The 56,329-nt window shown below is 39.3% G+C and carries 67 protein-coding genes and 1 pseudogene (1 of these 68 only partly in view); 56 read left to right on the top strand and 12 right to left on the bottom strand.

The features are described from left to right. Positions 1–29 precede the first annotated feature (29 nt). Positions 30–821, top strand: coding sequence for a sporulation transcription factor Spo0A (gene spo0A, locus MKY71_RS10580; protein ID WP_079527582.1), 792 nt, complete (start codon positions 30–32; stop codon positions 819–821). A gap of 108 nt (positions 822–929) precedes the next feature. Here spo0A and MKY71_RS10575 read toward each other — a convergent pair whose 3' ends face one another. Beyond that, positions 930–1,403: a DNA polymerase III subunit alpha gene (locus MKY71_RS10575; protein WP_339171707.1), complete on the bottom strand. Its 474-nt coding sequence runs from the start codon at positions 1,401–1,403 to the stop codon at positions 930–932. A gap of 353 nt (positions 1,404–1,756) precedes the next feature. On the opposite strand from MKY71_RS10575, the gene MKY71_RS10570 reads away from it, so the two are divergent. The 3 genes from MKY71_RS10570 (at position 1,757) to MKY71_RS10560 (ending at position 4,634) form a co-directional block, all read left to right on the top strand. Beyond that, positions 1,757–2,191: a hypothetical protein gene (locus MKY71_RS10570; RefSeq protein WP_339171705.1), complete on the top strand. Its 435-nt coding sequence runs from the start codon at positions 1,757–1,759 to the stop codon at positions 2,189–2,191. Positions 2,192–2,340: 149 nt separating this feature from the next. After that, entirely contained in the window at positions 2,341–3,912 is a 1,572-nt protein-coding gene (locus MKY71_RS10565) for a DUF342 domain-containing protein (protein ID WP_340732556.1), read from the top strand. Then, positions 3,912–4,634: a glycerophosphodiester phosphodiesterase gene (locus MKY71_RS10560; protein WP_340732555.1), complete on the top strand. Its 723-nt coding sequence runs from the start codon at positions 3,912–3,914 to the stop codon at positions 4,632–4,634. The genes MKY71_RS10565 and MKY71_RS10560 overlap by 1 nt, the downstream gene beginning before the upstream one ends. A gap of 105 nt (positions 4,635–4,739) precedes the next feature. Here the strand turns inward: MKY71_RS10560 and MKY71_RS10555 are convergent, their stop codons facing one another. Continuing rightward, positions 4,740–4,973, bottom strand: a complete 234-nt coding sequence (locus MKY71_RS10555; RefSeq protein WP_340732554.1) for a DUF2627 domain-containing protein — start codon at positions 4,971–4,973, stop codon at positions 4,740–4,742. Between the two features lie 402 nt (positions 4,974–5,375). On the opposite strand from MKY71_RS10555, the gene MKY71_RS10550 reads away from it, so the two are divergent. From MKY71_RS10550 to MKY71_RS10505, 10 genes are all read left to right on the top strand, one after another. Then, positions 5,376–6,470, top strand: a complete 1,095-nt coding sequence (locus MKY71_RS10550) for a Leu/Phe/Val dehydrogenase (RefSeq protein WP_339171694.1) — start codon at positions 5,376–5,378, stop codon at positions 6,468–6,470. 55 nt (positions 6,471–6,525) lie between these two features. Continuing rightward, positions 6,526–7,935, top strand: coding sequence for a dihydrolipoyl dehydrogenase (lpdA, locus tag MKY71_RS10545; protein ID WP_339171691.1), 1,410 nt, complete (start codon positions 6,526–6,528; stop codon positions 7,933–7,935). Between the two features lie 20 nt (positions 7,936–7,955). Next, a complete protein-coding gene (locus tag MKY71_RS10540; RefSeq protein WP_339171689.1) occupies positions 7,956–8,966 on the top strand; it encodes a thiamine pyrophosphate-dependent dehydrogenase E1 component subunit alpha in 1,011 nt (336 codons plus the stop codon). Then, positions 8,966–9,949, top strand: coding sequence for an alpha-ketoacid dehydrogenase subunit beta (locus tag MKY71_RS10535; protein ID WP_339171688.1), 984 nt, complete (start codon positions 8,966–8,968; stop codon positions 9,947–9,949). The genes MKY71_RS10540 and MKY71_RS10535 overlap by 1 nt, the downstream gene beginning before the upstream one ends. Positions 9,950–10,021: 72 nt before the next feature. Next, complete coding sequence (locus MKY71_RS10530) at positions 10,022–11,377, top strand: dihydrolipoamide acetyltransferase family protein (protein WP_340732553.1); 1,356 nt, start codon at positions 10,022–10,024, stop codon at positions 11,375–11,377. 126 nt (positions 11,378–11,503) lie between these two features. Continuing rightward, positions 11,504–13,186 carry a methylmalonyl-CoA mutase family protein gene (locus MKY71_RS10525; protein ID WP_339194803.1) on the top strand — a complete coding sequence of 561 codons (1,683 nt, stop codon included), beginning with the start codon at positions 11,504–11,506 and terminating at the stop codon, positions 13,184–13,186. Further along, on the top strand, positions 13,183–15,333 hold the full coding sequence (gene scpA / locus MKY71_RS10520) for a methylmalonyl-CoA mutase (RefSeq protein ID WP_339171680.1): 2,151 nt from the start codon (positions 13,183–13,185) through the stop codon (positions 15,331–15,333). Before MKY71_RS10525 ends, scpA begins: the two co-directional genes overlap by 4 nt. Positions 15,334–15,335: 2 nt before the next feature. Further along, positions 15,336–16,424, top strand: a complete 1,089-nt coding sequence (gene meaB / locus MKY71_RS10515) for a methylmalonyl Co-A mutase-associated GTPase MeaB (protein WP_339199697.1) — start codon at positions 15,336–15,338, stop codon at positions 16,422–16,424. 74 nt (positions 16,425–16,498) lie between these two features. After that, positions 16,499–16,939, top strand: a complete 441-nt coding sequence (locus MKY71_RS10510; RefSeq protein ID WP_339171678.1) for a BrxA/BrxB family bacilliredoxin — start codon at positions 16,499–16,501, stop codon at positions 16,937–16,939. A gap of 77 nt (positions 16,940–17,016) precedes the next feature. After that, complete coding sequence (locus MKY71_RS10505; protein ID WP_339171676.1) at positions 17,017–17,973, top strand: aromatic acid exporter family protein; 957 nt, start codon at positions 17,017–17,019, stop codon at positions 17,971–17,973. Positions 17,974–18,062: 89 nt separating this feature from the next. Here the strand turns inward: MKY71_RS10505 and prli42 are convergent, their stop codons facing one another. Beyond that, entirely contained in the window at positions 18,063–18,158 is a 96-nt protein-coding gene (gene prli42 / locus MKY71_RS10500) for a stressosome-associated protein Prli42 (protein ID WP_008404197.1), read from the bottom strand. A gap of 197 nt (positions 18,159–18,355) precedes the next feature. Between prli42 and mce the strand changes: the two genes are divergently transcribed. From mce to MKY71_RS10485, 3 genes are all read left to right on the top strand, one after another. After that, positions 18,356–18,769, top strand: coding sequence for a methylmalonyl-CoA epimerase (mce, locus tag MKY71_RS10495; RefSeq protein ID WP_079527547.1), 414 nt, complete (start codon positions 18,356–18,358; stop codon positions 18,767–18,769). 2 nt (positions 18,770–18,771) lie between these two features. Continuing rightward, the gene (locus MKY71_RS10490) at positions 18,772–20,340 is read left to right on the top strand and encodes an acyl-CoA carboxylase subunit beta (RefSeq protein ID WP_339171671.1); all 1,569 of its coding nucleotides are present in this window, start codon (positions 18,772–18,774) and stop codon (positions 20,338–20,340) included. Between the two features lie 235 nt (positions 20,341–20,575). Then, positions 20,576–21,067 carry a tetratricopeptide repeat protein gene (locus MKY71_RS10485; protein ID WP_340732551.1) on the top strand — a complete coding sequence of 164 codons (492 nt, stop codon included), beginning with the start codon at positions 20,576–20,578 and terminating at the stop codon, positions 21,065–21,067. A gap of 230 nt (positions 21,068–21,297) precedes the next feature. Here the strand turns inward: MKY71_RS10485 and MKY71_RS10480 are convergent, their stop codons facing one another. Continuing rightward, positions 21,298–21,684 carry a general stress protein gene (locus tag MKY71_RS10480; protein WP_340732549.1) on the bottom strand — a complete coding sequence of 129 codons (387 nt, stop codon included), beginning with the start codon at positions 21,682–21,684 and terminating at the stop codon, positions 21,298–21,300. A 150-nt stretch (positions 21,685–21,834) separates the two neighbouring features. On the opposite strand from MKY71_RS10480, the gene MKY71_RS10475 reads away from it, so the two are divergent. From MKY71_RS10475 to MKY71_RS10455, 5 genes are read left to right on the top strand one after another with little or no spacing between them, the layout of a single operon-like run. After that, the gene (locus MKY71_RS10475) at positions 21,835–22,527 is read left to right on the top strand and encodes an AIM24 family protein (protein ID WP_251687110.1); all 693 of its coding nucleotides are present in this window, start codon (positions 21,835–21,837) and stop codon (positions 22,525–22,527) included. A 30-nt stretch (positions 22,528–22,557) separates the two neighbouring features. Further along, complete coding sequence (locus MKY71_RS10470; protein WP_340732548.1) at positions 22,558–23,301, top strand: AAA family ATPase; 744 nt, start codon at positions 22,558–22,560, stop codon at positions 23,299–23,301. 53 nt (positions 23,302–23,354) lie between these two features. After that, the gene (locus tag MKY71_RS10465) at positions 23,355–24,335 is read left to right on the top strand and encodes a hypothetical protein (RefSeq protein WP_340732547.1); all 981 of its coding nucleotides are present in this window, start codon (positions 23,355–23,357) and stop codon (positions 24,333–24,335) included. Between the two features lie 47 nt (positions 24,336–24,382). Then, a complete protein-coding gene (locus tag MKY71_RS10460; RefSeq protein WP_340732546.1) occupies positions 24,383–25,492 on the top strand; it encodes a M20/M25/M40 family metallo-hydrolase in 1,110 nt (369 codons plus the stop codon). Positions 25,493–25,503: 11 nt separating this feature from the next. Further along, positions 25,504–25,986, top strand: coding sequence for a chemotaxis protein CheW (locus MKY71_RS10455; RefSeq protein ID WP_339194791.1), 483 nt, complete (start codon positions 25,504–25,506; stop codon positions 25,984–25,986). 41 nt (positions 25,987–26,027) lie between these two features. Here the strand turns inward: MKY71_RS10455 and MKY71_RS10450 are convergent, their stop codons facing one another. Then, entirely contained in the window at positions 26,028–26,681 is a 654-nt protein-coding gene (locus tag MKY71_RS10450; protein WP_340732544.1) for a DedA family protein, read from the bottom strand. A 104-nt stretch (positions 26,682–26,785) separates the two neighbouring features. Here MKY71_RS10450 and MKY71_RS10445 point away from each other — a divergent pair, with 104 nt between their 5' ends. The 25 genes and pseudogenes from MKY71_RS10445 (at position 26,786) to MKY71_RS10325 (ending at position 43,475) form a co-directional block, all read left to right on the top strand. Beyond that, positions 26,786–27,286 carry a DUF1648 domain-containing protein gene (locus tag MKY71_RS10445; protein ID WP_340732543.1) on the top strand — a complete coding sequence of 167 codons (501 nt, stop codon included), beginning with the start codon at positions 26,786–26,788 and terminating at the stop codon, positions 27,284–27,286. A gap of 374 nt (positions 27,287–27,660) precedes the next feature. Beyond that, positions 27,661–28,155 carry an RNA polymerase sigma factor gene (locus MKY71_RS10440; RefSeq protein ID WP_340732542.1) on the top strand — a complete coding sequence of 165 codons (495 nt, stop codon included), beginning with the start codon at positions 27,661–27,663 and terminating at the stop codon, positions 28,153–28,155. After that, positions 28,145–29,017 (top strand): dehydrogenase, encoded by an 873-nt coding sequence (locus MKY71_RS10435; protein WP_340732541.1) that lies wholly within the window; start codon positions 28,145–28,147, stop codon positions 29,015–29,017. Before MKY71_RS10440 ends, MKY71_RS10435 begins: the two co-directional genes overlap by 11 nt. A gap of 138 nt (positions 29,018–29,155) precedes the next feature. Next, positions 29,156–30,001 carry a M23 family metallopeptidase gene (locus tag MKY71_RS10430; RefSeq protein WP_340732540.1) on the top strand — a complete coding sequence of 282 codons (846 nt, stop codon included), beginning with the start codon at positions 29,156–29,158 and terminating at the stop codon, positions 29,999–30,001. A gap of 273 nt (positions 30,002–30,274) precedes the next feature. Further along, positions 30,275–30,643 carry a hypothetical protein gene (locus MKY71_RS10425; protein WP_340732539.1) on the top strand — a complete coding sequence of 123 codons (369 nt, stop codon included), beginning with the start codon at positions 30,275–30,277 and terminating at the stop codon, positions 30,641–30,643. A 40-nt stretch (positions 30,644–30,683) separates the two neighbouring features. Next, entirely contained in the window at positions 30,684–31,214 is a 531-nt protein-coding gene (locus MKY71_RS10420) for a GrpB family protein (RefSeq protein ID WP_340732538.1), read from the top strand. A 9-nt stretch (positions 31,215–31,223) separates the two neighbouring features. Further along, entirely contained in the window at positions 31,224–31,619 is a 396-nt protein-coding gene (locus MKY71_RS10415) for an HIT family protein (protein WP_340732537.1), read from the top strand. Positions 31,620–31,624: 5 nt separating this feature from the next. Next, positions 31,625–32,149 carry a GNAT family N-acetyltransferase gene (locus MKY71_RS10410; protein ID WP_340732536.1) on the top strand — a complete coding sequence of 175 codons (525 nt, stop codon included), beginning with the start codon at positions 31,625–31,627 and terminating at the stop codon, positions 32,147–32,149. A gap of 194 nt (positions 32,150–32,343) precedes the next feature. Next, positions 32,344–33,090 (top strand): methionine ABC transporter ATP-binding protein, encoded by a 747-nt coding sequence (locus tag MKY71_RS10405; RefSeq protein WP_340732535.1) that lies wholly within the window; start codon positions 32,344–32,346, stop codon positions 33,088–33,090. Then, positions 33,083–33,745 carry a methionine ABC transporter permease gene (locus MKY71_RS10400; RefSeq protein ID WP_340732534.1) on the top strand — a complete coding sequence of 221 codons (663 nt, stop codon included), beginning with the start codon at positions 33,083–33,085 and terminating at the stop codon, positions 33,743–33,745. The genes MKY71_RS10405 and MKY71_RS10400 overlap by 8 nt, the downstream gene beginning before the upstream one ends. A gap of 10 nt (positions 33,746–33,755) precedes the next feature. Then, positions 33,756–34,577 carry a MetQ/NlpA family ABC transporter substrate-binding protein gene (locus tag MKY71_RS10395; protein ID WP_339171637.1) on the top strand — a complete coding sequence of 274 codons (822 nt, stop codon included), beginning with the start codon at positions 33,756–33,758 and terminating at the stop codon, positions 34,575–34,577. Between the two features lie 138 nt (positions 34,578–34,715). Next, a complete protein-coding gene (locus MKY71_RS10390; protein ID WP_340732532.1) occupies positions 34,716–35,708 on the top strand; it encodes an NADPH:quinone oxidoreductase family protein in 993 nt (330 codons plus the stop codon). 196 nt (positions 35,709–35,904) lie between these two features. Continuing rightward, a complete protein-coding gene (locus tag MKY71_RS10385) occupies positions 35,905–36,363 on the top strand; it encodes a cupin domain-containing protein (RefSeq protein WP_340733636.1) in 459 nt (152 codons plus the stop codon). Positions 36,364–36,553: 190 nt separating this feature from the next. Continuing rightward, a complete protein-coding gene (locus MKY71_RS10380) occupies positions 36,554–36,814 on the top strand; it encodes a metal-sensitive transcriptional regulator (protein ID WP_339171633.1) in 261 nt (86 codons plus the stop codon). Positions 36,815–36,859: 45 nt separating this feature from the next. Continuing rightward, positions 36,860–37,342: a DsrE/DsrF/DrsH-like family protein gene (locus MKY71_RS10375; RefSeq protein ID WP_340733635.1), complete on the top strand. Its 483-nt coding sequence runs from the start codon at positions 36,860–36,862 to the stop codon at positions 37,340–37,342. 10 nt (positions 37,343–37,352) lie between these two features. Continuing rightward, the gene (locus tag MKY71_RS10370; RefSeq protein ID WP_340732531.1) at positions 37,353–37,694 is read left to right on the top strand and encodes a rhodanese-like domain-containing protein; all 342 of its coding nucleotides are present in this window, start codon (positions 37,353–37,355) and stop codon (positions 37,692–37,694) included. A gap of 13 nt (positions 37,695–37,707) precedes the next feature. Then, a complete protein-coding gene (locus tag MKY71_RS10365; RefSeq protein ID WP_340732530.1) occupies positions 37,708–38,004 on the top strand; it encodes a rhodanese-like domain-containing protein in 297 nt (98 codons plus the stop codon). A gap of 48 nt (positions 38,005–38,052) precedes the next feature. Next, positions 38,053–38,613, top strand: a complete 561-nt coding sequence (locus MKY71_RS10360; protein WP_340732529.1) for a sulfurtransferase TusA family protein — start codon at positions 38,053–38,055, stop codon at positions 38,611–38,613. 45 nt (positions 38,614–38,658) lie between these two features. Beyond that, entirely contained in the window at positions 38,659–39,786 is a 1,128-nt protein-coding gene (locus tag MKY71_RS10355) for an MBL fold metallo-hydrolase (RefSeq protein ID WP_340732527.1), read from the top strand. Positions 39,787–39,911: 125 nt separating this feature from the next. After that, positions 39,912–40,139, top strand: a complete 228-nt coding sequence (locus tag MKY71_RS10350; protein WP_340732525.1) for a sulfurtransferase TusA family protein — start codon at positions 39,912–39,914, stop codon at positions 40,137–40,139. A gap of 94 nt (positions 40,140–40,233) precedes the next feature. Next, complete coding sequence (locus MKY71_RS10345; protein WP_445683736.1) at positions 40,234–41,019, top strand: sulfite exporter TauE/SafE family protein; 786 nt, start codon at positions 40,234–40,236, stop codon at positions 41,017–41,019. A gap of 179 nt (positions 41,020–41,198) precedes the next feature. Beyond that, positions 41,199–41,711: pseudogene (locus tag MKY71_RS10340) on the top strand (GNAT family N-acetyltransferase). A gap of 26 nt (positions 41,712–41,737) precedes the next feature. Beyond that, the gene (locus MKY71_RS10335) at positions 41,738–42,304 is read left to right on the top strand and encodes a dihydrofolate reductase family protein (RefSeq protein ID WP_340732524.1); all 567 of its coding nucleotides are present in this window, start codon (positions 41,738–41,740) and stop codon (positions 42,302–42,304) included. Between the two features lie 50 nt (positions 42,305–42,354). Next, positions 42,355–42,765, top strand: a complete 411-nt coding sequence (locus MKY71_RS10330) for a hypothetical protein (RefSeq protein ID WP_340732523.1) — start codon at positions 42,355–42,357, stop codon at positions 42,763–42,765. A 236-nt stretch (positions 42,766–43,001) separates the two neighbouring features. Next, entirely contained in the window at positions 43,002–43,475 is a 474-nt protein-coding gene (locus MKY71_RS10325; protein ID WP_340732522.1) for a GNAT family N-acetyltransferase, read from the top strand. Positions 43,476–43,480: 5 nt separating this feature from the next. Here MKY71_RS10325 and MKY71_RS10320 read toward each other — a convergent pair whose 3' ends face one another. The 3 genes from MKY71_RS10320 to MKY71_RS10310 all read right to left on the bottom strand — a co-directional run bounded on the left by MKY71_RS10320 (position 43,481) and on the right by MKY71_RS10310 (position 45,357). Continuing rightward, on the bottom strand, positions 43,481–44,140 hold the full coding sequence (locus MKY71_RS10320) for a phosphatase PAP2 family protein (protein ID WP_340732521.1): 660 nt from the start codon (positions 44,138–44,140) through the stop codon (positions 43,481–43,483). A 114-nt stretch (positions 44,141–44,254) separates the two neighbouring features. After that, positions 44,255–44,674, bottom strand: coding sequence for a hypothetical protein (locus MKY71_RS10315; RefSeq protein WP_340732520.1), 420 nt, complete (start codon positions 44,672–44,674; stop codon positions 44,255–44,257). A 128-nt stretch (positions 44,675–44,802) separates the two neighbouring features. Then, positions 44,803–45,357: a hypothetical protein gene (locus MKY71_RS10310; RefSeq protein WP_340732519.1), complete on the bottom strand. Its 555-nt coding sequence runs from the start codon at positions 45,355–45,357 to the stop codon at positions 44,803–44,805. Between the two features lie 209 nt (positions 45,358–45,566). Here MKY71_RS10310 and MKY71_RS10305 point away from each other — a divergent pair, with 209 nt between their 5' ends. The 7 genes from MKY71_RS10305 to MKY71_RS10275 all read left to right on the top strand — a co-directional run bounded on the left by MKY71_RS10305 (position 45,567) and on the right by MKY71_RS10275 (position 51,891). Beyond that, entirely contained in the window at positions 45,567–47,183 is a 1,617-nt protein-coding gene (locus tag MKY71_RS10305) for a thiamine pyrophosphate-binding protein (RefSeq protein WP_339194745.1), read from the top strand. A 228-nt stretch (positions 47,184–47,411) separates the two neighbouring features. After that, positions 47,412–48,305 carry an SDR family oxidoreductase gene (locus tag MKY71_RS10300; protein ID WP_340732517.1) on the top strand — a complete coding sequence of 298 codons (894 nt, stop codon included), beginning with the start codon at positions 47,412–47,414 and terminating at the stop codon, positions 48,303–48,305. 259 nt (positions 48,306–48,564) lie between these two features. Beyond that, entirely contained in the window at positions 48,565–49,020 is a 456-nt protein-coding gene (locus MKY71_RS10295) for a LytTR family DNA-binding domain-containing protein (RefSeq protein WP_340732515.1), read from the top strand. Further along, complete coding sequence (locus MKY71_RS10290) at positions 49,017–49,421, top strand: DUF3021 domain-containing protein (protein ID WP_340732513.1); 405 nt, start codon at positions 49,017–49,019, stop codon at positions 49,419–49,421. Before MKY71_RS10295 ends, MKY71_RS10290 begins: the two co-directional genes overlap by 4 nt. Continuing rightward, on the top strand, positions 49,414–50,343 hold the full coding sequence (locus MKY71_RS10285) for an ATP-binding cassette domain-containing protein (RefSeq protein ID WP_445683735.1): 930 nt from the start codon (positions 49,414–49,416) through the stop codon (positions 50,341–50,343). Before MKY71_RS10290 ends, MKY71_RS10285 begins: the two co-directional genes overlap by 8 nt. A gap of 1 nt (position 50,344) precedes the next feature. Further along, positions 50,345–51,211: an ABC transporter permease gene (locus MKY71_RS10280; protein WP_340732511.1), complete on the top strand. Its 867-nt coding sequence runs from the start codon at positions 50,345–50,347 to the stop codon at positions 51,209–51,211. Between the two features lie 293 nt (positions 51,212–51,504). Beyond that, positions 51,505–51,891 carry a molecular chaperone gene (locus MKY71_RS10275; RefSeq protein ID WP_339194734.1) on the top strand — a complete coding sequence of 129 codons (387 nt, stop codon included), beginning with the start codon at positions 51,505–51,507 and terminating at the stop codon, positions 51,889–51,891. Between the two features lie 155 nt (positions 51,892–52,046). On the opposite strand, the gene MKY71_RS10270 is transcribed toward MKY71_RS10275, so the two are convergent. Next, positions 52,047–52,322 carry a hypothetical protein gene (locus MKY71_RS10270; protein ID WP_340732509.1) on the bottom strand — a complete coding sequence of 92 codons (276 nt, stop codon included), beginning with the start codon at positions 52,320–52,322 and terminating at the stop codon, positions 52,047–52,049. 249 nt (positions 52,323–52,571) lie between these two features. On the opposite strand from MKY71_RS10270, the gene MKY71_RS10265 reads away from it, so the two are divergent. After that, a complete protein-coding gene (locus tag MKY71_RS10265; protein ID WP_340732508.1) occupies positions 52,572–52,928 on the top strand; it encodes a cupin domain-containing protein in 357 nt (118 codons plus the stop codon). Positions 52,929–53,430: 502 nt separating this feature from the next. Here the strand turns inward: MKY71_RS10265 and MKY71_RS10260 are convergent. The 3 genes from MKY71_RS10260 to MKY71_RS10250 all read right to left on the bottom strand — a co-directional run bounded on the left by MKY71_RS10260 (position 53,431) and on the right by MKY71_RS10250 (position 55,633). Beyond that, positions 53,431–53,871 (bottom strand): GNAT family N-acetyltransferase, encoded by a 441-nt coding sequence (locus MKY71_RS10260; RefSeq protein WP_339194726.1) that lies wholly within the window; start codon positions 53,869–53,871, stop codon positions 53,431–53,433. 367 nt (positions 53,872–54,238) lie between these two features. Continuing rightward, positions 54,239–54,775, bottom strand: coding sequence for a carbamoyl-phosphate synthase small subunit (locus MKY71_RS10255; protein WP_340732506.1), 537 nt, complete (start codon positions 54,773–54,775; stop codon positions 54,239–54,241). Positions 54,776–55,243: 468 nt separating this feature from the next. After that, on the bottom strand, positions 55,244–55,633 hold the full coding sequence (locus MKY71_RS10250; RefSeq protein ID WP_340732505.1) for a DUF5071 domain-containing protein: 390 nt from the start codon (positions 55,631–55,633) through the stop codon (positions 55,244–55,246). A gap of 291 nt (positions 55,634–55,924) precedes the next feature. Between MKY71_RS10250 and MKY71_RS10245 the strand changes: the two genes are divergently transcribed. Beyond that, positions 55,925–56,329, top strand: partial view of a histidine phosphatase family protein gene (locus MKY71_RS10245; protein WP_340733633.1) — the 5' portion only. 153 nt of this gene lie beyond the right edge of the window; only the first 405 of its 558 coding nucleotides appear in the window; the start codon lies at positions 55,925–55,927; its stop codon lies beyond the right edge, outside the window.

Genomic DNA, 56,329 nt, shown 5'->3' with positions numbered 1-56,329 from the left:
GAGATAGAATTATAAAAGGGGGATTTTGTTTGTCAAAGGTGAAAATTGCGATTGCTGATGATAATCGCGAATTAGTTAAAATGATGGAAGTGTATTTTACGAATCATCCGCAAATTGAAATTGTTGCAACAGCGTCTAACGGTAAAATCTGTATTAAAATGCTGGAAGAGCATAAAATCGATGTGCTGCTATTGGATATCATTATGCCGCATTTGGATGGTCTTGCTGTATTGGAAGAGATGTATAACGATGAGCGTCATACACAGACTCAAGTCATTATGCTAACTGCTTTTGGCCAAGAAGATGTTATGAAGCAGGCTGTGAATTTCGGTGCATCTTACTTCATGTTAAAGCCTTTTGAATTTGAGCAGCTTGTTCAAAAAATTCTGCATTGTGCAGGAAAGAAAGTTGAACAGGAAAAACGTGTACCGGTTTTATCAACGAGTACACCTGCTAAAATGGACACACGTTTATTGGATACAACGATTACAGGCATCATCAAAGAGATTGGTGTACCTGCACATATAAAAGGATACGCTTATTTACGTGAAGCGATCCAGATGGTTTACAACGATATTGAATTGTTAAGCTCGGTTACAAAAATTTTATATCCGGAAATCGCGAAAAAATTCGGGACAACCCCGTCACGTGTGGAACGTGCCATTCGCCATGCCATTGAAGTAGCCTGGAACCGCGGCAGCTATGAGAACATCTCGGAACTGTTCGGCTATACCGTACACCATATGAAATCAAAACCGACGAACTCAGAATTCATTGCAATGATCGCTGACAAAATCCGTATTGAGATGGTAGCGAGCTAATTATTCGTAGGCATGCAATTTGCCACTGGACTTATTCTATTACAAGATTATTATTTTAATAATTAAGCCTTCTTACCTTTCTATAGTTAAGAAGGCTTTTATATTTCTTTATACGGTACCAAAAGAATTATCCATCCTACTTACGATAGTTGAGATGTCTTCATCAACAAAGATGAAGGTATCTTTAATTATTACGTAACTATCCACAGCTTTCGCGAGGTGCTCATCATTTTCAAGCATTTCTTTTAAATCTTCACTTACAAAGTAACAGTCTTCCGAACGATCATAAGAGCAATCTTCTATCTCGCTTAGATCGACATCTTCAAAATATTTCTCCATTTTCTTCAAAATATTAAGTAACTTTTTATCTGAAAAATACTTGAATTCATTGCCGTCAAACATCTTAATATATAAATATTCGAACTTGTATTCACTCCAGAGTTCTTCCTCATTCATTAGGAACAGAAAAAGTAATCTTTCTTCTGCTTTTTCATTTCTATAATAAATTTTTTCGGTATTCACCTCGTAATTTTTTATCCTTTTAAGAAAAAGCCTTTTGTTATCAAGTACAATAACACTCATTTCATAATCATCCTTTTACATTCATTGGTAATTTATGAGTATTTTAACCTGAAAATAGAAATTTTAGACTTTGTAACACTATAAAAGTTGTAAATCATAGAAAGCGAATAAAAAATTTTAATTTACGTTTAACAAAAAATAACAACGGGTAAAATTAAATAGCAAGGCTAAGAAATTCTTCGTCTTCGTTTTACCTCCTTTCTTTGGATAGTATGTTTGAGAACGTATTATTCTTTTTGTGTCTAGCGGATGCTGGACACTTTTTTTGTTGTCATAGGATTTTAATGTTAATTTCATATTATTAATATAAATACGCAGTAGAATAGGGGGACAACAATAAGGAGCGATGAAAAATGAAACGATGGAAATTTCTAATGATTCTTCTCGGCGTCCTGACATTTTTTCTGCTTGTAGAATTTCCGCAAGATTCTGATGCATCCCATACAACGACGGCCAATTCTCCTGATGAGGTTGTGAAAAAATATAAAGAAGAATTACATGTTCAACGTGAGACGTGTTACAACGATATATTGCTGCTTGGTACATTAAGCAATACACAGCTTCAAAATATGGAAAAGGAGCTGGAAAATTATTTACATGAGCTTGGCACAATAAGAAATGAAATTATCGAAAATAATATTAACCATCAAAATTTAACCAATTCAATCGAACTAGATATTTTAATGATCAATCGAACACTTAGGGCTATTGAAACACAGGATGAAAGGTATTTGAAAGACTTATCAGATATGTATCATAATTTACTCCAATTCCAGCGCTCACTATAATAATATATTGTAAGCATTTAGAACTTATGAGACAGAAGATTTATATTCCACTTAAAGGGAATGCTTAAAAACCTTCTCATACTCCAATATTTAACTAAACAAAAATCAAAAAAATGTATATACTGTAATGTAGGGGGAGGTGGAATGGTATGGTAATTCATGAAAATCATTTTTTCAAAATAATAAAAAATGATGGAAAAGTATACTTGCAAACCCAAAAGCCAGGTTTTATGCTAAAAGACTTTGAAACGGTTGTGCGCCAAAATCCTCGAATCAAACTTACGAATTTCGCTTTATTAAAAAAGGGACTAAATGAAGTGAGTGATTCCCCTGTTGAAATCGGTATATGGCTGCCATCGATTGTAATCGAAATTTCCAGGGATAAAATGTCTGCCTCGCTTTTTGTATACGAGACAGCGGAGTATATAAAAGACAACGTGCAATCTATTCAGAAAAGGGTTCAGAAACTTTTAGCTGAAGCGAACATAATACATGGAATTTTAAATGTGAACTTGGAGAACATTGTTACTGCAAAAGCAACATTGATTGCGCAAGGTACGCCACCTGTCAAAGGGGAAGATGCACAAATCATCTATTTGGAACTACCTGAGCGAAAACCGGTCATTAGAGAAGATGGCAAAGCGGATTACTATGATATGAACTTCATTTATGAAATTGAAGAAGGCGAATGGCTAGGTGAGAAAATCCATGCACAGCCAGGTATTCCAGGAATGAATGTTTGTGGAGAATCGATACCTGCCCCATGGGGAAGTGACTTACCGTTAAAATATGACCATAAATCGGCGTTTGAAGTTGAAGAAGATGGTAAAACGGTACTACGTTCGAAAATAAGCGGCGTCGTTGAAGAACATGAAGGGATGGTCAGTGTTAATCACCATTTACCGATTGTTGGCGATGTGGGCATTGAAACCGGGAATATTGAGTTTAATGGATCTGTCTCGATAAAAGGAACCGTCCAGCCAGGCTTTTCGGTTGTTGCAAACGGGGATATTTCAATCGAACATCCTGAAGGTGTATCCGGAGCGAAACTGATTAAGTCTTTAGATGGCGATATTTTTATTCGCGGAGGCATATTCGGATTAGGAGAAACACGAGTAGAAGCTGGCGGTGATATTTTCGTGAAACATGTGAATGATGCCCATCTTGTCGCAGGTCGAAATCTGAATATTGGATTTTATTCATTAGGTTCTAATTTATCGGCACATTCCGTTTTAGTTGATGAACGAAAAGGGAAAATTATCGGTGGAACGGTAATTGCAAAGAGTACCATCGTAACGGCATGTTCAGGAAACCGATTGGAAAGGCCGACTGAACTGATCATCAATAGTATAAACAAAGCGCAAAGTCTTGAAACCATCCAGTACAAGGCATCGCTGCTAAAATCAATGCAGGAAGATATCGTGGAGCTGGAAACACAAATAGAACGGATCCTTCCTGTTATACATACGTTAACACAACGACAATTGGAGGCGCTGGAGCTCTCAAAACAAAAGCTCGCTTCCAATAAAGAAACCGCGCTTAATGTAGATCGTGAAATCAAACAATTGATGAGCGATTTGCGTAAAGACAATAAAGCAGAGATACACGTGATGAAAGAAGCATATCCTGGTACATATATACAGATCGGCAAAAAGTCCACTGTTTTGACGTCTATCACAAATGGACGATTTTTAATAGAAAATGGAGAGTTGAATGTGTAATGAATAACATACCCATTTTTGCCCACCGAGGGGCATCGAGCTTTCATTTAGAAAATACATTTGCCGCCTTTAAAAAAGCGAAAGAACTTGGGGCAGATGGCATTGAACTGGATCTCCAAGTTTCAAATGATGGTATTTTAGTCGTGTTTCATGACAATGACTTAAAGAGGCTGGCCGGTATTAACAAAATGGTCAATCAATGCTCCTATGATGAACTGATTCATTATAAACTAGGTCCGCGGTTTAAACGGATGTTTCGTCGTGACCGGATGATTGCCTTTGCCGATGTACTGGAATGGGCAAATGAAGAAAATATGGCGTTGAATGTGGAGCTGAAAGAGTCGTTAATAACGAATGAGCATGTTTTGAAGGAATTACTGCAAACGATTCATTTACCTGAAAACAGCCATTTTTCATCATTCCATGATTCGCTGTTAAAAATTGTGAAAGAGATTCGCCCTGACATCGAAACAGGTTACATTATTACGAGAAAATTCTATTGGGCCACATTAGCAGACCAGAATTTCTACGATGCGATCCATGCACATAAACGTTATTATAAAGGCCAATACTTAGAGGCTTGTAAAACAGCCAATATCGGCATGCGTTTTTACGGAATCCAGGGCAATGAGTCCTTTCTTATAAATCCGCATTCAATTGTAAAAGGGTGGATTACGGATTTTCCTCATTTAGTCCAGGAAGCACAGATGAATCGACATTAATCTCAATATGGGGTTAATTTCCTTTTTATTTTTTTTAGCAAATTGAATATACGAAAAAAATCAAATTTCCTTTTAAAAAGAAATTTGATTTTTTTCTTTACGGTCTTATTTTTGCCAACGCTGCGAAACTTTGCCGCGCTTGCGATCGCGGTGCAGTAAAAAGCCTGCGAAAAATAAAAATGAAACGGCAAATAAGAGGGCACCAACGACGAATTGTAACCAAATCCATGGAAATGGTGAAATTAAAATACCGAATAATGTATCTCGCATAAATTTTATCCCGGCTGCCATTAAAATTGCGGGAATGACTAGTACGATAAATGCAGCCATGCGTGCCATTTACAGTCCTCCTCCACTTAAAAAACAATGAATGAATCAATATCACAGATTATTTTAGTATCACTTAATTTTACAATGCAGGCAGAGAAAGTCAATATTCGGGTATAGATTCATAGAATGGAAATAATGGATCACCTCAACTAACCTACGATTACTATTTTAAAATAATTTTTATGTTTGAAATTTCGCCTATTTTTTAGGTGTTTTTTTGGTTAAAAATTGTCCGAATATTCTAATTTAAGTTAAATTAGGGATTTCTAGTTGCATCCTTTTAGATTTATAAGTATTGTAAAAATAACGATAATAAAATTATACAAATTTGAGTATTTATTATCTTTAATTAACAGATTTTAATAATATACGAGAAAGTAAGCGCTTTCTTGAGTGGAGGGGTATAGTGTTATGGAAATTTTCAAGTACATGCAGAAATATGATTTTGAACAGGTAGTCTTTTGCCAAGATGAGGCATCGGGGTTAAAAGCGGTTATTGCTATTCATGATACAACATTGGGTCCTGCTCTTGGGGGTTCGCGCATGTGGACATATGCCTCAGAGGAAGCAGCGATTGAAGATGCACTTCGTCTAGCACGCGGTATGACTTATAAAAATGCGGCGGCAGGCTTAAATTTAGGTGGCGGTAAAACAGTTATTATTGGAGATCCGTTCAAAGATAAAAATGAAGAAATGTTCCGTGCATTAGGACGTTTCATTCAAGGGTTGAATGGTCGATATATTACGGCGGAAGATGTAGGTACAACAGTTGCCGATATGGATTTAATCCATGAAGAGACAAATTATGTGACAGGTATTTCACCGGCATTCGGCAGCTCGGGCAATCCATCGCCAATTACAGCGTATGGTGTATTTTTAGGAATGAAAGCAGCAGCGAAAGAAGCATTTGGAGACGATTCACTTGCAGGACGTAAAGTAGCGGTTCAAGGTCTTGGGAATGTTGCGTACACATTATGTGAATACTTGCATAATGAAGGAGCGAAACTAATCGTAACGGACATTAATCAGCAAGCAATCGATCGTGTCGTAGCAGACTTTGGAGCGGTAGCTGTAGCACCTGACGAGATTTACTCACAAGATGTGGACATTTTCTCACCATGTGCACTTGGCGCAATTGTTAATGATCAAACAATTCCAACGTTCAAAGCGAAGGTTATTGCTGGGTCTGCAAACAATCAGCTGGCAGAATCAAGACATGGTAAAGTATTGCATGATTTAGGCATTGTTTATGCACCGGATTATGTAATTAATGCAGGTGGGGTTATTAACGTAGCAGATGAGTTATACGGCTACAATCGCGAGCGCGCAATGAAGCGTGTTGAAACGATTTACACAAGCTTGGAAAAGATTTTTGCAATTTCAAAAGAAGAAGATATTCCAACTTATTTAGCAGCAAACCGTTTAGCGGAAGAGCGTATTGCTCGTGTAGCGAAATCCCGCAGTCAGTTCCTTCAAAACGAAAAAAATATTTTAAACGGGCGCTAAGTCGCGGTTCCGAAAGAAGTAATTGATTTTGTAACTGGAAAAAGGGGTGTCGGTTATGGCAAAAGATTATGATGTCGTTATTTTAGGCGGGGGCACAGGCGGTTATGTAGCCGCAATCCGTGCCTCACAGCTCGGATTGAAAACGGCAATCGTCGAAAAAAACAAAATGGGGGGTACATGCCTGCATGCAGGATGTATTCCTACTAAAGCATTGCTTCGAAGTGCTGAAGTATATGTACAATCGAAAAAGGCACTTGATTTTGGAGTGGAAGTGAATGACGTCAAAATCGACTTTGAACGTGTCCAACAAAGAAAGGCTACCGTAGTCGATAAACTTTACAAAGGTGTCCAGCATTTGATGAAAAAAGGAAAAATCGATGTTTATGACGGGTTCGGCCGTATTTTAGGGCCATCTATTTTCTCACCGATGCCAGGTACGATTTCAGTGGAAATGAATGACGGCACAGAAAATGAGATGCTTGTTCCGCAAAACGTCATTATTGCGACAGGTTCACGTCCTCGCACATTGGATGGGTTGAAAGTGGACGGGAAAAAGGTGTTCACATCTGATGAATTCCTGACAATCGAGAAGCTTCCAAAGTCGGCCATTATTATCGGTGGTGGCGTAATTGGTGTCGAATGGGCGTCAATGCTTACTGATTTCGATGTCGAAGTTACGATTATCGAGCTAGGTGACCGTTTGCTTCCAACTGAAGATGCAGCCATTTCCGCAGAGATGCTGAAATCTTTGAAAAAGCGCGGGGTAAACGTTCATTTCAATGTTAAACTCGATCCTTCAGCAATTGATACGAAGGAAGATGTAACGCTACAAGTTAATGATGAAACCATTTCAGCAGAAGCACTTTTGCTATCAGTCGGAAGGGTAGCGAACACATCTAATATCGGTTTGGAGAACACGGAAATCGAACTGGATAAAGGATATATTTCAGTAAACGAACATTTCCAGACGAAAGAACGTCATATATATGCTATAGGAGACGTGATCGGTGGCATGCAGTTGGCACATGTTGCTTCACATGAAGGGATACGTGCTGTCGAGCATATCGCGGGACAGAATTCGATTCCACTGCATTATGCCAATATTGCACGAGGCGTCTACAGTAATCCGGAAGTCGCAAGTGTCGGCCTTACGGAAGAGCAAGCGAAAAACAACGGCTATAAAGTTGTGACAACAACATTCCCGTTTAAAGCGATCGGTAAAGCGATTGTCTATGGTGAAACAGGAGGCTTTGTGAAAGTAGTTGCCGATGAAAGTTCGAATGATGTTGTCGGCGTCCATTTAATCGGACCGCATGCAACGGATTTAATTTCTGAAGCTGCTCTTGGTTTATTCTTAAATGCCTCACCATGGGAAGTTGGACAGATGGTGCATTTGCATCCTTCGTTGAGCGAAATTATTGGGGAAGCCGCGCTGGCGATTGAAGGCAAAGCGATTCATTTTTAATAGTGACAAGGGGGTATTTTATGACGGACACTAATATTACACATGAACAATTAGGATTGACGAATGAAGATGTGCTGAAAATGTACGAAACAATGCTGATGGCACGCCGTATTGATGAGCGGATGTGGCTGTTAAACCGTGCAGGCAAAATACCATTTGTTATTTCATGCCAAGGACAAGAGGCGGCTCAAGTAGGTGCTGCCTTTGCCCTTGATCATACAAAGGATTATATTGCGCCGTACTATCGCGATATGGGGGTTGTCCTTCATTTCGGCATGACGGCAAAAGATTTAATGCTTTCGGCGTTTGCGAAGGCGGAAGATCCGAACTCTGGCGGGCGTCAAATGCCGGGGCATTTCGGTCAAAAAGAAAATCGTATACTTACGGGTTCTTCTCCTGTAACGACACAAGTACCGCACGCGGTCGGTGTTGCACTTGCAGGAAAAATGCAGCAAAAGGACTTTATCACATTTGTAACACTTGGTGAAGGTTCGTCAAACCAAGGGGACTTCCATGAAGGAGCAAACTTTGCAGGAGTACACAAACTGCCGGTTATTATCATGGTAGAAAACAACCAATATGCAATTTCTGTTCCGGTTGAGCGTCAACTTGGGTGTGCACAAGTATCAGATCGTGCAATCGGCTACGGGATGCCTGGTGTGACAGTGGACGGCAAAAATCCATTGGAAGTATATAAAGTGGTAAAAGAAGCGGCTGATCGTGCACGTCGCGGTGAAGGGCCATCATTGATCGAAACGGTTTCGTTCCGACTGACAGCCCATTCTTCGGATGATGATGATCGTCAATATCGTACAGCTGAAGATATTGCAGAAGGAAAAGCAAAAGACCCGATTATTTTATTTGAAACATACTTAAAAGACAACGGAATAGCGGATGATGCGCTATTTGAAGAAATAAACAAAAAAATTATGGATACTGTCAATGAAGCGACAGATTATGCAGAAAATGCAGCTTATGCCTCGCCAGAACATGCATTGCGTTTTGTGTATGCGGAAGGAGAAGATGCGTAATGCCGGTAATTTCTTATATTGATGCGATTAACCTAGCGATGAAAGAAGAAATGGAGCGCGATGACCGCGTCTTCGTATTAGGGGAAGATGTCGGCTTAAAAGGCGGCGTGTTCAAAGCGACAACAGGCTTGTATGACCAGTTCGGCGAAGCGCGTGTACTAGATACACCGTTAGCGGAAAGTGCAATTGCCGGTGTTGCCATCGGTGCAGCAATGTACGGCATGCGTCCGATTGCTGAAATGCAGTTTGCGGACTTTATCATGCCTGCTGTAAACCAGATTGTTTCGGAAGCGGCAAAAATTCGTTACCGCTCGAACAATGACTGGAGCTGTCCTTTAGTCGTGCGTGCGCCATTTGGTGGGGGAATTCATGGTGCCCTTTATCACTCACAATCGGTTGAAGCGATGTTTGCAGGGACACCTGGATTGAAGATTGTCATTCCATCAACACCATATGATGCAAAAGGCTTGTTAAAAGCGGCCATTCGCGATCCGGATCCAGTACTGTTTTTCGAACATAAACGTGCATATCGCCTAATTAAAGGCGAAGTACCGACAGATGATTATACATTGCCGATCGGAAAAGCCGATGTGAAACGTGAAGGTGATGATGTAACAGTCATCACATACGGTCTTGCGGTTCATTTTGCATTGCAGGCAGCAGAACGTCTGGCTAAAGACGGCATCGAAACACATATTTTAGATTTGCGTACTGTTTACCCGTTAGATCAAGAAGCGATTATTGAAGCGGCAAGAAAAACAGGTAAAATCCTTCTTATCACTGAAGACAATAAAGAAGGCAGCATTATGAGTGAAGTGGCAGCCATTATTGCAGAGCATTGCCTATTTGAACTGGATGCACCGATCAAACGTCTCGCAGGACCGGATGTACCAGCAATGCCATACGCACCAACAATGGAAAAGTTCTTCATGATTAATCCTGACAAAGTAGAAAAAGCAATTCGCGAACTCGCTGAATTCTAGTTGATAGAATTGGGATTGTATAAGAATCCTAAACAAACAGCAAAGGCCTATTAGTTAAAGGGGGATTGTTTGATGACAATTCAAAATATCGTCATGCCGCAACTTGGAGAAAGTGTAACAGAAGGTAAGATTGAACGCTGGCTCGTCCAAGTGGGAGATAAAGTAAATAAATATGATCCATTAGCAGAAGTAACAACAGACAAAGTTAGTGCCGAAATCCCTTCTTCGTTTGCAGGGGTAATTACAGAGTTAATCGCAAACGAAGGTGAAACATTGCCGGTAGGCGCAGTAGTATGCGCGATTGAAGTGGAAGGCTCTGAATTGCTGCCAGCACCGGCAGAAAAAAGCTCGAATGTCAGCTCGGCCATTTTAAATGCCGGCTCACAGAAGAAAGAAGAAAAACCGGCAGCGAAAAAAGAAGACAAACCAGAGCGCACAGAACGCAAGCCTGGTCGTTTTTCACCTGCTGTTTTATCAATGGCCAATGAACATGATGTCGACTTGTCTCAGATTACCGGCACAGGTGTTGGCAATCGGATTACAAGAAAAGATGTCGAAGCTTATATTGCTGCAGGGAAGCCGACAAATCAGGACATTTCGAATGATGAACAACCAACAGCATTTGCTGAACAAAAACAAGAATCGTCTCCACAAACGTCAGCACAAAGCGCTACGCAAACTTCGGCACCTGCACCACAGCAAAAACAGGACATTCCTGTTGCTGCAGGAGATATCGAAATTCCGGTGACACAAGTGCGTAAAGCGATTGCGAAAAATATGCTGCGCAGCACACATGAAATTCCGCATGCATGGATGATGATGGAAGTCGATGTGACAGAGCTAGTTGAATACCGTGACAGCATAAAAGAAGATTTCAAGAAAAAAGAAGGATTCAATCTGACGTATTTTGCATTCTTCCTAAAAGCGGTCTCTCAGGCGCTTAAAGAATTCCCGATCATCAATTCGGTTTGGGCGGAAGATAAGATCATTCAGAAGAAAGATATTAATTTATCGATTGCTGTAGCTACGGATGATGCATTATTTGTGCCGGTTATCAAAAATGTCGATGAAAAATCGATTAAAGGCATTGCGAAAGAAATTCATGAATATGCGCATCTTGTACGCAACGGTAAACTGAAAATGGAACATATGCAAGGTGGTACATTTACTGTCAATAATACCGGTTCATTTGGTTCTGTTCAGTCGATGGGCATTATCAATCATCCACAGGCAGCAATTTTACAGGTGGAAAGTATTGTAAAAAGACCTGTAATAGTACAGGGGAATATGATTGCACCACGCTCAATGGTGAATTTATGTTTATCATTAGACCATAGAATTTTGGATGGGATGATTTGTGGTAAATTCTTATCTCGTGTGAAAGAAATTCTCGAAAATGTCGATAAACAGAAGATGTCAGTCTACTGAAAATGTCGTGAAAGCCTATGAAATAAGGCTTTCACGTTTTTTTTCTCTTTATTGTCAGAACATTCTCGTGTAAACTATAGTACAGAAATATAACAAGGGGGGAAGCTACTTAGCGACCACATGTCAATGAATATGAAAGAGATCGAATTTCAAACAGCTAGCTATGAGCAGTGGAAGGAAGAAGCGGTAAAAGCATTAAAAGGAAAACCGTTTGAATCCTTATTTACAAAGACAATTGAAAATATAACACTTGACCCACTTTATACAGAAGAAAGCTTAATCGAAAAATTGGGAGATCAACTGGAGAAACAAGTATCAACAATCCGTTCTTTAACAAAACAGACGAGCTTCACTGTTGCCCAGCAAATTGCCGGCAATGACGCAGCCAGCTTTTTTGCCAATATCGAGGATAGCTTATCACGCGGCAATGAAATGATTACAATCAACAGCCCGGTTGCATTTGACTGGACTGAACAAGATAGCGAAAAACTCGCTTCATATTTATCCGAAAATTCATTTAAATTTATCGTTTCTTCTGCTGAAGATGCGGTGCTGGATGTATTCAAATATATTGACGAAGCTAAACGTAGTGATATTGTAGGCTACATCGTTTCCCCAGAATCAGTGGAATTAGCTGACTATCCAAACGTCCGCACTTTTGGGGCAAATACAATTCCGTTCCATAATGACGGTGCTAATGCAGTTCAAGAGCTTGCGATTGCGCTTGCACAAGCAGCAAAACTTGCCACTACAGTAGAAGATTTTAAAGCATTTGAACAGAAGTTTTTCGTACAGTTTGCGGTCGATACGCAATTCTTTGCAGAAGTAGCAAAACTTCGTGCCTTCAAAGTATTATGGAAAGCGTTTGCTTCAGCATTCGGCAATGAAGCAAGCGCTGTCCCGGTCGTTGTGGAAACTTCGGTACGCAGCTTCTCGAAATATGATGTTTATGTAAACCTGTTACGTGCAGGCAATGAAGCGTTCTCAGCGGCAATCGGCGGTGCAGATGTTATTACAGTACACCCGCATGATGCTTTGACAGGTGTATCAGCGCAGTCAATCCGTATTGCACGTAATGTATCCCTTGTTACGAAGGAAGAGTCGCATGTAACAAATGTAATCGATCCATCAGGCGGTTCATATTTTATCGAATCATTAACAGCAGACTATGTAAAAGAAGCATGGGCACTGTTCTTGGAAATCGAAATTGCTGGCGGATTGGAAACATACGGGATCGATGCTCAAATTGAGGAAGTATATCAGGAGCGCATGAAGCAAGTGGAAACACGCAAGCATTCATTAATCGGTACTAACATTTATGCGAATCCGCAAGACACAGTAGCAACAACTGAGAATGCACAATTTGCAGATGTAAAACGTCTTGCCGTTCCATTCGAAAACTTACGTGCAACTTATGCACAAACTGGAATCAAGGCAGCGATTTTGACATTCGGCGAACTGAAAAACTATAAGCCGCGCGCAGATTTTGTACAAGGATTCTTCGCAACAGCGGGCATCGTAGCATATCAGACAGCAGGCTTCCAAACAGTTGAAGACGCAACAGCTTGGCTGGCAAGCGAAGACTATGACTATGTAGTAATAGCAGCAACGGATGAAGATACGAAAGCCATTGTTCCAGCATTGTTAGAAAATAAAAAACAAACAGTTGTATTGGACGTGGCTGGTAAATATAAAGAAGAAGAAGCGGCATGGACTGCAAAAGGCTTAAACGGCTTTATTCATGCAGGTCAGAATATCGTAGAAAAGCTATCGGATGTCGTGATGAGCGTGAAGGGGGTACAACAATGAGTAAAGCAAATTTCGCAACGGTTGTCATTGAAGATGTATTAAAACAAGAGCAACTTACTTCTACAGGCTCGTACGTGACAAATGAAGGCATTGAAGTGAATTCTGTCTACAATAAAGAAGACATTCAAGATGCAAAACATTTAAAAGATGTGGCTGGTATTGCGCCGAATACACGTGGCCCATATCCGACAATGTATGTCGCGCGTCCATGGACAGTGCGTCAATATGCAGGTTTCTCGACAGCGGAAGAATCAAATGCTTTCTACCGTCGTAACTTGGCAATGGGTCAAAAAGGGCTTTCAGTAGCATTCGACTTAGCAACACACCGCGGTTATGACTCGGATCACCCTCGTGTAACAGGGGATGTCGGAAAAGCCGGCGTTGCAATCGATTCGGTTGAAGATGCAAAAATTTTATTCGACGGTATTCCACTCGATCAAATGTCAGTATCGATGACGATGAACGGTGCCGTATTACCGATTCTAGCTTTCTACATCGTTGCAGCTGAAGAACAGGGAGTATCGCCTGATAAATTGGCCGGTACGATCCAAAACGACATCTTAAAAGAGTACATGGTACGTAACACATATATCTACCCACCGGCAATGTCGATGAAAATCATTGCGGACATTTTTGAATATACGGCGAAATTCATGCCGAAATTCAACTCGATTTCCATTTCGGGTTACCATATTCAAGAAGCGGGTGCGACAAATGATATCGAGCTTGCCTATACATTGGCAGACGGTCTTGAATATGTACGTACTGGTTTAAAAGCAGGCATTGATATCGATGCATTTGCACCGCGTTTATCGTTCTTCTGGGCGATCGGCATGAACTATTACATGGAAGTTGCAAAAATGCGTGCAGCACGTCGTATTTGGGCACAGATGATGTCTACATTCAATCCGAAAAACTCGAAGTCTCTTGCACTTCGTACACACTCGCAAACATCAGGCTGGAGTTTAACAGAGCAAGATCCGTTCAATAACGTAACTCGTACATTAATCGAGGCAAACGCGGCAGCGATGGGTCACACACAGTCACTTCATACGAACGCGCTGGATGAGGCCATTGCTTTACCGACAGACTTCTCGGCGCGTATTGCACGTAATACACAGCTATTCCTGCAAGAAGAAACAGGAATGACAAAAGTAATCGATCCATGGGGCGGCTCGTACTATGTTGAAAAACTGACAGAAGAGCTGACAGAAAAAGCATGGGCATTAATCGAAGAAATCGAAGCACTTGGCGGAATGGCAAAAGCGATTGAGACAGGGCTTCCGAAAATGAAAGTTGAAGAAGCAGCGGCTAAACGTCAGGCGAAAATCGATTCAAAAACAGAAACGATTGTCGGCGTAAACAAATACCGTCTTGCTGAAGAAGATCCAATCGACATTTTGGATATCGACAATGCAATCGTACGCGAGTCACAAATTGCCCGCCTTGAAAAAATGAAGGCTACTCGTGATGAAGCGGAAGTACAAAAACATTTAGCCCGAATTACAAAAGCGGCTGAAGACGGCTCTGAAAACCTATTAGCTGTTGCAGTGGATGCGGCGAGAGCACGTGCATCATTAGGTGAAATTTCGGATGCGATTGAAGCGGTATCCGGCCGTCATAAAGCAGTTATCCGTTCAATTTCCGGAGTCTACTCTGCTAACTTCTCGGATGATGAAATGATTTCAGAAGTGAAGCAAATGACAGAAGACTTCCTGGAAGCAGAAGGTCGCCGTCCACGTATTTTAGTGGCGAAAATGGGACAAGACGGACATGACCGCGGAGCAAAAGTTGTAGCAACTGGCTATGCGGACTTAGGTTTCGATGTCGATATTTCTCCGTTGTTCATGACACCGGAAGAAACAGCACAAATGGCAAATGAAAATGACGTACACTGTATCGGCGTATCTTCGTTAGCAGCGGGTCATAAAACATTAGTGCCTGAACTTGTAGCTGAATTGAAGAAACTAGGTCGCGAAGACATTATCGTCATTTGCGGCGGTGTCATCCCGGCTCAAGACTATGAGTTCCTGTATGAAGCAGGTGCAGCAGCAATCTTCGGACCAGGTACTGTAATTCCAGTATCGGCAATCCGTATTATAGAAGAAATTTATAAAAAGTTAGGTTATGAGGAAGTGGCAGAGTAGTGATGCCACAAGATGAGAAGAGCGCTTTATTTGTTATGGATGGTGTGAAGGGTGGTCATGATGGTATGAGCTATTCAAACCCGAAAAAGTTCCGGAAAAAAAAGCAGGAAGCACTTGATCTACAGACGCTGGCAAGCGAAGTACGTGCGGGTAACCGTACTTCGCTCGCAAAAGCGATAACACTCATTGAAAGCTCGAACAATGCCCATAAGGAAGAAGCACAGAAGCTGCTGCAGGAACTGTTGCCTTATACAGGTAATTCAATCCGTATTGGCATCACTGGTGTACCGGGGGCGGGGAAAAGTTCGTTTATCGAAGCATTCGGTACAATGCTGTGCAAAATGGGCAAGCGTGTGGCGGTACTTGCAATCGACCCGAGTTCATCGCTTTCAGGCGGCAGTATTTTAGGGGACAAAACACGGATGGAAGAACTGGTACGCCAGGAAAATGCATTTGTCCGTCCATCACCGAGTGCCGGTACATTAGGCGGTGTCCATAAAAAATCACGCGAAACGATGCTCGTATGTGAAGCGGCAGGCTATGACGTCATTTTGATTGAAACAGTCGGTGTCGGTCAAAGTGAAACATATGTGCGCGGCATGGTCGACTTCTTCCTGCTGCTCGTGCTAACAGGTGCGGGAGATGAGCTTCAAGGGATGAAGAAGGGCATTATGGAGCTTGCAGATGGCATTATCGTCCATAAAGCGGACGGGGATAATGTACGCCCTGCACGCCGGACAATGCAGGAATACAAGCAGATCCTTCATTTCCTACAGCCGTCGACTCCTGGCTGGCTCAGTACGTCACTGACCGTATCTTCTCTAGAAAAAACGGGGCTCGACAAAGTTTGGGACATGCTGATGCAGTTTGAGCAAACAACAAAGCAGTCGAATTATTGGACGACACGTCGCCATGAGCAAACACGCGACTGGTTCCATACGATGATTACCGATCATCTAATCGATTCGTTCTATAAAAATCCGGATCGCAAAAAGCAGGTCCGGTCACTTGAGGAAGAAATATTGCATGGCCAGCTAACAGTAACACAAGGGGTTAATGCATTATTTGGCGAAAAAAATGTAGATGGATGATAATCAAGAGTCTTTGCACATCTTTCGTAACCTTGCTATGATAAAAAGGAACATAGAAAGGGGCTAAAAAGCTTATGAACATGGATTATGATTTATTTATGCAACAAATTACAACGACTGCACGTGCAGAGATGGAAGCAGCAGGTTATGAACAACTGCGCACTCCGGAAGATGTAGAAGCAGCGTTTGCTCGTCAAGGAACAACTCTTGTTATGGTGAATTCTGTATGTGGTTGTGCTGGCGGTATTGCACGTCCTGCAGCAACACATGCCGTACATTACGATAAACGTCCAGACCATTTAGTAACAGTATTTGCCGGTCAAGATAAAGAGGCAACTGCAGCTGCACGTTATTATTTCGGTGAAGATCACATCCCATCATCACCATCATTTGTATTATTGAAAGATGGACAAGTTGTAGGAGAAGTTGGCCGCTTTGAAATCGAAGGACATGACCCAATGAGTGTTGTAACAAACCTTCAGGGTCACTTCGAGGAAAACTGCGAAGAAATCTAATTTTACTAGAGTTATTGTGTAACGGGTGCATTTTGAATGTACCCGCTGCACTCCTATAACGGGGGAGTTCAACCGATATGAAGAAATTTTCAATCGGCTATCGTACTTTAAAAACAGCCATTGGTGCTGCCGTTGCGATAGCAATTGCCCAATATTTTGATTTGCAGTTTTTCACGGCAGCTGGTATTCTGACGATTTTAAGCATTCAACCAACAAAACGTAAATCTTTACATGCAGTGTATACCCGGATTGTTTCAACAATTGTCGGGATCGCTTATGCATTTATATTTTTCGAAATATTCGGTTATTCGCCGGTTGTTTTAGGGATTGTGATGATTCTTTTCATTCCGACAATCGTTTCTCTTAGAGTAGTAGAAGGGTTTATTTCTAGTTCGGTCATCATGATGCACATTTATTTGACCGCCAATTTTACGGTCGATCTGCTTATTAATGAATTTTGCTTAATGGCTATCGGTTACGGGGTTGGTTTAGTCGTAAATATGTACATGCCGGATATCCAGCAAGGCCTGTATTACCACCGCGAAAAATTGGAATCGTTATTGAAGAAAATTCTTGCGGAAATTGCAGGGTATTTGAGGGATGGCGATACATTATGGGACGGTCATGAACTGATCGAGGCGGCGAAAGTGGTCGAGGCAGGAAAAGCGCTGGCATTCCAAGATGTAGAAAATCATGTAACGCGTAAAGAAAATACATTTTACCTGTATTTTGATATGCGTGAAAGACAGCTGGAAATTATTGAGCACGTGTTGCCTAAAATTACGACACTGCCGGTAATGACAGAGCAGGCTACATTAATTGCAGCTTTCATGGAAGACTTGAGCGAGAATGTCCATTCAGGAAATACGGCAAGCCGCTTTTTGGAAAAACTCGACAAAGTAAAAGAAGAGTTCGCCAAAATGCCATTGCCAAATGATCACGAAACATTCCTCGCAATGGCCGCACTGTATCAGTTTATCGAAGAAATGGATGAATACCTGGTCATCAAACAATCGTTCAGGGGGATGAAATAATCCTGAATTATTGAGTGTAGCGTCCGATCCGGGATGGAAATCAACTTCACCCTCAGGAGAAAATAAAAAAATGGATGCCTAAACATCCATTACATAATTGCTGCGACACCCATTGCAACAGTTGAGATTAACATGATAACAACCATTGAATAAACGACTATTTTTTGAAACTTTTTGTTGCTCATTCTTTTCGCTCCTTCAATATGAACTAGTACTAGTTTATCAAATTTGAAGGAATTCTCAAGTACATTAGATTTTACATTTTCGAAATTTTTAAATTTTTTTATCAGGCGTCAAACACCTACTATAAACACCTCAACATGTATGGACACGTTTCAGATATGGGGGAATTAATAATTTTATTCAAAAGGGAGTCAGTACCGTGGAAAAAGTGGATCATATCGGCATTGCCGTACGTAATATTGAAGAACGTATTACATATTACACAGAAACGTTAGGCTTGAAATTATTAAAGATGGAAGAAGTAGAATCACAGCAAGTAAAAGTTGCTTTTATCGATGCAGGCAACGTAAAAATTGAGCTGCTTGAACCAATGAGTGAAAAAAGCGCAATCCATGGCTTTTTGGAAAAGCGCGGAGAAGGCATTCACCATGTTGCATTCGGCGTAACTGGTATTCGTGAGCGCATGGCTGAACTTCGTGAAAAAGGTGTACGTCTATTATCTGAGGAGCCGGGACCAGGTGCTGGCGGCGCAGAAGTAGCATTTTTACACCCGAAAGACTCATTTGGTGTACTTTATGAATTATGCGATAAAAGCGGAAAAGGGGATAAATAACGATGACAACAATGGCAGTAACTCCAGATATGTTTGATAAAATTAATGAGCTTTATGACCGTAAAGAAGCGATCCAGCTTGGTGGCGGGGATGCGCGTATTGAAAAGCAGCATGAAAAAGGGAAAATGACTGCTCGTGAACGTATTGATATGTTATTGGATGATGGGTCATTCGTTGAAATCAATCCATTCATCACACACCGTACAGTTGATTTCGGTATGGAAAAACTTGAAGGCCCTGGTGACGGGGTAGTTACTGGTTTCGGTAAAATCAATGGCCGTAATGTGTATTTATTTGCGCAGGATTTCACAGTATTCGGTGGAGCACTTGGTGAAATGCACGCAAAAAAAATCGCAGCGGTAATGGATTTGGCAGCGAAAAACGGTACGCCATTTATCGGGATTAACGATTCAGGCGGTGCGCGTATCCAAGAAGGTGTATTATCACTTGACGGCTACGGTCACATTTTCTACCGTAACTCAATTTATTCTGGTGTAATTCCGCAAATCTCTGTAATTATGGGACCGTGTGCGGGTGGTGCTGTTTATTCACCAGCGATTACAGACTTTATTTTAATGGTTGATAAAACATCTCAAATGTTCATTACGGGTCCAAAAGTAATTGAAACAGTAACAGGCGAGAAAATTTCTGCAGAAGGTCTTGGCGGTTCTAAAGTGCATAACGCAACTTCAGGGAATGCCCACTTCCGTGCTGAAAACGAAGAAGCTGCCATTGCACAAATTCAGCAACTGCTTTCTTACTTACCACAAAACAACAGAGAAAAAGCACCGAAGCAAGCTGCTCCAGAAGGCGATAACTTCCGTTCAGAGCTAGTTGATGTTGTGCCGATTGACCAAACAAAATCTTATGATGTTCGTAAAGTAGTAGAGCAAGTAGTTGATGAAGGTTCATTCATGGAAGTGCAAAAAGAATTCGCGAAAAACATCGTTGTTGGTTTCGCGCGTATCGCAGGCGAATCAGTTGGTCTAGTATGTAACCAGCCGAAGTTCCTGGCGGGTGGATTGGATATCGATTCATCTGATAAACTAGCGCGTTTCGTGCGTACATGTGACGCATTCAACGTACCTGTTATTACATTTGAAGACGTATCTGGTTTCTTCCCAGGTGTTAAACAAGAGCACGGTGGAATTATCCGTCACGGTGCGAAAATCCTTTATGCCTACTCAGAAGCGACTGTACCAAAAATTACAGTTATTTTACGTAAAGCATACGGCGGCGCGTACGTAGCATTAAACTCAAAAGCAATTGGCGCGGACTTAGTATTCGCTTGGCCAAACGCGGAAATCGCGGTAATGGGTGCTGCTGGTGCGGCAAACATTATTCATGCAGGCGAGATTGCAAAATCGGCTGATCCGGAAGCGACACGTGCAGCGAAAATTGAAGAATACAAAGAAAAATTCGCAAACCCTTATGTAGCGGCTTCACGCGGTATGGTTGACGATGTTATCGATCCACGTGAAACACGTATTAAGCTAATCCAGGCATTGGATATGCTTTCTACAAAACAGGAAGACCGTCCATATAAAAAACACGGAAATATCCCGCTATAAAATTAATAAAGCGCGCTAAGAAACACCTCTTAAATGATTTGTGCACAATACAAACATTTTTGAGGTGTTTTTTTGCTTAAATAAAAGCCCTTATTAATACAAAGTAGAAAAAAGTACTAAAAAATTAATAAAATTTACAGACCTATAATATGGTAAATCCTCCTATTTTATTATAGTGAAATTTTCAAAAAGCCATTATGCTAGATAAAGGAAAGACGATTTAGGAGGACAAAGAATGAAGGAAATCTATCAACTACAGAGGGCAATTGATTTAAGAAATGATGGGGAATTACAGCAATCCAATCAGCTATTATTAAGTTTAGTTGAACAGCACCCGAACGAGGCCTATGTAAATTACCAGTGTGCTTGGAGCTTTGATGTGCTAGGAAAAGAATCGAAAGCTGTTCCATACTATGAAAAAGCAATTCAAGGCGATTTAAATAATGAAGATTTAGCCAATGCTTATTTGGGTCTTGGGAGTACATACAGAACACTAGGGGAATACGAGAATTCAAAACATACATTTGAAAAAGGGTTGGAGATGTTTCCGCACAATTTAGCCATTCAAGTATTTTACGCGATGACATTGTTTAACTTGGAGAAACATGAACGGTCAATGGAGCTGCTATTGAAAAATTTAGCCGCCACTTCGTCTGATCAACAAATTCAGAAGTACAGAAATGCCATTACATTTTATAGTGATAAATTAAATGAAGTGTGGAATTGAATGATAGGTTCATTCAGGTAAAGGATTTGCACATATTACGATGAGTACTTAACGTGATAAATATGGCGATGGCCAGCCTAATCGGCTACAGCTGTTATTTTTATCGTTTCGATGGAGCTTACTGCAACAGAAGCATCCCCAAATTCGGGCAAGTTGCTGACCATTGCCTTAAATGCATTTAAATAAACCATTTTTAAAATGATTTCTTCTATAATGCTCGGTAGTTTTTATTAATCCACCGCTCTAGACAGATTGAATGCTGCTTGTTGTTTTTTCGGTTCCTTTTCATACGGGTGCTCGTGCTCGGCAAACAGAAAGATTGCCCCAAGTTCAATGCCATGCCCATAATGGGCGGTCTCTTCAGGAGTTAATTTCAAAATTCGCAAACTCACTTCATAGACATTTTTTCGTATGATAAAACTGATCAGCTGGTCGAGCCAGTTGCCGGCAAGATGGACTTGAATATCTGTATACATTTTCAGTGACTGTAAAGGGTGTATATCTTTTGAAAATACATGGATTTCATGCTCGGAAAATCCGTGCCCTCTAATAATGTTCAGCTTTGTCATAGCTTCCTCAACATTGTACACTAAAGCGATTTCACGTCGATACTCCATCATGATCACCTCTTTTTATCATTGTAATGGAATTTTTAATGAGATGGTAGTGATTGAAAACAATCGTACATCCATACAATTATAAAATGCAGAAAATTCGAAACTTATACAGGGTCTAATCCGTAGAACAGGAAAAGGGAGGTTTTACTGATGGGGAACTATTCCATTCGTGATTTTGTCAACAAGACACAGCAAGACCAAAATGAAAACGATTATTTTGAACTGGAAACCGACCGTGTACTCGAAGTGAATCTGAACGGGGAAGTATGGTCGAAAATGGGCGCGATGATCGCCTATGTCGGTTCGATTAAATTTGAGCGTGAACGCATGCTGGAGCATGGCGTATCGAAAATGTTTAAGAAAGCTTTGACAGGTGAAGGTACACAGCTAATGAAAGCGAAAGGAAAAGGCCGGTTATATTTAGCGGATCAAGGAAAAAAGATTACCATTTTTGATCTGCAAAACGAAAGTCTGTGCGTGAACGGCAATGACCTGCTTGCATTTGAACCATCGATCAATTGGGATATACGACTTATGCGCAAAATGGCCGGTATGATGGCAGGCGGGTTATTCAACGTTATGCTGGACGGCAAAGGTAAGGTGGCGATTACAACTCATTTTGAGCCGTTAACCTTAATCGTTAAGCCGGGTGAAACTGTGTATACAGACCCAAATGCGACGGTTGCATGGTCCGGTAATTTAAAACCGGAGTTTGTAACGGATATTACGTTCAGAACACTCATTGGACGCGGCAGCAATGAATCAATCCAAATGGCCTTCTCCGGTGAAGGATTTGTCATCATTCAGCCATTTGAAGAAGTGTATTTATCGTCGGAATCATAATGGCTGCGGTATAAAGTTAGGAGAAAACAGATGTTTTTAAAATCGGTTAAACTTAAAAAAGAAGAAATATCGAACTATAGCGAGTACCCGTTTTCGATTCCGTTTATTCGCCATATGGATGAATTGGATGTGGATGCGAAGGTCACGTTTTTCGTTGGAGAAAATGGTGCGGGCAAATCAACATTGCTCGAAGCGATTGCAGATCAGATCGGATTCAATACGGCAGGTGGCAGTACACAAAACTATAAGGCATATGATGTGGATCAATCCGAATCCGCACTAGGCGATTATGTAAAGCTCTCCTGGTGGCCAAAAGTAACGAATGGCTTTTTCCTGCGCGCCGAGTCATTTTATCAGTTTGCGTCACACTTGGATGAAACTGATCAGAACGGCTACAAAGCATACGGGGGAAAATCACTTCATCACCAATCACACGGCGAATCTTTTTTCTCGCTGTTCCAGCATCGGTTTACAGGGCAGGCCATTTATTTGTTGGATGAGCCGGAAGCCGCTTTATCTCCAACAAGACAGCTGGCGTTTTTAACGTTGATGAATGATTTAGTGAAACAGGGCAATGTCCAATTCATTATCGCAACACATTCGCCAATTTTGCTTGGATTTCCCGATGCCGTCATCTATCAGTTTGATGAAAAAGGGATTGAGCAGGTGAAGTATGAAGAAACCGAGCATTATCAGGTAACCTCGTATTTTTTGCAGCACCGTGAAAGAATGCTGCAGGAGCTGTTTGTAGAAGATGAGGATGAACTGGATTAGCAATCGACTCTGGAAGTCGGAAACTTTAATGGAACTGTAAAGGAGTGAACAATATGGGATGGCAGCAATTACAACAGCAATCAGAACAGTACCAACTGCAACTGTTGGAAGCAGAAAAACTGAATAAAAAAATCGAGAGCCTAGACCAACAAATCCAGCATGCCGAACAGGATATGAACCGGCATGAACGCGATTTGCAAAGAACACGCCAGCAACTAAACAAGCTTGAAAGTTTTTCGTTTGTGAATCTATTCCGTAGTTGGTCAGGTAAAAAAGATGAGCTCATTGAGGAAAATATGGACCAGGTTGCAGTAATAGAGCTGAAGCTGGTGGAAGCGCAGTTAACATTTAAAGATTTACAGGAAGACCGGGTTCAACTTGAACAACAATTGAGCAAGATCAATGTTTCAACTGTTCGTGAGCAGCTGAAGAAGATAGAAAATGAAAAACAAGTGTGGCTGATGGCAAATGCACCTGCAGCAGCAAAGGAATTAACGGGCATCATTGAACAGGAGCTTTTATGCAAACAGCTGAAAACCGAAATCCATGAAGCAATCGATGCGGGTAAACAGGCATTTAATAAGCTCACGGATGCCGGTTCCAAATTGCAGGATGCCAAATCCTACTCCACATGGGATACTTTTTTAGGCGGTGGCTTTATCGCGACGGCGTTAAAGCACGACAAGCTCGAAGAAACGAATGGCTATTTACATGAAGCACAGATGGCCCTACAACGTTTCCAAAATGAACTGCTTGACATTAAAGAGATGCGTCAAAGTACATTGGAAGTTCATACGGATGGTTTTGTAATGTTTACGGATTACTTTTTCGATAATATTTTCACCGATTGGTCGGTTCATTCGAAGATTACAACTGCGATTGATCAGCTCTTGCGTGTGCAAGATGATGTGGCGAATACACTTCGCGATTTGAAACAGAAATTGAGCATCACAATCGAAAAAGAACAGGCGCTACAAGTAGAAAAACAAAGCATTTTAAATGCCGATGATCAATCATTGTTTTTTCAAAAATAGAGGCGTACAATAAAGCGTAAACTAGTTATTTAAAGGAGTTATCAAACATGAACCGAGTAGTAGAAGAGTTTTTGGAATTAGTGCAAATTGATTCTGAAACAAAACACGAAGAAGTAATCGCACCAATTTTAGTGAAAAAATTAGAAGATATGGGCTTTGATGTTTTCCAGGATGATGCGCACACACGCAATGGTCACGGTGCAGGCAACATTATCGCAACATTAAAAGGCGATGAATCTATCGAGCCAATCTACTTTACAGTACATATGGATACAGTCGTGCCGGGTAAAGGCATTAAACCGGAAATTCGTGAGGACGGCTATATTTATTCTGACGGCACAACGATTCTTGGCGCGGATGATAAAGCGGGTATCGCAGCACTATTCGAAATGGCACGTCGCTTAAAAGAAAAAGACAGCGCACACGGTACGATCCAATTCATCATTACAGCTGGTGAAGAAAGCGGATTAGTCGGTGCCAAAGAACTGGATCCATCAAAAATCATCGCTAAATACGGTTTTGCGGTTGATAGTGACGGCAAAGTAGGCGGTATCGTCGTTGCAGCTCCATTCCAGGCAAAAGTATTTACGAAAATCATCGGTAAAACAGCACATGCAGGCGTTGCACCTGAAAAGGGTATTTCTGCAATCACTGTTGCAGCAAAAGCGGTTGCTCAAATGAAATTAGGCCGTCTTGATGAAGAAACAACTGCGAATATCGGACGTTTTGAAGGTGGTAAAGCAACAAATATCGTATGTGATGAAGTATCGATTCTTGCAGAAGCCCGTTCGATTGATGAAGCAAAACTGAATGCCCAAACGGACCATATGAAAGAAACATTTGAACGTGTAGCACAAGAAATGGGTGCACGTGCTGAAGTTGAAGTGAAGTTAATGTATCCGGGCTTCCGTGCGACAGAAGAAGATCAAGTGGTGAAAGTTGCAAAAGCAGCGGTTGAAGCAGTCGGACGTACACCACAGCTAGGTATTTCAGGAGGCGGCAGTGATGCAAACGTTATCGCCGGGTTCGGTATTCCTACTGTAAACTTATCGGTTGGTTACGAGGAAATTCATACAACTAACGAAAGAATGCCGGTTGAAGAGCTAGAAAAACTAGCTGATTTATTGGAAGAAATCGTTGTTCAAACAACGAAATAAGAGGTATTAATATGAGCATTGAAAAAGCAGTCGTATTTTTATGCGGCACAGAACAATATGCTGTGCCGGTTGAGCAGGTCGTATCGATTGAAAAGCTGGAGCGTGTAACGCCGATTCCTCATTTACCAAACTACTTGCTCGGCTTTACGCGAATTCGTGGGGAACTTACACCAATCATCGATTTTCAGACGATATTGTACAATCGCCCGACAAATACACAAACGGCTAAAATCATTGTGTTGAAGACAGAGTTGATTAATTACGGATTGGTTGTTGCCGATGCGAAAGAGATTATCGACTTTGAAGAAGGCGTATTAAAACAGATGGGTCTTGTCAATTACGAAAAAACGAAATATTTTACAGCGGTTGCTAATTTGGAAGACCGCATGATTTCTTGCATCGACCCGAATATTCTTGTGCATTCATTGGACGGTATTCGTGAAATCATCGAATATTTACATGAAATGAATAAGCAGGAAAACGAGACAAACTAAAAAAAGGAGCTTATCATCTGAACGTGATAGGCTCCATTTTTTCAATCGGCAGTAACCGCTTTCTTTTTTTTGAATTGTTTAATGTATGCATAACCTGTAAAGCTAAATACGAAAATCGAAATAATCGTAAGTGTCAGGACGAGGTTTTCTTCAACCCATGGAATATTTCCGAGTAAAAAGCCACCACCAAGCCAAACAACGGTCCAAAGTACGGCCCCGATGAAGTTATAGCGTAAAAATGTTCCATACGAAAAGCCGGAGTATCCGCATATAAACGGCGTCATTGTCCGCATCAACGGCACAAACCGTGAAAACGTAATGGCAACCCGGTCATAGTTTTCCAGGAATGTCAGTGCTTTTTCAGTCGTTTCCTCAGTTACAAAACGCTTGAACAAATTGCGCTTCGGCGGTATTTTCCGTATCGATTTTCCGATGAGGTAGTTGCTGCTGTCGGCAAGTGTTGTTGCCACGATGAAAATAATGAGCAATGTCAGAAAATCAAGCTTATCGATCGCTGCTAACGTTCCGCTTGTGAACACCGTACTATCCCCGGGTAAGAAAGTTAAAATTACAAATGCAGTCTTCGTGAAAACAACCGCAAATAACAGAATATAAATATACAGTCCGAGCTCTTTTATGTAATAAAATATGATCTGGTCGATTTCCCTTAAAAATTGAATAATATCAAGTAGCATAAGTAGTTCTCCTATCAAGAGGATGATTAAATTCCAGTATAGCGGATATTGGCAAAATATTGTTATAAAAAGTGCTAAGTAAAAAATTTAAAGAGGTGATGGAAATGAGTTTGACGAAACGCCCTAAAATTGAAATTCCAAAAACGAAGTCAGAATGGTTGATGGATATTCTCGGCTATATCGCATTAGCGCTAATGCTTGCTGTCCTATTCATGAACTGGCGTGAACTACCAAGTGAAGTGCCTGCCCACTTTGGCGGCAACGGTGATGTCGACCGTTGGGGCTCAAAATGGGAGCTGTTAATATTACCTGGCATCGGGATTGCCATGCATATCTTTTTAATGATTTTAGAAAAATTCCCTGAAACGCACAACTATCCGGCACATTTCAATGAATCAAATGCCGAGGTCTTTTACAGAAATAGTCGCCAAACATTAAATTATATGCGAAACATCATTAATATATTATTCGCTTACATCGTATACCGCACGATTGTGATTGCTTTAGAAGAAGCAACAACAATCGGCTGGCCATTTTTCGTCATATTGGCAGCGCTGTTTGTGGTACTGATTTGGAAGATGGTAAGGATATTTAGGATTAAGTAAAGTAGAAGGTTTTAAAGGGAATGTGGAACGTGGCGTAGGAAAAGTAGAAGATTTCGTGGCAAAAGTAAAACATTCCGGTCGAAAAGTAGAATCTTTTCCGAAGAAAGTAGAACCTCGATTTATATTAGAACATCGCGTGCTGAAAGTAGAAAGTTTCATGGGAAAAGTAGAACGCAGCAGGTGAAAAGTAGAACATTCAGACTGTAAAGTAGAACATTCCGACCGAAAAGTAGAACCTTCAATAAAAAAGCAGATTCCTCATCGAAGACCGAAAGCATCTCATTAAGGAGATGCTTTTTTCAGTTAAAAACTTTTAAATAAAATTACATATTTTTAATTTTCATTCGTCTATAGAAGTAAGAGAGGTGATGGACATGGATTTTGATGAGCTTTATGAGCAGGAGTTCGGCAAAACTTATCAGTACATACGCTACATGGTATCTAACGCACAAGTCGCTGAAGATTTAACGCAGGATACGTTTGTGCGAATTTATAAAACGGATTTGACCAAAGTAACCAATTTCCAAACGTATACGAGGCAAGTCGCTCGAAATCTTGTTTATGACTATTACCGGAAAAGAGCATTAATTAAGTGGCTCCCATTTACAAATGTCCCGGAGCAGGTGGGTGATCACGATGTTCCGCATGAATGGCTCATACAGGAAGAAGACCGAAAGCAATTATATGAGGCATTGCAAAAGTTAAAACCAGTACAACGCGAAGTCATCATATACCGGAAAATTGAGGAGCTTTCGATTCATGAAACGTGTGCCATTATGGGCTTATCATCTGTGAAAGTCGCAAACACTCAGCGGAGTGCGATGCTGGCATTGCAGAAAATTTTAGGAGGTGAGATCGATGAAGATTGATGATCGCTTAAAACAGTTAGATGAACTCCCGCAAAATGAAGCATTAAAAAAATCCATCTATCAGAATATCCATAAGAAACCTGTTAGAAAACAATATCAGTTGAAAACATTACGTGAAATAGGCATAATGGCGGCGATTTGTTTTATCGGTCTGTTTTTACTGTTCACCTCGGACATGAACAATCAGGCAGCATCAGGTGAAATTGCCAAAATCACTTCCTATGAAAATAATGGGGAAAAGGGGTTTAGGGGAAGAACGTCGACACTTTTCGTTGGTGTTGAAAATGTGACGACAGATTCAATAATCGCCTTATTCGAAAACATTTCAGAACTTCCTGCGGTTATGGCTCCTCCGAAAAGCGACGTGCATTATGACATTATCGTCTTATATAAAAACGGGGAACAGCGAAAATTTGAATTGGCATGGAACTATATGCATGATATTAGCAATGATGCATTTTATCCCGGATATGATCAATTCCCATCGACTGTTTTATCTGACTTGGAGAATGCGCATGATCGATTCCAATTTCCATCGATATTTATTGGTCTAGGCGTTTTAGTAATGATCTTGGTGGCGTCCAGCTACTATAAGCGCCGACAAATTGAACTGCCGAAAAAAATACGCGGAATGGGTATTGCTATGACAATTTATATAATTGTTGTGGCGATTATGGGCTATTATTATTTCATGATTGGCCCATTTTATAAGCCATTGCTTTTACTTTTATTATTTGCATATGGATTTAGCATTTGGTGGCTGATAAAAAAAGAAGTGACAAACTTACACATCTTAAAAGTGGAGAAGTACAAAATCCTATTTATTGTGCTCTGGTTCCTTATCGGGATTGGCACGGCATAATAAGAAAAATGAACATGCATGGTCCTTCATATAGAAGCGGCCATGTTTTTGCATATTCCATTATAAAAGGTAACGAGTTGAAACCTTTTTGTCGGAAAATTCGTATAAATTAAGAAGCAAAAAAGAGGAGGCATTTGAATGGTTAATCAATTGAAAGAACAGTTCGGTTACTATTTTTTAAACGGTCAATTTGAGGATATCTACGGGAAAACAGCAGAATCGTTTCAGAACCTTGTATCGTTTGAACAATTTCGTGCACTTTCTTTAGACTATAATTCAGATGTAAGCAATTATAAATATATCGTGTCCAATACATTTCAAGGGCTGGAACAGTATATATGGGTCGATGATACGTATACGAAAGCAGTTGTCGTAGCATTTGACGATAACAATATTATTCAAGGAATGTATTTCAAACCATATGAAACGTATCCGGGCAGTGATCAAATATGGACGAAAAATACATACAGCATGCCGATCAGTGACAAGTGGTATGTTTTTTGGGGCGGCACGAACGAATTTATCAACTATCACTATCCATATGAACAGCAGCGTTACGCTTATGATTTAGTTAAAATGAGCAACAACGAAACATATAGGAACTCGAAGCTTCAAAATGAAAGCTACTATGCATTTGGAGCTGAGGTTGTGGCACCGGCTGATGGTGTGGTGGTCGAAGTGTTGGATGGAATTAACGACAATATACCCGGGGAAATGGATGAAAAGAATCTAGCAGGAAACTATTGCATCATCGCACATGAACACAATGAATACAGCATGATTGCCCATTTCAAGAAGGATTCAATTTGTGTGAAAACAGGGGATAAAGTGAAGGCAGGTCAGCTGCTCGGCCTATGCGGGAATTCTGGCAATTCCTCAGAAGCCCATATTCATTTTCAAGTAATGGATCATCAGGAATTCCTGCAAGCCAAATCACTGCGTATTCAGTTCATGGTGGCGCAGAACCCATTCAGGGGGATATAGTAAAACCGAGCTCGGCAAGCAGGGACAAAACAGACACATTAGATAAGATTGAAAACTCTGCAACAGCTGGTGAACTGCTGCTATCGCTCCATCGTATTATTGGCCAGTTATTGAAGTAGAAGTGGAGTTGGAATTGGAGGGGTTTCTATAAAGAAGATAATTATCTTTTTAATTTTAGCAATTGTAATTTTGTTGCTCTACATCTCGCTCTTTGGTATATCGGTATCCCCTGAAGAAAAGGTGACCCATTATAAAGAACGCTGGGGTATAGCATTGCCGATACCGACAGAAATAATTAATGTATGGGCAACAAAATTTCCCGCACGTGGAGATGGAGAATGGGTTACAGAATTATTGTATGAGAATAAGGTTGAACAAGAGCAACTTCATGATTTTATAAAAGTGACAGAAAATAATTTATTCAAGGCAAATCAGCATGTTTCATATTTTGTAACCAGGGTCCAAAATATGTATACAATCCAGCAAGACGATGAATTCAAAAATACGATTCAAGCTTATTCAATTGATTTACAGCCGGGTGATTTCTACTTCCATCAATCAGAAAATGGTGATTTTGATACCTTTACTGCAATATATCAGCAAGCGGAAAATCGCATTTTACTATTTGAATGGCATCAGTGAAATATTTCCGCAAATAATCAGTGAGAAAGGATTGGACTGGATGAAACTCGGATTAAAAAAAGATGAAGTGGTACTCGTTCCGCATGAAGCAGGTTGGAAGAGAGAATTTGCTGAGACTAAAGAAAACATTCTAAAGTACACAAGTTTACAGCCTCATCAAATAGAACATATCGGCAGCACATCGATTGAAGGGATTCACGCAAAGCCGGTAATTGATATTGTCATCGGTGTTGTCAACCTGGATTCGCTTGGTAAAGACTTTTTCAAAGGACTTAAGCATGCCGGTTTTTATCGCTTGCAAGTGGAAAGAACGGATGAAATTGTTTGCGCAAAATTTACAGATACTACATTTGAAACGAAAACACATTTCATTCATCTTGTAGAATGGGGTAACAAAAAATGGCATCAAATGCGCTTTTTCCGAGATTATTTGAATGCAAATGAAGCAGTGAAAAAGGAATATGAGCTGTTGAAAGATGCTTTCTTTAAGACAGGTAAGGAAGGGATTACTGAATATACAAATTATAAAGAGCAATTTGTTCAGTCGATTTTTAGGAAAATGGATGAATGAGGGATGAAGATGACCTGTATTTTTTGTGATGGAATTGAAGAGAAACATATACTAATGCAAACAGAAAATTTTAAAGTGGTTTTAGACATAGATCCAATCCAGTCTGGTCACCTATTAATTATATCAAAACAGCATTTTATGGATGTCCGTGAACTGCCTGATTCAGCATTAATGGAGTTACTTAAACTGCAAAAACGAATTATGAATATTTTTGATACGCATTTTCCGGTAGACGGGGTAAGCGTTATTCAAAATAACGGACCGATTATGGATGAGGGAACTCATTTTCATATCCATATCGTACCTCGATATAAAGGGGATGACTTCTGGACACACCAGAAGGTAAACGGCCGTCCTATATTGGTTTCAGAACTTGTGAAGCTGCTTCAAAACGAAAGGGAGTGACTGTCTTGGAAGTAAGAAAATTTCACTCGGAAAATGAAGAATTGATCGATTTATTATGTTCCAATGAATGGCCTTTTCATGCAAAGGTTCATCTAGAGCCCGAAGCAATTAGAAAAGCAATCGCGAAAGGCTATTACTCTGAAGGAAGAGAAACGTTTTGGATTACTGAAAATGAACAAAAAGTAGGAATATTAATAATCGATGATATTGATGATACAATCCCTTTATTTGATCTTCGATTAACGAAGGAAGCAAGAGGAAAGGGCATCGGTAAAAATTCGCTAAACTGGTTAAAAGAATATTTATATCGTGAAAAAGGTAAGATTCGAATTGAAGGTTATACTAGAGCCGATAATTTAGCGATGAGGAAGTGCTTTACAAAAGCAGGTTTTGTCAAAGAAGGCTATTTACGCAGTGCTTGGGAAAATGATGACGGTACAATTTCTGATACGGTTTTGTACGCTTCCATTTATGAAGATTGGAAGGATCGTAAAACAACGCCGATTAAACTGAATGAAGTCCCTTATTAAGTTACCTGTATACATACCGGGCTGCCCGCAAAGTTAGAGTGAAAATCTAATTTCCGGCAGCTTTTTATATTGAAAGAATGGGGAGTAGGATTTTAACATTGGGATTTTTTTCAAAAAACATTTCTCTTGGTAGCTGATACATTATCTACTATAATTAGAAATCGATTGGGTATGCAGTGGAGGTGTGTAAACAGGTGATACAATTACAGCAAGTTACTAAAAAATTTGGTTCTTTTGTCGCTGTTCAGGATGTGTCGCTGACGATTGCGAAAGGTGAAATTCATGGATTGATCGGGGCGAGCGGTGCAGGTAAATCAACTTTGCTACGTCTGATGAACTTGCTGGAAGTACCGGATAGTGGAGCGGTTGTCATAAATGGTCAGCAACTCACAGCTTTAAGGAATGCTGAACTTCGTAAAGCAAGAAAATCAATCGGAATGATCTTCCAACATTTTCACCTCGTCGCAAATAAGACCGTCCATGATAATGTTGAAATTGCACTTGTCCTGGCAAACTATCCGAAAAAGCTACGGAAAGCGCGTGTACTTGAATGCCTGAAGTTTGTCGGGCTCGAACAGTTTGCCAATCAATATCCGGCACAGCTGAGCGGTGGGCAAAAGCAGCGTGTGGCGATTGCAAGGGCACTTGCGAATGAAACTGCGGTCCTGCTCTGTGATGAGCCAACCTCTGCGCTCGATGCTAACACCTCTGCGGAAATTTTGCGTGTTTTACAGAAGATCAATGTTGAGCTTGGTGTGACAATTGTCCTTGTCAGTCATGAGCTTGAAGTTGTCAAAAGTATATGTCATCGTGCTACCGTACTGGATGCTGGGCAAATATATGAGACGGTGGAGTTAACACCTGATGGCATCCATGAAACGAGCCACCATCCGCAAAACTTTGTCGATCAGCTCGTGAAAGGTGGAATCGGACATGCCTGATGTATTACGTCAGTATGAAGCCGAGATTTGGCGGGCGATCAGTGAGACCTTTTTCATGGTCGGTGTGTCAATTGTGGCTGCCGTATTAATCGGTTTACCAATCGGTACATATTTATTTCTTTGCGGGAAAGAAAAGTTGCTTGAAAACCGTATCGTTTACAACATACTAAACTTAGTGGTGAATACGATCCGGTCGTTTCCTTTCCTGCTATTGGTCGTTTTCCTAATCCCTTTTACACGGTTCATTGTCGGTACAGCTATTGGGACGGTCGCGGCAACTGTTCCGTTATCGATTATCGCCGTTGCGCATTATGCAAGGCTTGTCGAGCAATCCATGCTTGATGTACCAAAAGGTGTAATCGAGGCGGCTGTGTCAATGGGTGCTTCGGTGCGGCGGATTATTTTCAGTTTTCTTTTTGTGGAGGCGCGATCAGGTCTGGTGCTCGGTTTGACGACTTCGATTGTCAGCTTCATTTCTTATTCCACAATAATGGGTGTAGTTGGCGGTGGCGGAATCGGTGATTTTGCGATTCGTTATGGTTATCAGCAATTCAAGACAGATCTAATGCTTTACATGATTTTAATTATGATTATTTTGGTGCAGCTTATTCAAATGATTGGTACGACTGCAGCAAGATGGTTGGACAAAAGATAGGAGAATGATTGTGAAAAAAAGATGGATGTTAAGTGTAGCGGCGGTACTTGCTTTAGTAGGCTGCGGACAGAATGAAGAAACAGAAACGAATAAAGAAGTGGAAAAAGAAGAGACAACATTAAAAGTTGCATCATTAATTTCACCGATGACGGATATTTTGGAACTAGTAGAGCCGAAATTAGAGGAACAGGGCATTGATCTGGAAATTGTCGTGCTAGGTGATAATGTACAGCCAAACAGTGCGCTGGCTGCAAAGGAAGTCGATGCAAACTTCTTCCAGCACGTACCGTATATGGAGGAATTCAACCGTAACAATGACGCTAATTTAGTGCCGATTCAGCCGATTTACTTTGCGAATTACGGTGTGTATGCTAAAAACTATGATTCAATTGAAGAACTACCGGATGGAGCAACAGTTGCGATTGCCAACGATATTTCAAATGTTGACCGTTCATTAATGCTGCTTGCTCAGCACGGTGTCATTACATTAAAGGAAAAAACAGATGTGTATTACACATTAGCAAGTGTTGAGGACAATCCAAAAAATCTTCAGTTTAAGGAAGTCGATCTGTTAATGCTTGCGCGTATGTACGATGATGCGGATGCGGTAATTATGACGCCTGCCTATGCTGCACCACTTAATCTAACACCGAAAAGTGATGCACTGTTGACTGAAGGTGTGGAAAACGATTTTGCCATTACATTAGTGGCACGTGAAGACAACAAAGACGACGAAGCAATCAAAAAGCTTGCAGAAGCGATGACGAGTGAAGAAGTGCGTAATTTCCTAATAGAAAACTACGACGAAACAGCAACACCAGCTTTTGAATAAATAAATTAATCAATGCCGAGGCGCGGTTCTAACATGCGTTTCGGCTTTTTTATTAAAAATGAGGTGAAACAAAGCTTTTTGACCGGTATGCCTTATTTTGTTACCCTTTATTTGTAAACATTAGAAGGGGTGGTCAAAATGGCAGAAAACTTTAAAGCATTAGTCGTCAATAATGAAGAACAATTTACAGTAGACGTGAAGGAACTTTCCTTAAATGATTTACCTGAAGGAGACGTGCTGCTTAAAGTAGAGTATTCTTCTATTAATTATAAGGATAGTTTAGCAGCAATACCGGATGGCAACATTGTCAAAAGCTATCCATTCGTACCGGGCATTGACTTGGCAGGAACGGTCATTTCATCGGAAAACCCGCAATTTAAAGAAGGGGACAAAGTGATTGCGACAAGCTATGAAATAGGTGTCACTCATTTTGGCGGATATAGTGAATATGCACGCATCCCGTCTGAGTGGCTTGTTCCACTGCCGGAAGGACTTTCATTAAAAGAAGCGATGGTCATCGGTACAGCCGGCTTTACTGCAGCGCTTTCCGTTCAACGACTAGAAGAAAATAATGTAACACCTGATAAAGGGAAAGTGCTCGTAACGGGTGCTACAGGCGGTGTCGGAAGCTTTGCCGTTTCGATTCTATCAAAGCTTGGCTATGAAGTAGAAGCGAGCACTGGGAAAGAATCAGAACATGAGTTTTTAAAAAGCCTTGGTGCAACTTCAATCGTTCCGCGTGAAGAAGTGTATGACGGTAAAGTTCGCGCATTAGGAAAACAAAAATGGGCAGCTGCGGTCGATCCTGTCGGTGGTGAGCCATTAGCTTCATTACTAAGCCAAATTCAATACGGCGGATCGGTTGCAGTCAGCGGATTAACAGCAGGGACAAAACTTCCGTCAACAGTCTTCCCGTTTATTTTACGCGGTGTGAACTTACTAGGAATTGACTCGGTTTATTGCCCAATGGACACAAGATTAAAGGTGTGGAACCGTTTAGCAGCAGATTTCAAACCGGCTAATTTGGAGCAATTAATTCAGCAAGAAATTTCGCTTGAGCAACTTCCGGAAGCACTGCCAACACTTTTAAAAGGTCAGGCAACAGGTAGAACGATTGTAAAGCTCGGATAATTTCTGAGTTGGAACATTAAATTCATATGAAATAAACTTGGATGCACTTCTTTACTAAGGAGTGTGTTCTTTTAATTTCAGGTAAATCCATTTTCAACCCCTCATGATTCGTAAATCTAAATATTTGGATGAACGCTAACTGAAGGCAACGCATAATCTATTAGAGAGAAAGATTGTGAAGGGATGGAAAATCAATATGGATTTTATGCCAAGTGCGTATGGTCATTGGAATTATAACAGCATGAATAAAAGCACGGACTACGGGAAGAACCCCTTTGTCATTAACATTCATGGAGCGACAATCGGAAATCATACATTTCGGACCGTATTATGGACAGGGGAACATCTGCAACTGACAGTCATGAGTTTACATCCAGGTGAGGATATCAGCTTGGAAATGCATCCGAATGTCGATCAATTTCTACGGATTGAACAAGGGCAAGGCATCGTTCAAATGGGGAACAGAAAAGACAGTTTAAATATGCAATGGTTCGTTTTTGACGATAGCGCCATCATCGTCCCCGCGGGAACTTGGCACAACGTGATCAATATCGGCAATATTCCGTTGAAGCTGTATTCCATCTATGCTCCGCCAAATCATCCATACGGTACCGTGCATCCCACGAAACAAGATGCGAATCTGCATGAGCACTAGTTTTGGAAGCTTGCACAAATGTGTGAGCTTCTTTTTGTTGACATTATACCTGTAGGGGTATATGATGTGGTTAGAAATAGCCGTGGTTGTCGAGAGAAAACTAATAGCTATTGCGAAAGTTTATAGTTTGACACATACCCTAAGGGGTAGTATAGTGTGGTTAATAAATTATTCTAAATGAGGTGAGCATATGCAGTATGATCCTAAAGTTTTGGCTCGAATGAAAAAAGTCGAAGGTCAGCTACGAGGCATTCTACGGATGATGGAAGAAGAAAAGGACTGCAAAGATGTAATAACGCAACTAAGTGCTGTTCGTTCTGCTGTTGACCGGACAATCGGTGTCATCGTGACGGATAATTTAGTCGAGTGTCTTTCAAAAGAAGATGCCGATACGCTCGATAAAAATGCTATGGTCAAACAGGCAGTGGATTTACTAGTAAAAAGTCGATAAGGCTTTTTATTTTTAAAATAAATTATACCTATAGGGGTAGGGGGACTGGATTTGGAAAAGAAAAGAACAACAATCGTATTATTCAGTGGAGATTATGATAAAGCGATGGCTGCTTATATCATTGCAAACGGTGCTGCAGCATATGATCATGAAGTAACCATTTTTCATACGTTCTGGGGTATCAATGCATTACGAAAGCAAGAACCGGTAGCTGTTAAAAAAGGGTTCCTCGAAAAAATGTTTGCCAAGATGATGCCGCGTGGTGCGGAAAAGCTAGGGCTATCAAAAATGCAGATGCTCGGCATGGGCCCGAAAATGATCAAGCATGTCATGAATAAGCATAACGCATTAACATTGACACAACTTGTAGAAATGGCTCAGGAGCAGGACATTAAGCTTGTAACATGTACGATGACGATGGATTTATTGGGACTTCAAAAGGAAGAATTGCTGGATGGTATTGAATATGCCGGAGTAGCGGCCTATTTAGCGGATGCTGAAGACGGAAACGTCAATTTATTCATTTAAGGGGTGACCTATGGAAACAATCCTATTAATCGCCGTGATCGCAGCTTTCTTTGTTTGGCGCATGAAACCTGTAAAAGGTGTCAAAACGATATCAACGGCCCAGCTTAAAACAATGATTAATGACAAAGATAAAGTGTTTGTAGACGTACGAACACCTGCCGAGTATAAGGCACGTAATGTGAAGCAATTTAGAAATATGCCACTTGGTTCGGATTTGTCGAAGCTGCCAAAGGGTAAGGAAATTGTAGTCATTTGTCAAAGCGGTATGCGTTCGAAGCAGGCATGTAATCAACTGAAAAAATTAGGCTATGAACAAGTAATAAATGTTCGTGGCGGCATGAGTGCATATTAAGGAGGAAATCAGGATGAAAACTATTTTACCAAATGAAGTACAGGCAAAGTTGGAAGCGGGAGAAGCGGTTCATTTAATCGACGTTCGCGAAGTAGCGGAAGTAGAGGCTGGTCATATTCCAGGAGTTACCCATATTCCATTAGGATTACTGGAATTCCGTATGCACGAGTTGGATAAAAAAACACCTTATATCATGGTTTGCCGTTCTGGCGGTCGCAGTGGTCAGGCAACAGCATTTTTAGAGTCACAAGGATTTGATGTGACAAATATGACGGGTGGCATGCTCGAATGGAATGGCGAAGTTAAGTAAAAATTTTAAAATAAATTATACCCTTACTGGTATGAATGGAGGATCACGATGATTAAATCAGACGTACAACTTGATGCAAAAGGTTTAGCTTGTCCAATGCCGATCGTCAAAACGAAAAAAGCGATGAACAATGTGGCAGAAGGGCAAGTGCTGGAAATACAGGCGACAGACAAAGGCTCTGTCGCGGATTTAGCGGCATGGTCGAAAACGGTCGGTCATCAATATATCGGCTCAAGTGAAGTAGATGGTGTGTTTTATCACTATATCCGAAAATGCAATCCGGAAATGAGTGAAGCAGCTGAAAAAACATTTGAACAAACGATTTCCAATGAAGATGCGGTGAAAGAAGAAGGCTTGATTTTGGATGTACGTGAAGCAGCAGAATATGCTTTCGGCCATATCCCAGGAGCTAAATCAATTCCGATGGGCGAATTGGGAACACGAATGGATGAACTCAGTGAAGACGAAACAATATATGTTATTTGCCGAACAGGTACACGCTCGGATCTGGCAGCGAGACAATTAACTGAAGCAGGATTTACAAAAGTATACAATGTCTTGCCTGGTATGACAGGGTATGAAGGCGCATTACAGAAAGAAGTAGAGTAATTATAAAAATTTTTATAAAAAATTATACCTATGGGGGTAGTTGTAATGACAGTAACAGCATGGACAGCGGCACAAGTGGCACGCAAAGTAATTGAAAACAAAGCATTGTTTATTTTAGATGTCCGGAATGAAGACGCATTTAAAGACTGGAAAATTGACGGTCACAAATTCGAATACTTAAACATTCCTTACTTCGAATTATTAGATGGTGTAGAAGAAATTTTACCGCAAATTCCCGCCGACAAAGAGGTATTGGTTGTTTGTGCGAAAGAAGGCTCTTCCATCATGGTCGCAGAAATGCTTTCGGATGCAGGTGTTGATGTCGGTTACCTTGAAGGCGGCATGAAGTCATGGTCGATGTACCTTGAGCCGGTTAAAGTTGGAAACTTGAATAATGGCGGTGAACTATACCAGTTCGTACGTTTAGGGAAAGGCTGTCTTTCATACATGGCTATTTCTGAAGGCGAAGCGGCCATTATTGACGCAGTACGTTTCACAGAAGTATTCACGAAGTTCGCTGAAGAAAAAGGTGTTGAGATTAAATACGTTTTCGATACACACTTACACGCTGACCACATTTCTGGTGGTCGTCACATTGCTGCAGCTTCTGGTGCAACATACTACTTACCACCCAAAGATGCGGAAGAAGTTGTATTTGACTACGCACCACTTGAAGACGGTTTAAAGATACAATTAGGTGCTTCTGAAATTGAAGTCGGCGCACTTTATTCACCTGGTCATACAATCGGTTCAACTTCATTTGTCATCGATGATAAATACTTATTAACAGGTGACATTTTATTCATTGATTCAATCGGCCGTCCAGACTTAGCAGGTTTAGCGGAGGATTGGGTTGGAGATCTACGCGAAACATTATACAAACGCTACCGTACATTAGCGGAAGATTTAATCGTGTTGCCGGCGCACTTCATGATTATTGATGAATTGAATGAAGATGGAACTGTAGCGAAACGATTGGGTGATTTATTCGCTCAAAACCACGGTTTAAATGTGGAAGATGAAGAACAGTTCCGCTCAATGGTAACGGACAATTTACCACCACAACCGAATGCTTACCAAGAAATTCGCCACGCTAACATGGGTAAAATTACACCTGATAACGACGAGCAAACGGAAATGGAGATTGGTCCAAATCGTTGCGCAGTACGCTAATTTAAAGCTGGAAATTGAAATCATACACCTATGTTTGCTTCACGCTCAAGAGGAACGCAACCGTGTTACACGATAAACTTATAGATCGCTTACAACAAACAAATTTAAGAATAGAGGAATTTGAAATGAATATTACACAAACATTAGATGCAAAAGGCTTAGCATGCCCAATGCCAATCGTAAAAACGAAAAAGGCAATCGATAAAATAAACTCTGGTGAAGTATTGGAAGTTTTAGTAACAGATAAAGGCGCATTAAATGACTTCAAAGCATGGGCAGGTGCAGGCGGCCACACAATTGTTGATCAAAAGGAAGAAGCGGGTGTCCTGTACTTCTATATTCAAAAAGCGTAAAAAATAGCGGGTAGAAATGACTTCTATCCGCTTTCTTTATTGGACAAATGTATTAGCAAAGGCGTAAATGAATTTTTGAAAGAAGGAAACGCTTATGGAAATCGATTTATCATTAATGTATATAACAGTCATCTTTGCACTTGGATTTATTGGATCGTTTCTTTCCGGTATGCTCGGTGTTGGCGGTTCCATCATTAAGTATCCAATGCTGCTTTATATACCGCCATTGTTCGGCTTAATGGCATTTACCGCACATGAAGTTTCCGGAATTAGTGCCGTACAGGTGCTTTTCGCGTCGCTTGCAGGGGTTTGGGCTTACCGGAAAAGCGGATTGTTAAATAGAGAGCTTATCCTATATATGGGGGTGGCGATATTAATCGGTAGCTTCATTGGCAGTTACGGCTCGGGATTTTTATCTGAAGATGCCGTGAATATTGTGTATGGGCTATTAGCCGTCATTGCAGCAGTGATGATGTTTATACCGAGGAAAACCGTTGAAGACGCAACTGAAATTACATTCAACAAAGCTTTGGCGAGTTCACTAGCACTCATCGTTGGAATCGGATCAGGCATTGTCGGGGCAGCCGGCGGGTTTTTACTCGTACCGATTATGCTGACGGTGTTAAAAATTCCAACAAGAATTACCATCGCGACAAGTTTGGCGATTACTTTTATTTCATCAATCGGTGGCAGTATCGGGAAATTGATGACAGGCCAGGTCGATTATTGGCCGGCATTCATTATGATCATTGCCAGTATCATCGCCGCTCCACTCGGTGCAAAAGTCGGTCAGAAAATGAATGTAAAAATTCTGCAATGGCTGCTTGCCATCATGATTGGTGCCACAGCTATTAAAATATGGGTAGATATTTTACAATAACAAACTTGTAAAGGGTGAAGCAGCAAGTAGCGCTTCGTTGTCTTTTCGTTGCTCAATACAACGATCCTCGCCAGCTCAACTGGTGAGGATTTTTTGTTTGATTTTGGGATGTATTTTTTAAAGGTAATCCATCATTTGATGTCGAAATTAGAAAATAGTCTTAACATGGGGGTAAGGAAATGCACGTCGAAACCGAAAGATTAATAATACGTAAATTTAACATGAACGATTTACAGGCAGTATTTGACTATACATCTGATGCCAATGTAATGAAATATATACCTGAAGGGGTTTTTACAAAAGAAACTGCAAAGGAATTTATTGAATAAAATATGGGGGAGGAAGCGGAAAAGTTCGCAGTCATACTGAAAGGTGAAAATACTTTGATAGGGCATCTATTTTTCGGTAAATATTTCGGCGACCATACATATGAAATTGGCTGGGTATTCAATCCGAAATTTTATAATAAAGGCTATGCTACTGAAGCAGCTCGAGCCATGTTACAATATGCCTTTGAAGAAATGAAACTACATAGAGTGATTGCAACTTGCCAGCCTCAAAATCCGCCGTCGTATCGTGTCATGGAGAAAATCGGCATGAGAAGGGAAGGGTATTTCAAAAAATGCATTCCAAACGGGGATGAATGGTGGGATGAATACTATTACGCAATTTTAAGTGAAGAGTGGAAATAAGCTGCATCAAAGAGGGAGCGGAAATTATGGGAAATACAACGAAGAGAAGAGTCATTTTAGATTTAGCCATTACGTTAGATGGTTTGATTGAAGGGAAAAACGGTGAAATCGATTGGTGCATTATGGACCCGGAAATGAACTTTAACGACTTTTTGAATCAAATAGACACCATTTTTTACGGCAGAAAAAGCTACGACTTATGGGGACAGTATATTCCTGAAGAGGGTAGCTCCGAAAATGAAAAAGAAATGTGGGATTTGGTTCATAGTAAAGAAAAATATGTGTTTTCCAGAACTCAAAACGGGGATCGGAATGAAGCAAAATTTATAAATGACAACATCCTAGAAGAAGTGATGAAATTAAAGAATCAGGCTGGTAAAGATATATGGCTATATGGAGGAGCAAGCCTTATAACGACTTTTATCAATTTAGGGCTTGTTGACGAATTCAGATTATCCATTCATCCAGTCGTATTGGGAGAGGGAAAACCGCTGTTTGTCGATATTCAAGAAAGATTAAATTTAAAAGTTGTAAATACGAGAACATTTTCTTCCGGAGTAGTTCAAATCATTTATCAATACGAAGGGAACTAATATTGTCCCTTTCAATTTCTTAAAAGGGGCATAGTAAAGGGGGAATCGTATTGATCAAACAAATTTCAGTTATATTGTTATCCTTCTTAGTGATAACCGGGTGTAATAATAGCGCTATGAAACGGAATACAGAAATTGAAAAAAGACTCCATTCATCGATTATTATGGTATCCGATAACAGTACAAGCAAAACTTTTCTTAACACATTTGACGATTTCGAATGGGACAAGGCGTTTTTAGTTCAGCCTTATACAACACAAACAGATTTAGAAAAACAAGTCGGCGTTAAATTTACTGACCCAAGCAACATTGGTTCACGGGACGATATTTACCTGTTGGTTTTTATCAATGGGGGTAAAGCAGTTCAGTATGCGGAAATTGCCCATTTAAATACTACTTTTTCTTTAGGGGATAAGGAGTATCTTGAACCTTCAAATGATGTAATTTATATTGAAAGATAATTTAGTGAGGTGAAAATCATAAAAACTAAATCATTATCCATTGGAATTATTCTTATTGGCTTAACGATTGGTTCTTTAGGCTACTTCTTATTTATGAAAGTATTTATCCCTAACATAATGTAAATTTTAGAACATTTTTCTGATGCACAGAAAAATGTTCTTTTTTGAATTTACTTATTTTGTTATATACGTATAATTATAAATGTGATTTTATATTTATTAAAGGGAGTGTTAACTTGAAAATAGAAATGAATATTGATCCATTCAAAGCGGTTAGTGTGATCCATCAAGCGTTTAAGCGCTACGAGACAGATCCGCAACCTTCCAGTGCTTTAAATGAAACAGCAGACTCCATTAGTACTGAGCTCAAACAAGGGACAGAATTGTTCGGCGTATACGATAACGATGAATTAATAGCACTTGTGAAATGTATTTTAAATGAGGAATTTATTTATTTCTCAAGATTGTCTGTGTTACCTAAAAATCAGGGGAAGGGCGTAGCAACTAACTTGGTGAAGTACTTAGAAGACTACGCTGTGAAAAATAATATATATGTTTCAAAATGCAAAGTTCGAAAAAGTGAGCAGAATAATATCTCTCTTTATTCAAAATTAGGTTATAAAATCGTGAAGGAAGAAATCATCATTAATAAAAATGGTGATGAAATTCCAGCACTCACAATGCAAAAGAACCTCACACCGGATAAGTGATTATTCTATGTTCCGGAATTTTTTTCAAAGCGTTTATAATCAATGGTTCTCCTATAAAACCACACGCAAAGAATAAACCAGCTATAGCCAAGTGACCAACCGGCTATCACATCTGAAGCAAAGTGACGTGCCTCAGTAATTCGGGAGATTCCAATTAGTAAAGCTAAGATAATAGCTGCAATCCAAACAATCAGTGATGCTTTGTTTAAAGTGTAAAGACGGTTTAATACATATGCAATCGTAAATAAATATAATAAACCATGTACAGCATGTCCTGAAGGAAAACTAAATGTAGAAAATTGATCTGCTATATCCGGACGCGGTCTCTCAATTAGGCGTTTTAATAGTTGATATAACCCGTATCCACCACCTACGGAAACAATAACAAACCCAATCAATTTATAGTCTTTTTTGTAAATCCAAATAAAGATACAAAGAATGATTGCGACGGTAAAAATAAAATTAGTTTCACCTATATGATGAAACATTGTAATGAATTTATTTCCGTACAATAATTCAAAAGCGCCTTTGTCAAAAGCTTTAATAATAGCTGTTTCAAACGTTATCCATAAAAAACAAAATGCAACGAAAGTAAAAATGCCTAAAATATATGGCCACTTTCTTATATTAGTTCCTCCTAACAAAAAAAATTTAGGATAATGCAAAGTAAATATAACTTATTATGGCTATATGTAAAGAAAAATACATTGAATTAAAAAGAACTCGATTCCATATAGGCAATCGAGTTTTGTTTTATAGTTACGAAGCGGTGTTTAATTTTAATTATAAAATTCCTTATATAAGACATATTTTAGAGCAGAAAGTTCATCTTCTGACAGCGTACCTTCCATTTCAGAAACTACTTGATCAACACTGATTGAACCGTTTTGCGCCTGCTCCTGGATTGCTAATAAACGATTAATGCCTACTTTTTTGATTAATAGACGAGTTGCTTCTTCCTTCGTTTGAAAGGGTAGAGAATCGGGGTCCGTAGTTGCTGCTTCGTTTACAATTTCCTGCAGCTTCGGATCGTTTGCGATATAGGATTTCACTTCTTCTTTATCTTCAGCATTTAAATTAGCTTCAACTTGTTCGACGATTTTTTCGGAAGCGATATTTGTCCCATAATGCCACACAGCATAGCCTCCTGCTCCAAGTAAAGCAAGGATAATTACAGCAATCGTTAAAAATTTCTTCATCAAATCACTCCTGACAATTTGAATATAGCACAACCTTTAAAAAACCACGAAGGAAAAGATGTTTCCAATGTTTGTTTAGATAAGGTTAAACCACTTTTTATCAGTGTATTAATAAAAGAGATAAGCATTTAATATTTATCTATTTCAAAAAACGGTTCAATCCCTAATTCTTTTAACAAGTATTTCATAGGGCTGTTTATTTCTGCTAAATATTTTTTAGGAATTAATATTTCTTGTCTTATTCGGTGAATAACAGTGGGGTTAATTTCAGGAAACCACTTTTCATAACTAATCCCTCTATCCTGTTCGATTTTTATCAAAAAGTGTACTATTTCTTCAAACATATAAGGGAATTCCTTTTCTATCTGCTCATGATGTTCTAAAAAGGAATGAAGATAATCTTCAAAATAATAAAACTGACTTTTATTTAGAGGGTAATGCCGACTGCTATTTTCCTCCCATTCCTTTACCGACCAAAATACTTGGCAAAACTTTGTTTCCCAAGTTCCTAGCATACATGTAAAGGCGACAATCGAATATTTTCTAGTTTCAAAATCGTCGTCTGCAAAATATTTATAAAATTCTTCCTCATACTCGCCACCATAACAACCGCTAGTATGATAATAGCCGATTTCAAAACCCTTCAAGCCACGTTTCGCTTGTTCGATAATATGATGTGCCATATTGTCTTCCTCCTCGAGATGACTTTTCTACATGTTCAATCATTATATATTATTTGATAAAATTTCCCAACACGATATAACAAAGCCTCTGTTTGAAAAAGGAAGATTAACTTGGATGATTTAGGGAAAGTTAAAAAATGTGATCAAAAATATAAATTAGACTTTATAACTGGCAGGTTAGGAAGATCTATCAAGGAGGTCCATATGTTATGGGAAAAACAGAGCAAACAGTTTCTGAATTAATGCTCGATCAATTGTATATGTTCGGTGTAAGACGGATATATGGGGTCGTAGGTGATACGACATTCGGACTCATCGATGCATTGGCAAAACAGGATAAAATTAAATATATTGCTGTCAAACATGAATCGACAGCTGCTTTTATGGCGTCTGCCGAAGCTAAATTAACGGGTGGTCTCGGTGTATGTACTGCAACGATGGGACCAGGTGCAGCGAATCTTATTAATGGTCTCGGTGATGCGCATGCAGATAGAGCGCCTGTGCTTGCGATTACAGGGCAGGCCGAAAGTGGAAAGATTGGTACGGAATATCCGCAATATATCGATCAACAGGAACTTGTAAAGCCTTTTGCCGCTTATTCTGCAAATCTGGCCAGCCCGGATGCAACAATTGAAGTTCTGCAAAAAGCTGCGCGAACATCTCTTGGACAAAGGGTTGTCACGCATATATCCATACCAAAGGATATTATGATGATGCCTGCTAAGGGAGCGCCGCGTCGATTGCCGGATGTAATCGAAGGGACTTCCAGCTTTACGAATGAAAGTCTGAAACACGCTGTGGACATTATGAGAACAGCTAAGCGACCAATGATTCTGGCTGGTTTAGGTGCCACTTCTGTCTCAGCGGATTTGGAAAAACTGGCGGATCTTTGGGGAGCCGGCATTCTAACAAGTTTAGGCGGAAAAGGTTTGTTTGATGAATCTTCACCGCTTGTATTACAAGGGATTGGTGAAGGCGGGAACCCACATGCTGCTGATGTATTTAAACAGGCAGATGTCGTACTTCTTGCAGGGACGACTTGGTGGCCGGAAGGGTTTGTGCCAACGGATGCACGAATTATTCAGATCGACCGTCAATTGGATAAGTTTGTAAAAGAAATTCCAACAGAACTTGGAATCATGGGAAAAACAGAGGAAGTAATTCCAATTTTAACGGAGAGCCTGCAACAATTCATTCGCTCTGAGGATTGGGTAACGCATATACAACAAGTAAAAGAAAAATGGGCAGCACAGAATGAGGAGGAAGGTAATACGAAAGGTTATCCTGTTCATCCTTCCCGAATTATCCGTGCCATTGACCGAACAGTAACATCCGATGCGATTCTTGCACTGGATACCGGCGATAATACCGTATGGACGAATCGTAACTTCAAACAAAAAGATCAGTCTGTTTTATTTTCCGGTTACTGGCGCACAATGGGCTTTGGCCTTCCAGCTGCGATGGCCGCAAAGCTAATTAAGCCAGAAAAACAAGTAGTGGCGATTGTAGGTGACGGAGGGCTTCAGATGGTGCTTGCAGATCTATTGACAGCAACTCGCTATGAACTGGATATTACAGTCGTTGTTTTAAATAATGAAAGTCTGCAAATGGAAAGGGACAAGCTGAAAGTTGCGAAGAAGGAAGAAGTAGGTGTTGATTTAACGAATCCTGATTTTGTTAAATTGGCTGAGGCTTGCGGTTGGAAAGGATTACGTCCTACTTCAGATACCGAGTTGGAGTCTGTGATGGAAGAAGCACTCAATACGAAGGGCCCAACACTCGTAGATATCAGCACAGCACAAGTATTTTTCCCGGAAACACAATAAATGACCTTTTTAATGGGGCAACCTATTTTTTATGGTTTTAATGACTAAAATGCTGGAATAAGTCGTTGATTTTATTACAGGGAAGAATAGATGCTGTTTAAAGTAATTCACACAGGGTATTCAAAAAAGTGTAACAGTTTATGTGAAGGAATATCTGATAAGCCGCTTTAAAGTTTACGGAAATTATCCTCGCAATGAATGTACTAACTAGATAGGAGATGATTTTTGATGGGAAACCCAAACTTAAACGATCCAAGAAAAAAATTTCATACGGAGAAATTCCCGGATCAAGAACAGAGTACTCCAGCAATACAAAATGAAATGAGTCCAAAACCTGATTGTGGAGAAAAATCATATAAAGGGCATAATCGTCTGGAAGGGCGAAATGCTTTAGTTACCGGTGGCGATTCCGGGATTGGTCGTGCTGCCGCGATTGCCTATGCACGTGAAGGCGCTAATGTCGCGATTCAATTCTTCCCTGGTGAAGAAGAAGACGCAAATGAAGTAAAAGCATTAATCGAAGAAGCCGGCAAAAAAGCGTTGCTGTTGCCATATGACTTACGTGAAGATGGCGCGGCAACTGAAATGGTGAAAAAAACTGTGGAAGCTTTTGGCGGATTAGATACGCTCGTATTGAATGCGGGTCAGCAAATCGCACAGGAGACACTAAGCGATTTAACGATCAAACAAGTAGAAGATACGTTCAAAGTAAATGTTATCAGCATGTTTGAAGCCGTTAAAGCTGCTGAAGAACATTTGGAACCGGGAAGTGCAATTATTACGACGACATCGGTTCAATCGTACAATCCATCTACATTTTTAATGGATTATGCCTCAACGAAAGGTGCGATTAGCAACTTTACGCTAAACCTTTCTGCATACTTTGCCTCTAAAGGCGTACGTGTGAACGGGGTTGCGCCAGGCCCGATTTGGACACCGCTGCAATTGGATAACGGACAACCGGATGGCAAAATCCCTGAATTTGGCCAAAATGCACCACTTGGTCGCGCCGGGCAGCCTGTAGAGCTTGCCCCAGTATATGTCCTTTTAGCATCTGATGAAGGAAGCTATATTACCGGACAAATTTACGGGGTAACAGGCGGCGAAACAATCGACTTATAATATTGAAGGGCACGAAAAGCACCTTCAACGAAGAAACAGCAATCTCCTGATGATACGGGAGGTTGCTGTTTTTTTTATTGAGAGATGTTTTAAGATCAAATTGAAATTTACTTAACAATTGCCTGGAAATAATACTTATAATGAAAATGCATGTTACAAACCAAATTTTACAACTTACATACAGCTATTTACGTGTTAATCACAATTATTAAATGCATACAAAAAGCGGTGCTATACTACCAATCAAGAGGGAGGATTTATGAAGATTCATTTACATATTGAGCAGGAACTTTCGGAAATTGAAGTCCATGTGCATGCTTCGGAATACAATGAGCAAGTTGCACAGCTGATGAAAAAGCTAAATCAAGCAACGAAAAATGATACAATTCCCGGCTACATGGATGGGGATATCCATCTGATTAAAATGCAGGATATATATAGCATTTATAGCGAACAAGGGAAAGTTTATATCCAAACAGATGAACATGAACTGGAAGTGAAACAAAAGCTTTATGAGTTGGAAGAGCGATTTTCAACACAGTTACTACGTGTTAATAAAGCGACACTTGTTCACTTTGAGAAAATTACTTCGATTCAATCGAAGGTGCTAGGCAATCCACAACTTACGCTCGAAAATGGAGTTATGATACCGGTAAGCCGCAACTATTTTAAAACATTAAAAGAGGCATTCGGGTTAGGGGGAAATAGCAAATGAAAAATTTAATACAAAGCATTCTGATAAGTCTATGTTCATCCTATTTTATCATCATGCTCATTTCTTTAAAGTCACCGAATGATTTCTGGATGAGTGAAACGATTGTAAAACAGTTTTTCTATGCCGTCCTTTTAGGAATCGTCATTGCATTGGCAAATCAGCTATATAAATTGGAATGGCCGATATTAGTTGTACTTATAGTCCATTATGCTGTAACCGTAACTGTAGTCTTTGTCATAGGGTATTATGGCGGCTGGTTTGAACTTAATAACACTAAATCTATCTTTTTATTATACGCACGTGCTTCGATTATTTATCTCATAGTTTGGCTGTATTATTATACCGATGAAAAGCGTGTAATACGAAAAATGAACAGTCAACTTCAACAAAGGGGTGAGTAACATGCAAACATTGATTGATGTCCAACAGTTATCAAAGCTTTATGGAGAATTCAATGCCGTAAAAGGGATTAGCTTTTCGGTACAAAAGGGCGCGCTTTTTGCATTTATTGGAAATAATGGGGCGGGTAAATCTACTACAATTGAAATGTTATGCACGCTTTTGGAGAAAACGAGTGGGACGGTTTCAATCGATGGGCATACACTTGGTACACTAAAAGGGAATGAGGAAATTCGCAGAACGATAGGTATTGTATTTCAAGAAAGTATTTTAGACCATCAATTGACGGTGAAGGAAAATATTTTGCATCGAGGTCGTTTTTATCGTTTACCGAAGCCAATATTGCAGGAGAATTATGAATTTGTGCATCAGTATTTACAGCTTGCGGACATTGAACATAAAAAATACGGTTCGCTTTCAGGTGGACAGCGTCGTCGAGCAGATATTGCACGGGCAATAATTCATAAGCCTAATCTTTTATTTTTAGATGAGCCGACGACTGGACTTGATCCATTAACACGTCAATTTGTTTGGGAAACAATTAATCGACTGCGCAATGAAATAGGCATGACCATATTTTTGACTACACATTACATGGAAGAGGCAGCAAATGCAGATGATATTGTCATCATGAAGAATGGTGAAATCATTGCACAAGGATCGCCGAATGAGTTAAAAGCGCTTTATGCGAAAGACTATTTAAAATTTGTCTTAAAACCGACTGCTACAATTGAAGAAGTTACACCTATTTTACCTGGGATACCTCAAAAGCAGCAAGACGAGTGGCAGGTGGAAGTGGCTTCTACAGTTTCGACGATTCCAGTTTTAATACAACTCGAGCCATATATTGCATCATTTGAGGTTATTAAAGGTTCGCTCGACCAAGTATTTATAGAAACGAATATAGCAGGGGAGGAAAACTAATATGATGACGAGCTTGATTGTTCGCAACAATAAAATATTCTTCCGAGACAGAATGCTCGTCTTTTTCTCAATGCTGACTGTTTTGATTTCAATCGGGTTGTTTATTGTCTTTTTACAGAAAGTGCAAATAGATGCAATCAGTCAAGTGATAGCAATGACACCAGCTGTTGAATTAGTTGTCAGTCAATGGATGATTGCTGGGATTTTGACAATGACAGGTATGACATCGACGTTAGCGGTATTTGCTATATTCGTAAGTGATCAGGAATCGAAGCGTACAGCGGATTTTCTTGTTACATCTGCATCGAGAACTTCTATACAGCTAAGCTATGTTATCAGCTCAGTTATAATCGGCTTTATCATGACGTCTATTGCTTTTATTGTATGTGAACTATATTTATTGTCCCTTGGTGGGGATCTACCGAATGTAAAAAAGTTATTGCAACTATTCGGTGTGATAATGCTTGGGGTGTTACTGAGTGCAATGATTAATTTAGTGATAGTACTTTTAACAAGAACAGCAAAAGCATTTTCAACGGTAAATTCACTGGTGGGTACATTAATTGGGTTTTTGTGCGCAGTCTATGTTCCGATGGGGGTATTGCCAAAAGTAATTCAAACAGTCATTCATTTATTTCCTGTGAGTCACGTCGCGGTATTGTTACGTCAATTATTAATGGAAGATTCTTTGCAAACAGTATTTGGAAATGCAGAAGAGGCAATGAACTCCTATATGCTAACTTATGGAGTTGTATATGAAGTAGATGGTAATATTTTAGGAACTCTATCGAGTGTATTATTTATTTGCACTTCAATTGTTGGCATAGCCATTATTTCAGCCATTCTATTCCGCCTACAACATAAGTAAAAACCACTTTCCGTAGATTTATTGGAAAGTGGTTTTCTTATTTTTCCCTAGACTTAGGAAGATACTATATCAAAGAGAAATTAGGAAGGTGTATTATTGGAGGGTTCATTAATAAACAAGTAGCGATTAAATTGGATAAACGTATGAAGAAATGCCCAATTATTTTGTAAAAACTATATTTTAAGACGATTATTTTAATAGCTCAAAAATTTTTTTAGTAAATTTTTATTGTCTTTATATTAATAATGAGGAAAAGAGGGTATATGCATGGTGTAGTACTAGGAGGAGTAACAATGAAACTTGAATTTTTAAAAATTGAAAAAATAGTTGAAACAGAAAAAAACAAAATCATATACATACCAGCTGGGGGGATCCAGTTTGTATTTAAAAATAAGATCATATCTTTAAAGGATCCATTACGCATTGCGATGACTCATCGGGGGAGCTTTATCGATGTTGTTCGCTATATCGATTTCGTAGTTTACGACGACCTTTCAATATATACGACTGGTGAGATTAAACGAGAAAGTTTATTTGGTATTGTATCGAATGACGAAGTGCTCTTAGCCATTCATAAAGAAATCGAAAAAGTTTCAGCGGAAGCTCCGATGTATAAATCATTTGATGATAAAGAGCTGTTTAACCAAGAATTTGGACAGGCAAATGAGCAGCCGATTTAAATACATCGATATAATTAGGAAGACCTTTGTTGAAGCGAAGGTCTTCTTTTTATTTAGGAATTATAAACCAGCTCTGCAAGTATAAACGATGCTACTATAACAATTTATACACTATGTATAACAAAACAATTGAAATATTAGTGTTATACATTAAATTAAATCTCACTTTTTAATTTATCAATATATTGTTTGGCTTCTAATAGTGAAAACCCTAATAGTTCTCTTGCCCTTTTCACTGCCTTGACATCAGCGCCTTCTTTTAATAGTTGTTTTAATTCGTTATTTATCGGATGGTCAGGTGTAATTGTCTGTTTAGTTATTTGCTTTAAAGTAGTCTGCATATCTTTGATTCGATTACTCAAATTAGCTACAGTAAGCAATAAATACGCACAAATAAATAAAATTACTGCATCTAGTATAGAAAATTCCATGAAATATCCTCCTTTTTTTAGTAATATCTACATTTACGAAATATATGAATATAAGGTTTCACATTTTTTGCCTAAAATAACGCCCACAAAGCAAGTAAACTATATTAATAGAACGATCGCGTTTTTCAGTTAAATGAGCATATAGTGAAATAACCATCTTCTATACAAGCTTAAGTTTAATAGGATTTAAAGGATTAACGATCAACATTATTGAATAAATATCTATATCCGTAAGCTTGGAGGTACATAATGGAGTTTTATAAATTTAGTAAAGAAAGTGGTAAGAAGATTTCTCATTTCAATTCAAATTTTATAATGTCCCGAATTATCCAAACAGACGAAAAAACCAATATTGGATGGATGCACTTAGATGAAGGTGGTGTTGTAGGGTACCATCAAGCAGTAGTACCCCAACTTTTATTAATAATAACAGGAGAAGGGTATGTACGTAACGATAAAGAAGAGTATTTTAAGGTCCAATCTGGTGATGCGGTGTTTTGGAGAAAAGATGAATGGCATGAAACTAAATCAGATAAAGGCTTAACTGCTATAGTAATTGAAAGTGTTGAACTAAATCCTTCCTTATATATGCCCTTAAAGAATTAAAATCTATTGAAATCGCTTTAAAATTTCTGCAACAAAAAACCTAGTCAGCAGCTTCCAACATCAATACCAATCGGCACTTTTCTTGAAAAAGAAGAGTGCTTTATTCAATTATAGGGCCATATTGTGGAGCAACATTTTTTCTTGGGGGAGTGTTAGAAAAGATGCAAATTTATAACGATTAAAGAATTGCTAGACAAGTTTTTATGCAAATTAAAAATCATGTCCAGCAAGTATTAAAGCTGCTTTAGTAACGTTTCATTGACTTACATAAAATCACATATAAACAATGTTCGATAAGAAAAGCGAGAAACGTTAGTTATTAAATCAACGTTTCCCGCATTTTGGTGTATTCCCAAACTTTGATTTTGGAACGTTATTTATGTTTGTTTTGTATACTCTATAAATCGTAGTTGCACTAAAGCCCCTTGTTAGTGCAACTAGAAGACTTGTGAAACAATCGCGCTCTTTTATAGAGATTAATTCTATTTTTGTATACTCACATCTATTTTTCTGTTATGTACAACCGCATATAAAGATAATCATTTTCTGTATTGTCTGATCGCTCAAAGCCTAGGCTACTCCAAAATTTTATTGCAGTTTTATTTTCTACATTAACTGGTAAGGAAATTCTACTTGTATTATATTCTTTACACAAATATTCAATGCAAAGCTTTGCAGCTGCTGTTCCATAGCCTCTTTTTTGAAAACGGCTATCGATCATAAAATTGATAATTTGGGGGTTGTTATCGCCTATAAACATCGAAACAAAGCCTACCATCACATTATCCTCATAAATTGCAAAAGGGCGTGATTCCTCATAAAATACCCACGCTTCGGCTAATGAAAACTCCACAGAATCTACAAATTCGACACTTGTATCAGTTGTACGCAAGTTTAAACATTCTTCATAATTGTCACTATTAATTTTTCTTAACTCTAGCAAAGCAATCTCACCTTCCAAATATAGTTATAATTTTTCAATTTGTATAATTCAACTTTTGAAAAGCGGAATTAGGATAAATCTTGATACATTGAAACTTTATGGTATAAATATGAGACACCAATAATTATAGCATTATTTTCCAAATAGTTGTTTGGGAATATTGTTATTCATAAACTTGTGAACCTAGCATTAAGAGAAGGTATTCGTTATTCCACAAACTGGCACGATTCTTCAATAAGAAGATCCGTTTTCCATTATAGGGCCATATTGTGGAATAATATTTTTTCTCGGGGGAGGCTTCTTATTAATCTTAAAGTAAGGATTTACAAGGTGTATTTATTAACATTTAAATATACCTATGTGTATTTTATTCATATGGTTTATCATAATCCTCAACTTTAAGCTCTTTAAGGAATTCAATAAAATTTATTCTATTTCTATATTTTTCTCCATAATATGATTTTTTATTGAGAAAATCTTCCTTAACAATATTAATAATATATGGTTTCATATGTGTTTCCTCTGCATAACCATAATTTTCGGTAAGCTCTATTAGAAAGGAAACAATATAATTAAATAATACAGGGAAATCTTTTTCGATTCCTTCCTGGTATTCAACTAAAGCTTTAATATACTTATATAACTCACTTTGTTTAGTAAAGCGAAAACTGCATCCTGTATTCCAATAGCCAAGCCAAATAGTAAATATACCAATAGAATACCGTCTCAATTCTTTATCAGAAGCATTGAAATATGAGTAATATGGATAATGTGGAAATGCCATTCCACCATCAAAACCTAATATTCGAAAGCCACTGTTCAATACTTTGTTTATTTCAGTAAGAATCATGCTTTTTTCTTCCGTTGTAAGTTCTTTTTGAATTTTTTTATCTTCTGAGCTCATAGATAACCCTCCTCTATTTTTCAATAATACCAAATTTAATATTAAGTAAGAACGTCCCCAAACCGATTTTGGTAACAGCTTTTTGCTTATGCAACAATCTGGGCGCTTTTCTTGAAGAAAAGTGCTTTATTCAATTATAGGGCCATTTAATTGAATAACATTTTTATATGGTAGCGTCAGAAAATGATGGATTTACAAAGATAAGAAATATACACAATTTTATGCAAAGAGAAGAACACTCCCAGTAAATGCAAATACCGCTGTATCAACGACTTAAACCATTTGTATAAAATACTGTATAAACAATGTTCACATAAAAAAGCACGAAACGCTGTTAAATCAACGTTCGTGCCTTTTTATAGTGTCCCAAAACTTTGATTTGGGAACGTTATTCGGTTTATTTATGTAGAGATTATTTATTTCTTGTTGTACTAAAGTACATAGTTAATGAAGTAAGAAGGGATTTATTTAGATTGTTTCCAAAATCTTTTTTGCTATTTCATCAAGTTCTTCTGCGAGTTCATTACGTGTAGGTGTTTCAGATACTCTTGTTAAATAATCTCTAAACTGAACTCTCGACTCTCTCGGCAATTCTAAAACTAAATAGTGTAAAATGAACCACTTCCAGTTATCATCATCAGAAGAAGTTAAAACATCTTGCACATATGGAACAATTTCTTCTGGAAAAGTTAAAAGTATTTCTAACACGCTTGGTGCCACTGGCCAATTCATATCTTGAATCCATTCAAGGAGATTAGGCAATAAAGGCAAGATTTTATCCCTATCCATTTTTTTTATTATTTCTACTCTATCATTATCTAATTTATGTCTTGGCAAAAGACTTTCGAAATTCTCCATATACACTCACCCTCCTTGCTTACGTTAGTTGAAGTATAACATTCCTTAAGTGACGTTTGGGAGTATTGCTGATCATAACCTTGTAGTGGCACTCGTTCTTCAACAAACTGGGCGCGTTTATTTAAGAACGCGCTTTTTCAGTTATAGGGCAAGATTGCAAAATAACTTGATAAAAGGTATCTGGATATTAATGTTAAAATTCTATGTAAGATGGTGAAACAATTTATTTACGATAACAGGCAGGTTAATAAACAAGGAAATGCTAAAAAATTATTGTTAGGAGCTGATAAAATGACTAATTTATATTTTGTTAGGCACGCACATTCTCTATATACACCTGATGAAATAAATAGACCTTTATCAGAAAGAGGTTTTTCTGATGCAAAAATTGTTACCAAATTATTAAAAACGGAGGAAATTGGTATTGTTGTTTCAAGTCCTTATAAACGAGCTGTTCAAACTGTCAAAGGTATAGCAGAATACATAAAAACAGAAGTTGAAATTATAGATGGTTTTAAAGAACGTACTTTAACCACAGTCCCAGCCAACGATTTTACTCTTGCAATAACAAAAGTATGGGAGGACTACAATTTTTCATGGGAGGGTGGAGAATCTAACATAGTCGCTCAAAAAAGAGGTGTAGAAAGCACTTTGAATATATTAGAGAAATACAAAGGTGAAAATGTTGTTATTGGC

The organism is Solibacillus sp. FSL W7-1324 (assembly GCF_038008025.1).
GTDB lineage: Bacteria > Bacillota > Bacilli > Bacillales_A > Planococcaceae > Solibacillus.
The sequence above is the reverse complement of the archived record's forward strand: the minus strand, read 5'-3'. Positions and strand labels throughout refer to the sequence as shown.

Bases quoted from the DNA above. Each gene is read 5' to 3' on its own strand.
- MKY71_RS10575 (WP_339171707.1), bottom strand. From the start codon at position 1,403: ATGAGTGTTATTGTACTTGATAACAAAAGGCTTTTTCTTAAAAGGATA.
- MKY71_RS10570 (WP_339171705.1), top strand. From the start codon at position 1,757: ATGAAACGATGGAAATTTCTAATGATTCTTCTCGGCGTCCTGACATTT.
- MKY71_RS10565 (WP_340732556.1), top strand. From the start codon at position 2,341: ATGGTAATTCATGAAAATCATTTTTTCAAAATAATAAAAAATGATGGA.
- MKY71_RS10560 (WP_340732555.1), top strand. From the start codon at position 3,912: ATGAATAACATACCCATTTTTGCCCACCGAGGGGCATCGAGCTTTCAT.
- MKY71_RS10555 (WP_340732554.1), bottom strand. From the start codon at position 4,973: ATGGCACGCATGGCTGCATTTATCGTACTAGTCATTCCCGCAATTTTA.
- MKY71_RS10550 (WP_339171694.1), top strand. From the start codon at position 5,376: ATGGAAATTTTCAAGTACATGCAGAAATATGATTTTGAACAGGTAGTC.
- lpdA (WP_339171691.1), top strand. From the start codon at position 6,526: ATGGCAAAAGATTATGATGTCGTTATTTTAGGCGGGGGCACAGGCGGT.
- MKY71_RS10540 (WP_339171689.1), top strand. From the start codon at position 7,956: ATGACGGACACTAATATTACACATGAACAATTAGGATTGACGAATGAA.
- MKY71_RS10535 (WP_339171688.1), top strand. From the start codon at position 8,966: ATGCCGGTAATTTCTTATATTGATGCGATTAACCTAGCGATGAAAGAA.
- MKY71_RS10530 (WP_340732553.1), top strand. From the start codon at position 10,022: ATGACAATTCAAAATATCGTCATGCCGCAACTTGGAGAAAGTGTAACA.
- MKY71_RS10525 (WP_339194803.1), top strand. From the start codon at position 11,504: ATGAATATGAAAGAGATCGAATTTCAAACAGCTAGCTATGAGCAGTGG.
- scpA (WP_339171680.1), top strand. From the start codon at position 13,183: ATGAGTAAAGCAAATTTCGCAACGGTTGTCATTGAAGATGTATTAAAA.
- meaB (WP_339199697.1), top strand. From the start codon at position 15,336: ATGCCACAAGATGAGAAGAGCGCTTTATTTGTTATGGATGGTGTGAAG.
- MKY71_RS10510 (WP_339171678.1), top strand. From the start codon at position 16,499: ATGAACATGGATTATGATTTATTTATGCAACAAATTACAACGACTGCA.
- MKY71_RS10505 (WP_339171676.1), top strand. From the start codon at position 17,017: ATGAAGAAATTTTCAATCGGCTATCGTACTTTAAAAACAGCCATTGGT.
- prli42 (WP_008404197.1), bottom strand. From the start codon at position 18,158: ATGAGCAACAAAAAGTTTCAAAAAATAGTCGTTTATTCAATGGTTGTT.
- MKY71_RS10490 (WP_339171671.1), top strand. From the start codon at position 18,772: ATGACAACAATGGCAGTAACTCCAGATATGTTTGATAAAATTAATGAG.
- MKY71_RS10485 (WP_340732551.1), top strand. From the start codon at position 20,576: ATGAAGGAAATCTATCAACTACAGAGGGCAATTGATTTAAGAAATGAT.
- MKY71_RS10480 (WP_340732549.1), bottom strand. From the start codon at position 21,684: ATGGAGTATCGACGTGAAATCGCTTTAGTGTACAATGTTGAGGAAGCT.
- MKY71_RS10475 (WP_251687110.1), top strand. From the start codon at position 21,835: ATGGGGAACTATTCCATTCGTGATTTTGTCAACAAGACACAGCAAGAC.
- MKY71_RS10470 (WP_340732548.1), top strand. From the start codon at position 22,558: ATGTTTTTAAAATCGGTTAAACTTAAAAAAGAAGAAATATCGAACTAT.
- MKY71_RS10465 (WP_340732547.1), top strand. From the start codon at position 23,355: ATGGGATGGCAGCAATTACAACAGCAATCAGAACAGTACCAACTGCAA.
- MKY71_RS10460 (WP_340732546.1), top strand. From the start codon at position 24,383: ATGAACCGAGTAGTAGAAGAGTTTTTGGAATTAGTGCAAATTGATTCT.
- MKY71_RS10455 (WP_339194791.1), top strand. From the start codon at position 25,504: ATGAGCATTGAAAAAGCAGTCGTATTTTTATGCGGCACAGAACAATAT.
- MKY71_RS10450 (WP_340732544.1), bottom strand. From the start codon at position 26,681: ATGCTACTTGATATTATTCAATTTTTAAGGGAAATCGACCAGATCATA.
- MKY71_RS10445 (WP_340732543.1), top strand. From the start codon at position 26,786: ATGAGTTTGACGAAACGCCCTAAAATTGAAATTCCAAAAACGAAGTCA.
- MKY71_RS10440 (WP_340732542.1), top strand. From the start codon at position 27,661: ATGGATTTTGATGAGCTTTATGAGCAGGAGTTCGGCAAAACTTATCAG.
- MKY71_RS10435 (WP_340732541.1), top strand. From the start codon at position 28,145: ATGAAGATTGATGATCGCTTAAAACAGTTAGATGAACTCCCGCAAAAT.
- MKY71_RS10430 (WP_340732540.1), top strand. From the start codon at position 29,156: ATGGTTAATCAATTGAAAGAACAGTTCGGTTACTATTTTTTAAACGGT.
- MKY71_RS10420 (WP_340732538.1), top strand. From the start codon at position 30,684: ATGAAACTCGGATTAAAAAAAGATGAAGTGGTACTCGTTCCGCATGAA.
- MKY71_RS10415 (WP_340732537.1), top strand. From the start codon at position 31,224: ATGACCTGTATTTTTTGTGATGGAATTGAAGAGAAACATATACTAATG.
- MKY71_RS10400 (WP_340732534.1), top strand. From the start codon at position 33,083: ATGCCTGATGTATTACGTCAGTATGAAGCCGAGATTTGGCGGGCGATC.
- MKY71_RS10390 (WP_340732532.1), top strand. From the start codon at position 34,716: ATGGCAGAAAACTTTAAAGCATTAGTCGTCAATAATGAAGAACAATTT.
- MKY71_RS10385 (WP_340733636.1), top strand. From the start codon at position 35,905: ATGGATTTTATGCCAAGTGCGTATGGTCATTGGAATTATAACAGCATG.
- MKY71_RS10380 (WP_339171633.1), top strand. From the start codon at position 36,554: ATGCAGTATGATCCTAAAGTTTTGGCTCGAATGAAAAAAGTCGAAGGT.
- MKY71_RS10370 (WP_340732531.1), top strand. From the start codon at position 37,353: ATGGAAACAATCCTATTAATCGCCGTGATCGCAGCTTTCTTTGTTTGG.
- MKY71_RS10365 (WP_340732530.1), top strand. From the start codon at position 37,708: ATGAAAACTATTTTACCAAATGAAGTACAGGCAAAGTTGGAAGCGGGA.
- MKY71_RS10360 (WP_340732529.1), top strand. From the start codon at position 38,053: ATGATTAAATCAGACGTACAACTTGATGCAAAAGGTTTAGCTTGTCCA.
- MKY71_RS10355 (WP_340732527.1), top strand. From the start codon at position 38,659: ATGACAGTAACAGCATGGACAGCGGCACAAGTGGCACGCAAAGTAATT.
- MKY71_RS10350 (WP_340732525.1), top strand. From the start codon at position 39,912: ATGAATATTACACAAACATTAGATGCAAAAGGCTTAGCATGCCCAATG.
- MKY71_RS10345 (WP_445683736.1), top strand. From the start codon at position 40,234: ATGGAAATCGATTTATCATTAATGTATATAACAGTCATCTTTGCACTT.
- MKY71_RS10335 (WP_340732524.1), top strand. From the start codon at position 41,738: ATGGGAAATACAACGAAGAGAAGAGTCATTTTAGATTTAGCCATTACG.
- MKY71_RS10315 (WP_340732520.1), bottom strand. From the start codon at position 44,674: ATGAAGAAATTTTTAACGATTGCTGTAATTATCCTTGCTTTACTTGGA.
- MKY71_RS10310 (WP_340732519.1), bottom strand. From the start codon at position 45,357: ATGGCACATCATATTATCGAACAAGCGAAACGTGGCTTGAAGGGTTTT.
- MKY71_RS10305 (WP_339194745.1), top strand. From the start codon at position 45,567: ATGGGAAAAACAGAGCAAACAGTTTCTGAATTAATGCTCGATCAATTG.
- MKY71_RS10300 (WP_340732517.1), top strand. From the start codon at position 47,412: ATGGGAAACCCAAACTTAAACGATCCAAGAAAAAAATTTCATACGGAG.
- MKY71_RS10295 (WP_340732515.1), top strand. From the start codon at position 48,565: ATGAAGATTCATTTACATATTGAGCAGGAACTTTCGGAAATTGAAGTC.
- MKY71_RS10290 (WP_340732513.1), top strand. From the start codon at position 49,017: ATGAAAAATTTAATACAAAGCATTCTGATAAGTCTATGTTCATCCTAT.
- MKY71_RS10280 (WP_340732511.1), top strand. From the start codon at position 50,345: ATGATGACGAGCTTGATTGTTCGCAACAATAAAATATTCTTCCGAGAC.
- MKY71_RS10275 (WP_339194734.1), top strand. From the start codon at position 51,505: ATGAAACTTGAATTTTTAAAAATTGAAAAAATAGTTGAAACAGAAAAA.
- MKY71_RS10270 (WP_340732509.1), bottom strand. From the start codon at position 52,322: ATGGAATTTTCTATACTAGATGCAGTAATTTTATTTATTTGTGCGTAT.
- MKY71_RS10265 (WP_340732508.1), top strand. From the start codon at position 52,572: ATGGAGTTTTATAAATTTAGTAAAGAAAGTGGTAAGAAGATTTCTCAT.
- MKY71_RS10255 (WP_340732506.1), bottom strand. From the start codon at position 54,775: ATGAGCTCAGAAGATAAAAAAATTCAAAAAGAACTTACAACGGAAGAA.
- MKY71_RS10250 (WP_340732505.1), bottom strand. From the start codon at position 55,633: ATGGAGAATTTCGAAAGTCTTTTGCCAAGACATAAATTAGATAATGAT.